The organism is Streptomyces anthophorae, assembly GCF_049310305.1.
In the GTDB taxonomy this organism is placed as follows: Bacteria; Actinomycetota; Actinomycetes; order Streptomycetales; family Streptomycetaceae; genus Streptomyces.
This window is the reverse complement of sequence record NZ_JBLWQQ010000001.1, coordinates 2,844,299-2,901,969: the sequence shown is the minus strand read 5'-3', so window position 1 is coordinate 2,901,969 and position 57,671 is coordinate 2,844,299. Positions and strand designations below refer to the sequence as shown.

Genomic DNA, 57,671 nt, shown 5'->3' with positions numbered 1-57,671 from the left:
ACCTGTGACCTCCTGGTCGTCGGCGGCGGCTACAGCGGACTGTGGACCGCACTCATCGCCAAGGAGCGCGACCCCGGACGCGATGTGGTCCTCGTGGAGGGCCGCGAGATCGGCTGGGCCGCCTCCGGGCGCAACGGCGGATTCTGTGCCGCCTCCCTCACGCACGGCACGGCCAACGGGCTCGCCCGCTGGCCGGACGAGATCAAGAAGCTGGAGGAGCTGGGCGCCGCCAACCTCGACGCCATCGAGGCGGCGGTCGCCCGCTACTCCATCGACTGCGACTTCGAGCGCACCGGCGAGCTCGACGTGGCGACGCAGCCCCACCAGGTCGCCGAACTGCGCGAGTTCCACGTCGAGTTGGCCGAGGCCGGGCTCGCGGACGGCGTCGAACTCCTCGACGCGGAGGAGACCCGCGCGCAGGTCGACTCGCCCACGTTCCTCGGGGCGATGTACGACCGGCACGGCGTCGCGATGCTGCACCCGGCGAAGTTGGCGTGGGGCCTCAAGCGTGCCTGCCTCGACCTGGGTGTGCGGATCTACGAGAACACCCCGGCCACGGAGCTGTCCTCGAACGGCGCCGGGGTCGCGGTCCGCACCCCGTACGGCCGGGTCTTCGCCCGGCACGCCGCGCTGGCCACGAACGTCTTCCCTTCGCTGGTCAAGCGGACCCGCGCGTACACGGTCCCGGTGTACGACTACGCGCTGATGACGGAGCCGCTGAGCGCGGAGCAACTGGCCGCGGTCGGCTGGAAGAACCGGCAGGGCCTCGGCGACTCCGCCAACCAGTTCCACTACTTCCGGCTCTCCGCGGACAACCGGATCCTGTGGGGCGGCTACGACGCGATCTACCCGTACGGCGGCCGGGTGCGGGCCGAGCACGACCACCGCCCGGAGACGTACGCGAAGCTGGCAGGGCACTTCTTCACGTGCTTCCCGCAGTTGGAGGGGCTGCGCTTCACGCACGCCTGGGGCGGCGCGATCGACACCTGCTCCCGCTTCTCGGCGTTCTTCGGCACGGCGCACGCCGGCCGGGTGGCGTACGCCGCCGGGTACACGGGCCTCGGTGTCGGCGCGACGCGCTTCGGCGCGGACGTGATGCTGGACCTGCTCTCGGGCGAGCGCACGGAGCGCACGGAGCTCGAGATGGTCCGCAAGAAGCCGCTCCCGTTCCCGCCGGAGCCGTTCGCGGCCACGGGCATCGCGCTCACCAAGTGGTCCCTGGCGCGCGCCGACGAGAACGGTGGCCGCCGCAACCTGTGGCTGAAGGCGATGGACACGGTGGGCCTGGGCTTCGACAGCTAGGGCCTCGGGGGAAGTCGCCGGTCAGGCGCTCTCGTCCGCCGTGAGCGTCCCCTGATGGAAGTACAGCCGCCACCCGGCCTCCGGGTGGCGGCGCCACACCGAACTCCGGTGCGCGCGGCGCCCGTCGTCGTCCGTGTGGAACGTCAGATGGACCACGCCGGGCGCGAGCAGCGTCCCCCGCATCCCCGTGACCCGCACCGGCGGCCCCGGCTCCGCGCCGGTCGCCTCCAGGATCGACTCCCGGCCCCAACGCCGCCCGGACGCGCCGAACTCCACGAACTCCGGGTCGAGCAGCGCCGTCACCTCCGCGTCGGACGCCCGTACGCCGGGGTCGAGCAGCCGAAGCTCCCCGTTGATCGCCGCCTGGATCTGCGCCTTCTCGTCCTCGTACATGCCCTGAGGGTACGAGTGCGCCTGCCTTTGATCACCCGGCGTACGCCCTGGTCGCGCTCGGCTCCGAAAATTCACTACCTTCAGGTAACCGAAGTCGCGTAATGCTCGGACCGCTTCGCCCTCTCGTTCGTGACGATCAACGTCGATCCGAACGAGGAGGGCCCCGTCATGACTGGCTCGGGGGACAAGGCCGCTGTCGAGTGGCTGGTGTCCGTGGCACCGGATCCGGACGCCTGCCGCTGGGAGTGGGAACGCAATCCGCACGGGGTGGCGCTGCTGCCCGCGGGCGAGCGGTGGGACGTGCTGATCCTGCCGGGGGAACTGGGTTATCCGACGCTCGACGTGCTGCGCCGGGTGATCGACAGGCCGGGGCCCGTGCTCGCGGACTTCGGAGCCGCCCGCATGGGCTTCTTCGTGCCCGCGGGCACGGCCGCCCGCTGGCTCGGCACCGGGGTGCGCGCGGTGGGGCGCGGCTCCTGGATCGTGGCGCCGTACCCGGGCAGGCTCGCGGGCGGCGTGCGGTGGCTGGTGCCGCCGGACGGCTCGGGCACGCTCACGGACCCCGCGCTCCTGGAACTCGCGATGCACGAGGCGGCGGCCCAACTGGCAAGGGAGCCGGGGGAGTAGTGGAGGGGCGACGGATGCCCGACCCTTGACAACTCAATTGGTCTGGACCAAGTTGGGCGCGCTCCACCGTGCCCGTTTCCCCGCCACGCCCGGAGGCAGCCATGTCCCGCTCCAGACCCCGCAGACCCCACGGACCTCGCAGGTTCCGGCCGCTCCTCACCAGCCTCACGGCCGCCGCGCTCGCCGCGACCGGCCTCACCGCCCTGTCCACCACCGCGAACGCCGCCGATGTCGACCTCGCCCGCAACGGCGGGTTCGAGTCCGGCATGGACGGCTGGACCTGCTCCTCCAGTACCGGAAGAAACGTCAATTCACCGGTTCACGGCGGAAGTTCGGCGCTCCAGGCGACGCCATCGGGCGCCGACAACGCCCAGTGCGCCCAGACCGTCACCGTCAAGCCCGACTCCACGTACACGCTGTCCGGATACGTCCGCGGCAGCTACGTCTACCTCGGTGCGAGCGGCACCGGCACCACGGACGTGTCGACCTGGACCCCGTCGGCGTCCGACTGGCAGCAGCTCAGGACGACCTTCCGCACCGGCCCCACCACCACCAAGGTCACGATCTACACCCACGGCTGGTACGGCAGCCCCGCCTACACCGCCGACGACCTCTCGCTGCTCGGCCCGGGCACGGAGACCCCGGCGCCGCCCGCCGCGCCCACGGGCCTCAAGACCTCCGCCGTCACCGCGACGAGCGTCGGCCTGTCCTGGTCGGCGGTCCCCGGCGCCACGGGCTACGCGGTGTACCGCAACGGCACGAGGACCCGGACGGTGACCGGCACTTCGGACACGGTCACCGGCCTCGCCCCCACCACCGCGTACAGCTTCCAGGTCACGGCCCTCAACGACGCGGGCGAATCCGCGAAGTCGGCCACGGTCACCGCGACGACGGCCGAAGGTCCCGGCGACTCCGGCTCGTCGGACCTCCCGGCGCACGCCCTCGTCGGCTACCTCCACGCGAGCTTCGCCAACGGCGCCGGCTACACCCGCCTCGCCGACGTCCCCGACAGCTGGGACGTCATCGACCTCGCCTTCGGCGAACCCACCTCGACGACCTCGGGAGACATCCGCTTCGACCGCTGCCCCGCCACCGAGTGCCCGGGCGTCGAAACGGACGCCGAATTCAAGGCCGCCATCAAGGCCAAGCAGGCGGCGGGCAAGAAGGTCCTGATCTCGATCGGCGGCCAGAACGGCCAGGTCCAGCTCACCACCACGGCCGCCCGCGACGCCTTCGTCTCCTCCGTCTCGAAGATCATCGACGAGTACGGCCTCGACGGCCTCGACATCGACTTCGAGGGCCACTCCCTCTCCCTCGACGCCGACGACACCGACTTCAAGAACCCGAAGACCCCGGTGATCGTGAACCTGATCTCGGCGGTGAAGAGCCTCAAGGCCAAGTACGGCGAGAAGTTCGTCCTGACCATGGCGCCGGAGACGTTCTTCGTCCAGCTCGGCTACCAGTACTACGGCACCGGCAAATGGGGCGGCCAGGACCCGCGCGCGGGGGCGTACCTCCCGGTCATCCACGCGCTGCGCGACGACCTGACGCTGCTCCACGTCCAGGACTACAACTCCGGCTCGATCATGGGCCTCGACAACCAGTACCACTCCATGGGCGGCGCCGACTTCCACATCGCCATGACCGACATGCTGCTCACCGGATTCCCGGTCGCGGGCGACGCGAACAACGTCTTCCCGCCGCTGCGCCCCGACCAGATCGCGATCGGCATGCCGGCCTCCACCCAGGCGGGCAACGGCTACGTGTCCCCGGCCGAGACCAACAAGGCCCTCGACTGCCTCACCAAGAAGACCGACTGCGGCTCGTACGCGACCCACGGCACCTGGCCCGCACTGCGCGGCCTGATGACGTGGTCGGTGAACTGGGACCGCTTCAACAATTGGGCGTTCCAGAAGAACTTCGACGCCTACTTCGGCTGACCGCGTACGCCGCCGCGGACAGCAGCAGCACCGCCAGGCACCAGCTCCCCACCACGTCCGCCGGCCAGTGATACCCCTGCCGTACGAGTCCCAGGCCCACGGCCGCGTTCAGCAGGACGCAGCCGTGGGCCAGTCGGCGTGAACGCAGCAGCAGGACGCACAGTCCGTACGCGACCGCGGCCGTCGCCGCGTGGCCCGACGGGTAGAAGCCGGTGGCCGGGGCCATGGGCGGCGGGCCGGGCCGGTCGATGAGGGCCTGGAGCGGGGCCACCAGGGTGGGGACCAGGGACATCGTGACGGCCGCGACGATCACGGGGAGCCAGGTCCGGGTGCGCCAGGTGACGTACGCGAGGGTCACGGCGAGGACCGGGAGGGCGACCGCCATGTTGCCGAGGTCGGCGAGGAATTCGGCGGGGCCCGAGGGGATCGCACTGGTGCGGATCGTGTCGCCGAGGCGCTCGTCGTACGCGAGGAGGGGGCCGTCGGAGGCGACCTGCCAGGTGAGCGCGGCGAAGAGAAGCGCTGCGAAGAGGAGGAGAAAGATGGTCGGCCGGTTCGGAACAGGGGGGGTAGTTCCGAACCGGCCGAACTGGCCGGCGTATCGCGCGCCCCGGGGGGTTTGGGGCGAGCGACCGTCCGACCGGTGAGGAGTTCCGGAGCCGGAAGCTCCGGGTGTGTGCGCGAGGGCACGACCAGGGCGAAGCTGGGGAGGCCTCGACCCGGTACCGTCCGCAGTCACCTGCGGGCGGGGTGTTTCTCTCATCTGCAGAAACCGTACGGCAGGGGCTGAGGGTGCGACACCCGGTTGGGCAACATCCCATGGGCCTCGCACACCTTCTTCACACGGCCCGACCGTCGTCGCAGGTCACGGAATTGTCGCGGTCCGCGTCGTCACGATCGGGCGGTGTGGCTCCTGTTGCCGGAGCGGCCTTCCGGGGGTCGCTCAGAGCGCGGCGAAGGCGTTCTCGATGATGTCGAGGCCCTCGTTCAGGAGGTCCTGGCCGATGACGAGCGGCGGCAGGAAACGCAGCACGTTGCCGTAGGTGCCGCAGGTGAGGACGAGCAGGCCCTCGGCGTGGCAGGCCTTGGCGAGGGCGGCGGTGGCCTCCGGGTGCGGCTCCTTGGTCGCCGGGTCCTTGACGAGCTCGACGGCGATCATGCCGCCGCGGCCGCGGATGTCGCCGATGACCGGGAACTTCTCCTGCATCGCCGACAGGCGCGACTTCATCGTCGTCTCGATCTCCTTCGCCTTGGCGTTGAGGTCGAGCTCCTTCATCGTCTCGATGGCGCCGAGCGCACCGGCGCAGGCCACCGGGTTGCCGCCGTAGGTGCCGCCGAGGCCGCCCGCGTGCGCGGCGTCCATGATCTCGGCCTTGCCGGTCACCGCGGCGAGCGGGAGGCCGCCCGCGATGCCCTTGGCGGTCGTGATCAGGTCCGGGACGATGCCCTCGTCCTCGCAGGCGAACCACTGTCCGGTACGGCAGAAGCCGGACTGGATCTCGTCCGCGACAAAGACGATGCCGTTGTCGGCGGCAAACTGGCGGATCGCGGGGAGGAAGCCCTTGGCCGGCTCGATGAAGCCGCCCTCGCCGAGCACCGGCTCGATGATGATCGCGGCGACGTTGTCCGCGCCGACCTGCTTGGAGATCTGGTCGATGGCCTGCTTCGCGGCCTCGGGTCCTGCGTTCTCCTCGCCGGTCGGCCAGCGGTAGCCGTACGCGAGCGGGGCGCGGTAGACCTCGGGGGCGAACGGGCCGAAGCCGTGCTTGTACGGCATGTTCTTCGCGGTCAGCGCCATCGTCAGGTTCGTCCGGCCGTGGTAGCCGTGGTCGAAGACGACGACCGCCTGGCGCTTGGTGTAGGCGCGGGCGATCTTGACGGCGTTCTCGACGGCCTCGGCGCCGGAGTTGAAGAGCGCGCTCTTCTTCTCGTGGTCGCCCGGCGTCAGCTCCGCGAGGGCCTCGGCGACGGCGACGTAGCTCTCGTACGGCGTGACCATGAAACAGGTGTGGGTGAAGTCCTGAAGCTGCGCGGAGGCGCGGCGGACCACGGCCTCGGCGGAGGCGCCCACCGAGGTCACGGCGATGCCGGAACCGAAGTCGATGAGGCGGTTCCCGTCGACGTCCTCGATGATGCCGCGGTCCACCTTGGCGGTGAACACCGGCAGCGTGGAGCCCACGCCCGCGGCGACGACCGCGGTGCGGCGGGCCTGAAGCTCCTGCGACTTCGGGCCGGGGATGGCGGTGACGACGCGGCGCTCCTGCGGGATGTCGCTCATGCGGGACTCCTGGTTCTTGATCCGGTCCCGGGCTCGGTGTCGATGTCGCCGGGGCTGCTTTCGGGGGGTTTCTCGCAGGTTAGGGGCGGTGGAGCGGGGCGGTCATGCTCCATCGGGGCGGGGTCGGGGGAGCGTGTTGTCCGTCTTGGACAGGTGTGGATCCGGTGCGGGCCGTGCACGTGACCGGCCCGGTCACGTGCACGGCCCGCACCGGTCCCCGCCCATGGGGCGCGTATGCGGTGAACTCCCCTGGTACGGGCATTAGATTGAGGCGCGATCGACGCGCACGGCACGGACGGACCGGGCAGCTCAGGGGGCTAGGGCCCTTCTGACGGATCGGGCTGGGCTCGGGAGGCCGTGCTGTTCGACCCCGCGACTCCAGCAAGATCCGTCAGAAGGGGCCTAGGCCATGGACAGCGAAAGCGGCACGCAGGGCACGCAGGACGCGGGTGGTGGTGAGCGGCAGGCGTCCGCGCCCGTGCCGCGGCCCGCGCGGCCGCCCCGCCCGGCCGTCCCGCCGATGCCCCGGCAGGCGCCCCCCGCGGTCCGCGGCCCGGTGGCCGAGTGGCTCGCCGCGCGCCGCCCCAAGGCCCAGCCGGGTGTGTGGCGGTACGAGTACGAGCCCCGGCCGCCCCGGCAGGACACGGCCGCGGTCGGCCGCAAGCTGCTGACGTGGATGGCCCTGTCGTTCCTGGTCGGCGTCCTGCTGTGGAGCCTGTGGCGGCGCGGCACGCTGCCCTACCAGTGGGCCCCGCTCAAGATCTTCACGCCGGACAGCTGGTGGTGGCCGGGCACGACCACGCCGAACGGCCCGAACTCCAAGGCGTGGGACGCGCTCGCCGTCTACGAAGGTCTTGCCTTCGCCCTGCTCGTCTACTTGGTGGGGCGCTTCGGGGCCTGGGGAGAAGGCATCCAGCACTTCGTCGTGCGGCGTCCCCAGCCCGCCCGCGCCATCGTGGCCTCGGTGGCCGCCGTGGGCGTGCTGGTGTTCGTCTGGCCGGACGCGCTGGGGCTCGACTGGCGGCCGCTGCCGATCGCCGACCCGGTGTTCTCCCTCGTCGTCCTCGTCACCGGCGGCCCCGGCATCTTCACGGTGCCGGTGCTCGCCTATCTCCTGTACGCCCTGATCACGGCCGCCGTCCTCTACCCGTTCGCCCGGATCGGCGGCTGGCTCGAGGTCTGGTCCGCGCGCCGCAAGAAGGAGACGCCGTCCCGGCCCGCCGCACCACCCGCGCGCGAGGCCTGGGCGCAGCTGCGCGAGGCCGGCCAGGACCAGGCCGCCGACGTGCTCGCCGCCGAGGTCGCGGGCGGCCGGATGAACGACGTCGACTGCGCCCGCGTCACCCACGCCTGGCGGCGCACCGCCGACCCGGCGGCCTTCGCCAAGACCGTCCTCAAGCAGGGCGCGGGCGCCTGGGCGCACCCTTCGGGCCAGCGCGACCTGCCGTCCCGCGCGGCGGCGCACGACCTGCTCGTCGGCCAGGTGCGGATCGGCTCCTACGCGAGCGACGAGCGCAATCCGTACGCCCTGCGCGGCGCGGGCGTCGCCCTCGACCCGAGCCTGCTCGGCACCTCGCTCCTCGCCGTCGGCCCGCCCGGCGCGGGCAAGACGGCGGGCGTCGTACGCCCCGTCGTCGAGTCCCTGGCGCTCCAGGCGCTCACCGGGCAGTGCGCCGTGCTCGCGGTCTGCGCGAAGGGCACCCCGCTCGGCCCCGACGACGCGTTCGACGTGGTGGTCGGTCCCGGCGACCGGACGTCGGTGCACGACCTCGACCTGTACGCGGACGCCACCGACGCGGACGAGGCGGCGGGCTTCCTCGCCGAGGGTCTGATCGGCGACCTGTCCGCCGACGAACAAGGTGTCACCCGGCGCGCCGCCACCGCGCTCGCCCAGCTCCTCGGTCCCTACCGCGAGGCGCACGGCACGTTCCCCGCCGTGCCGGTGCTGCGCGAACTCCTGGAGGGCGATCCTGAGGCCCTCGCCGATCTCAGGGGGCGGCTGACGGCGGACTCCGCGATGCGCCGCGAACTCGACGCCCGGCAGCGCCAGTCCGGCACGGCAGGCGACCCGGGCCCGATGCTCGCCGACCGCCTCGCCCTCCTGGACCGCCCGGTCTTCTCCGGCTTCTTCGACCCGGCGGCCGCCCGCCCGTTCTCCGTGCGTGCCCTCGCGCACCACCCGCTGCGGGTCCGCGTCGACCTGCCCGAGCAGGGCCACGAAGAGGCGTCCCGGCTGCTCGCCCGGCTGCTGCTCGCCCAGTTCACCTCCGTCGTACGGGACCGGGCGGCGCGCTCCCACTTCGCCTGCATGGTCCTCGACGACGCGGCGCGCACCGTGACCGCGGAGACGGTCCGCGGCATCCAGCGACTGCGCTCCGCGCACGCCGGGGTGGTGCTCGGCCTGCGCACCATCGGCGAGGTCGCCGAGCCCTTGCAGGGCCCGCTGTACGCGGCCGTCGGCTGCCGCATGGCGTTCTCCGGGGTCACGACGTGGGACGGCCGGCGCTTCGCGGAGGCCTGGGGCACGGAGTGGGTGGAGACCGAGGAGGTCGCGCAGCACGCCGTGTACGCGCAGGCGCCGGTGACCCGCGCGCTCTACAAGATGCGCCAGATGGTGACCGGGAAGGCCGTCACCACGGACGCCGTCACCGTCCGCAAGGTGGAGCGCGAACGCTGGTCGGCCTCCGACCTGGCGCACGCGGTGCCGCCGGGGCACGCGGTGCTCTCGCTCACCACCGTGCGGGGCGAACATGCTCCGCCGCTGCTCGTGGACCTGCGGAGCTGAGAGCCGCGTGAACGCGGCTGAAGGTTGACTGAGCTTTCAGGGGGCCAGGCCCCGGTAGTACGTACGGTGAGGCAGAATCGGCACTGGTCGTTCATACGGACCGGCCAAAAGCTTCACAGGATCCACGAGAAGCGGAACCCTGTGAGACCCGGGAGAGTCGATCTCCGCGTACGCCCAGCCGACCCCTGTACACCCAGCTGACCCGAAGGCCTGGCCCATGCCGCCCACCCTCGCCTCGCTCGTCCACCACTCGGCGCTCAAGCTCGGCGTGCGCGCGGGCGAGCAGCACCTGGACACGCCTGTCCGCTGGGCGCACGTGAGCGAGCTCGCCGACCCCGTCCCGTACATGGAGGGCGGCGAGCTCCTCCTGATCACCGCGCTCAAGCTGGACGCCGAGGACCCCGACGCCATGCGCCGCTACGTGAAGCGGCTCTCCGAGGCGGGCGTCGTCGGCCTGGGCTTCGCCGTCGGCGTCAACTACGACGACGTCCCCGAGGCCCTCGTGAAGGCGGCGAAGGACGAGGGCCTGCCGCTGCTCGCGGTGCCGCCGCGCACGCCCTTCATCGCGATCAGCAAGGCGGTCTCCGCCGCGATCGCCGCCGAGCAGTACAAGGCCGTCACCTCCGGTTTCGCCGCACAGCGCGAACTCACCAAGCAGGCGCTGGGCAGCGGGCCCGAGGGGGTGCTCGCCGTGCTCGCCGCCCAGGTCGACGGGTGGGCCGCGCTGTACGACGCGTCCGGCGCCGTCGTCGCCACCGCCCCGGACTGGGCGGGCCGCCGCGCCGCCCGTCTGACCGGCGACGTCGAGCGGCTGCGGGACCGGCCCGCGCCCGCCAGCGCGGTCGTGGAGAGCGGCTCCGAAGACCGGGTCGAACTGCACTCCATCGGTACGGGACGGCGCCCGCGCGCGGCCCTCGCGGTGGGCACGGCCGCGACCCTCGGCACCGCCGAGCGCTACGCCCTGCACTCGGCGATCGCCCTGCTGACCCTCACCACCGAACGCTCCCGGGCGCTGTACGCGGCCGAGCAGCGGATCGGCGCGGCCGTCCTGCGGATGCTGCTCGCGGGGGAGCCCGACCACGCGCGGGCCGTCGCGGGCGACCTGTACGGGGCGCTGCTCGACGCGCCGTTCCGGATGGTGATCGCGGACGCGGTGACCTCGTCGTCGAGCGGGGCCGAGATCCCGCCGACCGGGACGGCGGCGCTGCTCGCGGAGGCGGTGACCGGGGCCGGGGGATGGTCGGGTGCGGGGCCGCTCCTGGTCCTCGCCGACGTGGTGGAGTCCGCCGCGGCGCGCTCCGGAGAGGCGCTGCTCGTCGTCCCCGACGGCCAGCGCCTCGTGCTGCTCGCCGTCGACGGCGGGGCGGCGGCCGAGGCCTGCCTCCAGTACGCGGAGGCGCTGGAGTCCACGCGCGGCGAGAGCTCCTCCGCGTCCGAGGACGAACTGGTCATCGGCTTCTCGGCGCCGGCCGGGCCGATCGCGGCGGTGTCCGCGTACAAGCAGGCCGAACAGGCGCTCTCCGTCGCCCGCAGGCGCGGCCGGATCCTCGTGGAGCACGAGGACGTCGCGGCGGGCTCGGTGCTGCCGCTGCTGGGCGACGACGCGGTCCGGGCGTTCGCGGACGGCCTCCTTCGGGCGCTCCGCGACCACGACGCGACGGGCCGGGGCGACCTCGTGGCCTCGCTCCGGGCGTGGCTCTCCCGCCACGGCCAGTGGGACGCGGCGGCGGCGGACCTGGGCGTCCACCGTCATACGTTGCGGTACCGGATGCGCCGGGTCGAGGAAATCCTCGGCCGCTCCCTCGACGACCCGGACGTCCGCATGGAGCTGTGGCTGGCCCTGAAGGCGACGGGGGCGTAGCAGCCGTTACGGCCGCGGGGCTCTGCCCCGGACCCCGCTGCTCAATCGCCGCAGGGGCTAAAAATGTGCACCGACCGCCTTCAGGCACGCCCGCAGGGGGACACGGGCCGATCAATCCGGTTCGGCACTGCCGGCGGGACCGGGCAAATCAAGCCCCTCCGGCGATTGAGGAGCGGGGTCCGGGGCGGAGCCCCGGGAGTGCAACGCCGGTCCATCGCTCCAATTCGGCAAACATGCATCCACGACTACGCCACACCGGCCAAACCGCAGGCCCGCACCGCCGACCTACCTTGGTCACACCCACCGCTAAACCCACGGAGAGGCCGGTACACGCCCCATGACCACCCACGCCTTCTGGCTCGCCGGCCGCCAGGCCACCGGTGACACGACGTTCGACGTCCACAACTCCTACGACGGCCGCCTCGTCGGCACCGTCGCCGAGCCGACCGAGGCCCAGGTGGAGGAGGCCGTCGCCGCCGCCCACGCCGTCGTCGACGAGTTCGCCGCGACCCCCGCCCACGTACGGGCCAAGGCCCTGAACCACGTGGCCGACCGCCTGATCGAGCGCACCGAGGAGATCGCCCAGCTGATCTCCGCCGAGAACGGCAAGCCGATCAAGTGGGCCCGCGGCGAGGTCGGCCGCGCCGTCTCCGTGTTCCGCTTCTCCGCCGAGGAGGCCCGCCGCTGGAACAGCGGTGAGGCCCAGCGCCTCGACACCGACGCGGGCGGCACCGGCCGCATGGCGATCACCCGCCGCATCCCGAAGGGCGTCGTCCTCGGCATCGCCCCGTTCAACTTCCCGCTGAACCTGAGCGCCCACAAGGTCGCCCCGGCCATCGCGGTGGGCGCGCCCATCATCCTCAAGCCGGCGCCCGCCACCCCGATCTCCTCGCTGATCCTCGGCGAGCTGCTCGCGGAGACCGAGCTCCCGGCCGGCTCCTGGTCCGTCCTCACGGTCCCGAACGACCGCATGCCCGCCCTGGTCCAGGACGAGCGCCTCCCGGTCATCTCCTTCACCGGCTCGGGCCCGGTCGGCTACGCGATCATGGACAGCGTCCCGCGCAAGCACTGCACCCTGGAGCTCGGCGGCAACGGCGCGGCGGTCGTCCTCGCCGACTACGCCTCCGAGGCGGACCTGGACTGGGCGGCGCAGCGCATCGCCACCTTCTCCAACTACCAGGGCGGCCAGTCCTGCATCTCGGTGCAGCGCGTCATCGCCGACGCCGCCGTCTACGACCGGCTCCTGCCGAAGATCGTCGCGGCCGTCGAGGCGCAGGTCACCGGCGACCCGGCCGACGACGCCACCGACGTCGGCCCGCTGGTCAGCGAGGACGCCGCGAAGCGCGTCGAGTCGTGGGTCGACGAGGCCGTGCAGGCGGGCGCGTCCCTCCTCGCCGGCGGCAAGCGCGACGGCGCCACCTACGCGCCGACCGTCCTCGCCGATGTCCCGGCCGACGTCACGATCTCCTGCGAGGAGGTCTTCGGCCCGGTCCTCACGGTCAAGAAGGTGGACGGCGAGGCCGAGGCCTTCGCCGCCGTCAACGACTCCAAGTACGGCCTCCAGGCGGGCGTGTTCACGCACGACCTCCAGACCGCGTTCCGCGCCCACCGCGCCCTCGAGGTCGGCGGCGTGGTCATCGGCGACGCCCCGTCCTACCGCGCCGACCAGATGCCGTACGGCGGCGCCAAGCAGTCCGGCGTCGGCCGCGAGGGCGTCAAGTTCGCCATGGACGACTACTCGTACGAGCGCGTCCTCGTCCTGACGGGCCTCGCCCTGTAGGACACCCGCGAAGACCCCGGCGCGCGCCTGATCCGCGCGCCGGTCACGACGGCCGGAGCCCACTGTGCGGGGGCTCCGGCCGTCGCCGTTCGGGTGCGCGGGGACTGGTCGACATGCCCGTTATCGGGTACATACGATCCAGTAGCACCGGTCGGTAACGAGCCGGGCGGTGGACCCGACGCGCGGCGAGGTGAACCTCATGTCCGCAACATCCCCCGCACCACAGCACCGGGCGAAGGTCTCCGAGAAGGAGGCCCGCCAGGTCGCCGAGGCGGCCCGCGAACAGGACTGGCGCAAGCCCAGCTTCGCCAAGGAACTGTTCCTCGGCCGGTTCCGGCTCGACCTCATCCACCCGCATCCGATGCCCGCAGACGAGGACGCGCAGCGCGGCGAGGAATTCCTCGCCAAGCTCCGCGACTTCTGTGAGACGAAGATCGACTCGGCGCGCATCGAGCGCGAGTCGCGGATCCCCGACGAGACGATCAACGGGCTCAAGGAGCTCGGCGCGCTCGGCATGAAGATCGATACGAAGTACGGCGGCCTCGGGCTCACGCAGGTCTACTACAACAAGTCGCTCGCGCTGGTCGGTTCGGCCTCGCCCGCCATCGGCGCGCTGCTCTCCGCGCACCAGTCCATCGGCGTACCGCAGCCGCTCAAGCAGTTCGGCACGAAGGAGCAGAAGGACGCGTTCCTGCCGCGCTGCGCCCGCACCGACATCTCCGCGTTCCTGCTCACCGAGCCCGACGTCGGCTCCGACCCGGCCCGGCTCGCCACGACGGCGGTCCCCGAGGGCGACGAGTACGTCCTCGACGGCGTGAAGCTGTGGACGACGAACGGCGTCGTGGCCGACCTGCTCGTCGTCATGGCCAGGGTCCCCAAGTCGGAGGGCCACAAGGGCGGCATCACCGCGTTCGTCGTCGAGGCGGCCTCCGAGGGCATCACCGTAGAGAACCGCAACGCCTTCATGGGGCTGCGCGGCATCGAGAACGGCGTCACGCGCTTCCACCAGGTCCGGGTCCCCGCGGCGAACCGCATCGGCCCCGAGGGTGCGGGCCTGAAGATCGCGCTCACCACCCTCAACACCGGCCGCCTCTCGCTGCCCGCGATGTGCGTCGGCGCGGGCAAGTGGTGTCTGAAGATCGCCCGCGAGTGGTCGGCGGAGCGCGAGCAGTGGGGCAGGCCGGTCGCGTTCCACGAGGCCGTCGGCTCGAAGATCTCCTTCATCGCGGCGACCTCCTTCGCCCTGGAGGCCGTCCTCGACCTCTCCTCGCAGATGGCGGACGAGGACCGCAACGACATCCGCATCGAGGCCGCCCTCGCCAAGCTCTACGGCTCCGAGATGGCCTGCCTGATGGCCGACGAGCTGGTCCAGATCCGCGGCGGCCGCGGCTTCGAGACCGCCGAGTCCCTCGCGGCCCGCGGCGAACGCGCCGTCCCCGCCGAACAGGTCCTGCGCGATCTGCGCATCAACCGGATCTTCGAGGGCTCGACCGAGATCATGCACCTGCTGATCGCGCGCGAGGCCGTGGACGCCCACCTGTCGGTCGCGGGCGACCTCATCGACCCCGACAAGTCGCTTTCGGACAAGGCGAAGGCGGGCGCGAAGGCGGGCGGCTTCTACGCCAAGTGGCTCCCGAAGCTGGTGGCAGGGCCCGGCCAACTCCCGCGCACGTACGCGGAGTTCCACCCCTCGGGCCACCCCGACCTCTCCACCCACCTCCGCTTCGTCGAACGCTCGGCCCGCAAGCTCGCCCGCTCCACCTTCTACGCCATGTCCCGCTGGCAGGGCCGCATGGAGACGAAGCAGGGCTTCCTCGGCCGCATCGTCGACATCGGCGCCGAACTCTTCGCCATGAGCGCCGCCTGCGTACGCGCCGAACTCCTGCGCACCACGGAGGCGTACGGCCGCGAGGCCTACCAGCTCGCGGACGCCTTCTGCCGCCAGTCCCGCATCCGCGTCGACGAACTCTTCGACCGCCTGTGGACCAACACCGACGAACTCGACCGCAAGGTCGTCAAGGGCGTCATCGGCGGCACGTACACCTGGCTGGAACAGGGCGTCGTCGACCCCAGCGGCGACGGCCCCTGGATCGCGGAGGCCACACCCGGACCGAGCAAACGCGAGAACGTGCACCGGCCGATCCGCTGATCCCGGCCACCCAGGGCCTGTCGTTCGGAACAGGCCCTTGTGCCCATCCCGTGTCGGACGCACAGGGAGTTCACGCAAGAATGGGGGGATGAGCGACAGCCCATCCCCCCTCGCGGACCCGCATCTCGTCTTCGACCCGGCCCCGGCCGACGCCCCCAGGGACGTCGCCGTCCTGGGCTCCACGGGCTCCATCGGCACGCAGGCCGTCGACCTCGTCCTGCGCAATCCCGACCGGTTCCGCGTCACCGCGCTCAGCGCCGCCGGCGGCCGCGTCGAGCTGCTCGCCGAGCAGGCGCACCGGCTGCGCGTGCGCACCGTCGCCGTGGCCCGTGAGGACACCGTGCCCGCGCTGCGCGAGGCGCTGGTCGCGCAGTACGGGGCGGGGGAGCAGCTCCCCGAGATCCTCGCCGGGCCCGACGCCGCCACCGAGATCGCGGGCCGCGGCGACTGCCACACCGTGCTCAACGGCATCACCGGCTCCATCGGCCTCGCCCCGACGCTCGCCGCCCTCGAAGCGGGCCGCACCCTCGCGCTGGCCAACAAGGAGTCGCTCATCGTCGGCGGCCCGATCGTCAAGCGCCTCGCGAAGCCCGGCCAGATCATCCCTGTCGACTCCGAGCACGCCGCACTCTTCCAGGCCCTCGCCGGCGGCACCCGCGCCGACGTTCGCAAGCTCGTCGTCACCGCGTCCGGCGGCCCCTTCCGCGGCCGTACGAAGGCCGACCTCGCGAACGTCACCGTCGAGGACGCCCTCGCGCACCCCACCTGGGCGATGGGACCGGTCATCACCGTCAACTCCTCGACCCTGGTCAACAAGGGGCTCGAGGTCATCGAGGCGCACCTGCTGTACGACATCCCCTTCGACCGCATCGAGGTCGTCGTGCACCCGCAGTCCTACGTGCACTCCATGGTCGAGTTCACCGACGGCTCGACGCTCGCCCAGGCCACCCCGCCCGACATGCGCGGCCCGATCGGCATCGGCATCGGCTGGCCCGAGCGGATCCCCGACGCCGCCCCCGCTTTCGACTGGACGAAGGCCTCCACCTGGGAGTTCTTCCCGCTCGACACCGAGGCCTTCCCCGCGGTGGGGCTCGCCCGGCACGTGGGGGAGCTCGCGGGCACGGCCCCGGCGGTGTTCAATGCCGCCAACGAGGAGTGCGTGGACGCGTTCTTGAAGGGCGCCCTGCCGTTCAACGGGATCATGGAAACTGTGACGAAGGTCGTGGAAGAGCACGGCACACCCGAATCGGGAACTTCACTCACCGTCGCGGACGTCCTCGAAGCGGAGACCTGGGCGCGCGCCCGGGCCCGTGAACTGACCGCAACGGACAAGGCAGCCGCGGAGGCTCGTGCATGACGACCTTGATGATGATCCTCGGCGTAGTCATCTTCGCGGTGGGCCTGCTCTTCTCCATCGCCTGGCACGAGCTGGGCCACCTGTCGACGGCGAAGCTCTTCGGCATCCGCGTGCCCCAGTACATGGTCGGCTTCGGCCCGACCATTTTCTCGCGGAAGAAGGGCGAGACCGAGTACGGCGTCAAGGCGATCCCGCTCGGCGGCTACATCCGCATGATCGGCATGTTCCCGCCCGGCGCCGACGGCCGGATCGAGTCCCGCTCGACCTCCCCGTTCCGCTCCATGGTCGAGGACGCGCGCGCCGCGGCCTTCGAGGAGCTGAAGGAGGGCGACGAGACCCGCCTCTTCTACACGCGCAAGCCGTGGAAGCGCGTCATCGTCATGTTCGCAGGACCCTTCATGAACCTGATCCTCGCGATCGGCCTGTTCCTGACGGTCCTGATGGGCTTCGGCGTCACCCAGCAGACGAACGTCGTCTCGTCCGTCTCGTCCTGCGTCATCCAGGCCAGCGCCAACCGCGACACCTGCAAGGCCTCCGACCCCGAGTCCCCGGCGAAGGCGGCGGGACTTCAGCCGAAGGACAAGATCGTGTCCTTCAACGGGGTGGCGACGGACGAGTGGAACGCGCTGTCCGACGAGATCCGCAAGAGCGCCGGTGACACGGTGCCGATCGTCGTCGAGCGCGACGGACAGCAGCAGACGCTGACCGCGAAGATCGCCACGAACCAGGTGCCGAAGAAGGACGCAAGCGGCCAGATCACCGAGGGCTACGTCAACGCCGGGTTCCTCGGCTTCACCGCCGCCACCGGCGTCGTACGCCAGGACTTCGGCGACTCCGTCACCTGGATGTCCGACCGGGTCGGCGACGCGGTGGACTCCATCATCGCGCTGCCCGCGAAGATCCCCGCCCTGTGGGACGCGGCGTTCGGCGACGGCCCGCGCGAGCAGGACTCGCCGATGGGCGTGGTCGGCGCGGCCCGGGTCGGCGGCGAGATCTTCACCATGGACATTCCGGCGACGCAGCAGCTCGCGATGGCGCTGATGCTGGTCGCGGGCTTCAACCTGTCGCTCTTCCTGTTCAACATGCTGCCGCTGCTGCCGCTCGACGGCGGGCACATCGCGGGCGCCCTGTGGGAGGCGCTGCGCAGGAACCTGGCGAAGGTGTTCCGCCGCCCGGACCCGGGCCCGTTCGACGTGGCGAAGCTCATGCCGGTGGCGTACGTGGTGGCCGGTGTCTTCGTCTGTTTCACGATCCTCGTGCTGATCGCGGACGTGGTGAACCCGGTGAAAATCTCCTGATCAGACGCCGGACGGGTGCCGGACATGCACCGTTCGGACGCTGTTCGGGACTGCCCGGCACCCTGAGTGCCGGGCAGTCCCTCTTTATGAGGGTTTGCGGGGGCGCGATGTGCTGGTGCACGCGCCGGTGACGTAATCTCGGAAGCCTCTGGACTCGATCCACATCCTTGGGGTTGCACAGCAGATGACTGCGATTTCTCTCGGCATTCCGTCGGTACCGACCAAGCTCGCCGAGCGGCGCAAGAGCCGCCAGATCCAGGTCGGCACCGTGGCGGTCGGCGGAGACGCGCCCGTTTCGGTGCAGTCCATGACCACGACGCGCACCTCCGACATCGGCGCGACGCTTCAGCAGATCGCCGAGCTGACGGCGTCCGGCTGCCAGATCGTCCGCGTGGCCTGCCCCACGCAGGACGACGCCGACGCGCTGCCCGTCATCGCCCGGAAGTCGCAGATCCCCGTGATCGCGGACATCCACTTCCAGCCGAAGTACGTCTTCGCGGCCATCGAGGCCGGCTGCGCCGCGGTGCGCGTGAACCCGGGCAACATCAAGCAGTTCGACGACAAGGTCAAGGAGATCGCCCAGGCGGCGAAGGACCACGGCACGCCGATCCGGATCGGCGTGAACGCGGGCTCCCTCGACAAGCGCCTGCTCCAGAAGTACGGCAAGGCGACCCCCGAGGCGCTCGCCGAGTCGGCGCTGTGGGAGGCGGGCCTCTTCGAGGAGCACGGCTTCCGCGACATCAAGATCTCCGTGAAGCACAACGACCCGGTGGTCATGGTCAACGCGTACCGGCAGCTCGCCGCGCAGTGCGACTACCCGCTGCACCTCGGTGTGACCGAGGCGGGCCCGGCGTTCCAGGGCACGATCAAGTCGTCCGTCGCCTTCGGCGCGCTGCTCGCCGAGGGCATCGGCGACACGATCCGCGTCTCGCTTTCGGCCCCGCCGGTCGAGGAGATCAAGGTCGGCAACGCGATCCTGGAGTCCCTCAACCTCAAGCCGCGCCGCCTGGAGATCGTCTCCTGCCCCTCCTGCGGCCGCGCCCAGGTCGACGTCTACAAGCTCGCCGAGGAGGTCACCGCCGGCCTCGAAGGCATGGAGGTCCCGCTGCGCGTGGCCGTCATGGGCTGCGTCGTGAACGGGCCGGGCGAGGCACGTGAGGCCGACCTCGGCGTCGCCTCCGGCAACGGCAAGGGCCAGATCTTCGTCAAGGGCGAGGTCATCAAGACGGTGCCCGAGTCGAAGATCGTCGAGACGCTGATCGACGAGGCGATGAAGATCGCCGAGCAGATGGAGAAGGACGGCATCGCCTCCGGCGAACCGTCGGTGTCCATCGCGGGCTGACCCCGTCGCCGCCAGGCCCGCGCATCCCTCCGGGTGGGCGGGCCTTTCGCGTCGGCTGCTTCCGGTCTCGCCGCTGGTCCCGTTTGCGCAGTTCCCCGCGCCCCTTTTAGGGGCGCGGGGAACTGCGCAAACCCACGACGCGACCGGAGCCCGCCGGCGCAACGGCATAACGCACACGCCCCACGCGGGGGCCGCCCGCGAAAGGGGGCCGAAACGTCGACCCGCCACACCCGCGGAGCGCCAGGTACAGTGCGGAGATCAGTAGCCCATCTGGTGAGGCCCCTCCGCACGTGTTGACTCAGACCACCACTCGGGTGCTCGAACCGAGTGACCTCGACGCAGCGCTCGCCGTCCTCGACCGCGAGCCCGTCGCGAACGCCTTCGTCACGGCCCGGGTCCGGGTCGCGGGCCTCGACCCGTGGCGGCTCGGCGGCGAAATGTGGGGCTGGTACGAGGACGGGATGCTGGAGTCCCTGTGCTACGCGGGCGCCAACCTCGTCCCCATCTGCGCGACCGACCGCGCCATCCGCGGCTTCGCCGACCGCGCCCGGCGGGCGGGCCGCCGCTGCTCCTCCATCGTCGGCCCCGCGGAGCCCACCGCCCGCCTCTGGCAGCTGCTCGAACCGGGCTGGGGCCCCGCCCGCGAGGTCCGCACCCAGCAGCCGCTGATGGTGACCGACCGGATGCCCACGGACGTCACCCCCGACCCGTACGTCCGCCGCGTCCGCAAGGACGAGATGGAAACGATCATGCCGGCGTGCGTGGCGATGTTCACCGAGGAGGTCGGCGTCTCCCCGCTGGCCGGTGACGGCGGCCTGCTGTACCAGGCACGGGTGGCCGAACTGGTCGGCTCCGGCCGCTCGTTCGCCCGCCTCGACGAGCACGGCAAGGTCGCCTTCAAGGCGGAGATCGGCGCCGCGACCGATCAGGTCTGCCAGATCCAGGGCGTGTGGGTGGCCCCCGAGTACCGGGGCCGCGGCCTCGCCGCCCCCGGCATGGCGGCGGTCCTGCGCTACGCCCTCGCCGACGTCGCCCCCGTGGTCAGCCTCTACGTCAACGACTTCAACACCCCGGCCAGGGCCGCGTACCGGCGCGTCGGGTTCGAAGAGGTCGGGGCGTTCATGAGCGTGCTGTTCTAGCCACCCTGTGTTGCCCGTCTCATCTCTTTCATGCGCATTGACATTAGTAAGTCTTATGGACCATAAAGGTACTGCTTTGCTTTGGTTCAAGCTTCACTGACTGTAGGTGCCTCTCGATGTCTGCTCCCGGTTCCGGCATGGCCGCCTGGCAGGAATGGCGTGCCGACCGGCACCGCTCCCTCACCGCTCCCACGGGCAACCTCGCCCTCGTCGAGACCCGCTGGCTCCCGGCCGGCGAGATACCCGACCTGGACGCCGCCCGCGCGGGGCAGCCGGACACCGTCACCGTGACGGCCCTCGAACGCACCGACATGGTCACCGGCGCCCCCGAGCACGGCCTGCGGTTCTGGGACGCGAACTCGCCGGCGATCCAGGCGTTCGAGAGCGTCGACGCCTTCGCGTACGACCCGGCCTGGGTCCTCGACGCCACGTACACGCCCGTCGAGGGCGCCCGCACCGTCGCCTTCGAGCACCTGCGGGACAACGGCGGAACCCGCGAGAAGGTCGTCCCCGGCGACATCGCGCTGACCGTGGACGGCACCGACTACACGCTCTCCGCGTTCGACGACGACGGCACCCTCCTCCTCGTCTTCGGTGACCCCACGAACGGCGACAGCACCTACGGCGCCGGCCGCTTCCTCTTCGTCGAGCACACCGGCGAGGGCCGCGTCCGCCTCGACTTCAACCGGGCCTTCGTACCCCCGTGCGGCTTCTCCGATCAGTACAACTGTCCGATGCCGCCGCGGCAGAACCGTCTCCACCTGCCCGTCGAGGCAGGCGAGAAGCTCCCGGTCCTCCGCGACGGCGCCGCCGGCACCGCTCACTGATCGATCCCTCCCCGCACCCCTTCACGTAAGGCCCCCTCATGCGCGTCTCCAAGAGATCCCTGTCCGTCGGCACGCTCACCGTCGCCCTCGCCGTCACGCTCGCCGCCTGCGGCGGAGGCTCGAACTCGGCCTCCGGCGGCGGCGCGTACGACAAGAACGCCTCGGTCAACATCGGCTCCCTCTACGAGCCGCAGAACCTCGACAACACCGCGGGCGGCGGCCAGGGCGTCACCGAGGCCCTGAACGGCAACGTCTACGAGGGCCTGTTCAAGCTCACCGACAAGGGCAAGGTCGAAAAGCTCCTCGCCGAGGACTACAAGGTCTCCGGCGACGGCCTCACCTACACCTTCACCCTCCGCGACGGCGTGAAGTTCCACAGTGGCGAGAAGCTGACCAGCGAGGACGTCAAGTACAGCCTGGAGAAGGTGATCGCGAAGGACTCGCAGTCCGCGCGGAAGACGAACCTCGAGGTCATCAAGGACGTCACCACTCCCGACGCGAAGACCGTCAAGGTCACGCTGTCGAAGAAGTCGATCTCCTTCGTCTACAACCTCTCCTACGTCTGGATCATCAACGCGGACGCCAGGAACCTGAAGATCAGCGAGGACGGCACCGGCCCGTACCAGCTGAAGAAGTGGACCCGCGGATCCGCGCTCAGCCTCGACCGGTTCGGCGGCTACTGGGGCGACACGGCCAAGAACAAGCAGGTCGTCTTCCACTACTACAAGGACGCGACCGCCCTCAACAACGCGCTCCGGACCAACGCCGTCGACGTCGTCACCAGCGAGCAGTCGCCCGACGCCCTCGACCAGTTCAAGTCGGACCAGAACTACAAGGTCAACGACGGCAACTCGACCACCAAGCTGCTCCTCGCCTTCAACGACAAGGCGAAGCCGTTCACGGACGTCAAGGTGCGCCGGGCCGTTTCGGCCGCCATCGACGACAAGAAGCTCCTGGAGTCCGTCTGGGGCGGCTACGGCAAGGAGATCGGGTCGATGGTGCCGCCCACCGACCCCTGGTACGAGGACCTGACCGACGTCAACGCGCACGACGTCGCCAAGGCCAAGAAGCTCCTCAAGGAGTCGGGCCACGCGAAGGGGTTCGGCTTCACGCTCGACACCCCGAACTACGACCCGCACCCCACCGCCGCGACCTTCATCAAGTCGCAGCTCGCCAAGGTCGGCATCACCGTCAAGATCAACACGATCACGCCCGACGAGTGGTACACGAAGGTCTACAAGAACCACGACTTCACGGCCACGCTCCAGGAGCACGTCAACGACCGCGACCTGGTCTGGTACGGCGACCCCGACTTCTACTGGGGCTACGACGACAAGCAGGTCCAGGACTGGGTCGCCAAGGCCGAGCAGGCGTCCTCGACGTCCGAGCAGACCGAACTCCTGAAGAAGGTCAACCGCAAGACCGCCGAGGACGCGGCCAGCGACTGGCTCTACCTGTATCCCCAGCTCGTCGTCGCGAACACCAAGCTGTCGGGCTACCCGGTCAACGGCCTGAACTCGCAGTTCTTCGCGTACGACATCAAGAAGAGCAACTGAGCCAGGGGACATGACCCGCTATCTCCTGCGGAGGCTGGTGTTCCTGCTGGTCTCCCTCGTCCTCGCGTCCATCGTGCTGTTCGTGCTCCTTCGGATGCTGCCCGGCGACCCGGCGAACGCGCTCACCTCGGTGGGCGCCTCGCCGGAGCAGATCGCCGCGGCCCGGCACTCCATCGGCTCCGACAAGCCGCTGCCCGAGCAGTTCACGCACTGGATCGGCCAACTGGCCTCCGGTGACCTCGGCACGTCCTTCGTGTCGTCGCTGCCCGTCGGCCCCGAGGTGTCGCAGCGCCTGAACGTGACGGTGCCGCTGACGCTGTCCGCGTTCGTCCTCGCCGTGCTCATCGCGATCCCGGCCGGTTTCGTGGCCGCGTACAAGCGACGCACCTGGTACGGGGCGCTGCTCAACGGCGTCTCCCAGCTCGGCATCGCCGTCCCGGTGTTCTGGCTCGGCATGATCCTCATCGCCGTGTTCGCGCTGAACGCGGGCTGGCTGCCGTCCGGCGGCTTCCCGCAGGACGGCTGGGACACCCCGGGGCCCGCCGTGCAGTCACTGGTGCTGCCGGTGGTGACGGTGGCGCTCGTGATGTCGGCGTCCCTCATCCGCTACGTGCGGTCCGCGACGCTCGACGTCCTCGACAGCGAGTACCTGCGCACGGCGCGGGCGCTCGGCTCCTCGTTCGGCCGGGCAATGTGGCGGCACGGGCTGCGCAACGCGTCCGTGCCGGTCATCTCGATCCTTGGCATCGAACTGGCGTCGACTCTGCTCGGCGCGGTCGTCGTCGAGTCCGTGTTCGCGCTGCCGGGGCTCGGCTCCATGCTCGCCACGGGGATCGGGCAGCACGACTACCCGGTGATCCAGGGCGTGCTGTTCGTGTCGACGTTCGGGGTGCTGATCATCGGGTTCGTTGCGGACCTCGTGCAGCGGATCGTGGACCCGCGGCTCCGCGGCCGGCTCTCGGGGGGTGGGGCGCGATGAAGCGCCGGTCATCCATCACGCTCTGGACGGGCGCCGTGTTCGCGGGACTCGTCGCGCTGCTCGCGCTCGTCTCCCTGTTCTGGCTGCCGTACGACAGCGACGACACGTCCGGCGGCCGGCTCGCCGGTCCCGGCGGCGGGCACCTGCTCGGCACCGACAAGCTCGGACGCGACCTGTTCACGCAGCTCATGACGGGCTCGCGGATCGCCCTCCAGGCGGGGCTCGGCTCGGTCGCCGTGGCGGCGCTGCTGGGCGTGACGCTGGGGTTGCTGGCGGCGTTCGCGCAGGGCTGGTTCGACGACACGCTCTCCGCGCTGCTCGACATCCTCATCGCGTTCCCGACGCTGCTGCTCGCGATGCTGATCGTCGCCGCGAGGTCGGCGACGCTCGGCTCGGCGATCCTCGCGATCGGCCTCGCGCAGAGCGCGGTCGTGGCCCGGCTGACCCGGATCCTCGTCAAGCGGGTCCTCGCGCAGGACTACATCACGGCATCCCGCACGTCCGGCACGACCTGGCCGCGGATCGTCGCGGGCCACGTCCTGCCCAACATCTGGCCGACGCTCGCGGTGAACCTGGCGCTCCAGTTCGGCCTCGCCGTCCTCGCGGAGGCGGGCCTCTCCTACCTCGGCCTCGGCGCGCCGCCGCCCAACGCCTCGTGGGGCCGGATGCTCCAGGAGGCGCAGGCGACGTTCACGACGGCGCCCGCTGGAGCGCTCGCGCCGGGCGTGCTGCTCGTGCTGCTGGTGATCGGCGTCAACCTGGTCGCGGACGGGCTGCGGGACGTCCTCGACCCGACGGCACGGAAGGAACGGGTGGCGGCATGAGTGAACCGTTGCTCTCCGTAGAGGGACTCACGATCCGTACGGGGGACGGGCGCGAGCTGGTGTCAGGACTCGGCTTCGAGGTCGCCCGCGGCGAACGCCTCGGCCTCATCGGCGAGTCGGGATCCGGCAAGTCCCTGACGACGCTGGCGGCCCTCGGGCTGCTGCCCGCGGGCATGACGGCGACCGGCAGCGTACGGCTGGACGGTACGCAGATCGTCGGCGCGAGCGAGAAGACCCTCGTGGGCGTACGCGGCCGGAGCGCGGCCGTCGTCTTCCAAGAGCCGCTCACGGCGCTCGACCCGCTGATGCGGGTGGGGAAACAGATCGCGGAACCGCTGCGCAGGCGCCGGCGGCTGAAGGGGGTGGAGCTCAGGTCGGCCGTGACGGACCTCCTGGAACAGGTACGCCTCCCGGACCCGGCCCGCATCGCCCGCGCCTTCCCGCACGAGATCTCCGGCGGCCAGCGCCAGCGCGTGGCCCTCGCCATGGCGCTCGCCTGCGACCCGGCGCTGCTCGTCGCCGACGAGCCGACGACGGCGCTGGACGTGACCGTGCAGGCCGAGATGCTGGAACTGATCGAAGGACTGGTGCGCGAGCGCGGCATGGCGGTCCTTTTCGTCAGCCACGACCTGGCGGTCGTGTCGAAGGTGACGGACCGCGTCCTGGTGATGAAGGACGGGCGCGCGGTCGAGTCCGGCGCGGTGGCGGACGTCGTCCGGGCCCCGCGCGAGGCGTACACGAAGGCGCTCGTGGACAGCGCGCGGCAACTGGAGTCCGCGCTCGACCTGGGAGGTGTGCGATGAGCGCCCCTGTGCTGGAACTCGACGAGGTGTCGTACGCGTACCGGGGCGCCGCGGCGCCCGTCGTCACGGACGTGTCGGTGGCGGTCGAGACGGGCCGGAGCCTCGCGCTCGTCGGCGAATCCGGGGCCGGCAAGACGACCCTGCTGCGCATGCTCCTCGGGCTCGCCCGGCCCACGTCGGGGACGGTCCGCTTCGACGGGGACGAGCTGCGGCCGCGCGACCGCGCGCAAATGAAGGCGTTCCGGCGCAGTGTGCAGTGCGTCTTCCAGGACCCGTACGCCTCGCTGGACCCGCGGCAGCGGGTGCGGCGGATCGTGGCCGAGCCGCTGCGCTCGCTCGGCGTCGCGACGGGGGAGGAGGCGGACCGGAAGGTCGCGCACGCCCTCGAACGGGTGGGGCTTCCGGCCGACGCGGGGGAGCGGTACCCGCACGAGTTCTCCGGCGGACAGCGCCAGCGCATCGCCATCGCGCGGGCCACGGTCTGCGATCCCCGGGTCCTCCTCGCCGACGAGCCCGTCTCCGCACTCGACGTCACGACGCGGGTCAAGGTCGTCGACCTGCTGGCCGAGCTGAAGGAGACGGCGGGCCTGACGATCGTGATGGTCTCCCACGACCTGTCGGTGGTGGCGTCGTTGTGCGAACGCACGGCCGTGCTGGAACGGGGACGGGTGGTCGAGGCGGGCCCCACGCCGGAGGTCCTGGGCGCACCCGACCACGCGTACACGCGGCGTCTCCTCACCAGCGTCCTGCGCCTCCCGGCGGGACCGTAACCGGCCCCGTCCCTCGCCCATCTCCCACCCACCTCCGGGGGCTCGGCCCCACGTGCCCGGGGCTGGGCCACCCGCTTCCTCCTGGCCCTCGTCCACCTACGCCTCGGGGTTCCACCCCGGCCCCCGCCGCTCTATCGCCGCAGGGGCTTGAAGTACGTGCCCTGACGGGGTCGGTCAGAGGTGGGGAGGCGCTGGTGGGGGTGGAGCGTTCGGCGTCTGGGCTGCGGGCGCTGTCCCCACCCCGCCTGGCCAAGCATTCGGGAGCGATGGCGGTGCGGACCCGCCTGCACCTGTCAGCGCTGGACGAACAGGTCCTTTTGGAGCTCGGCGGGTTCCTCTCGCAGGTGGCCGCTCGTGACTTGACAGAGCGCACGTTCCTGGGGGTCGAGCACAGCAACGGCCAGTGGGCCCTCGCGCGCCAGTGCCAGGCGGCGCATCTGGAACAACTGGATGCGGCTATCGCTGTCCTACGGTCCCGGCTGGCGGTGCCCGTGGCGGCGTGCGATGTCGCCACCCGGGCCGAAGGCTGTCCCACCGCACAGGTGCGGGCGGCCAAGCAGCACCGGCTGGCTCATCTCGAGGCCCTCGCCGCCCGGGTGCAGAACGACCGCCGGGCCGGGCGGGTGCATGTGGTCCGTGGAGGCCGGGATTTGCTGCACACCAGGCTGCACTGGAACAGGCCGGACTCGATGTTCAGGAGTGGCGGCAGCGCTGGTGCGAGGCGCGGTGGGGGATCGAGGCGGACGGCGAGACCGGCAGACGCCACGGCAACGAGACGATCAGTGTAGCTCCCGGCGGCACGATCACCATCAAGCTGCCGTCGGAGCTGGCCGCCCGCTTCGCCGGGCATTGTGATCGGCACGGCCGCTACATCCTGCAGGCTAGCTGCGCTTTCGCCTACCGGGATCGGGAGTGGCGGGCGCAGGTGGCAGCGCGCCGTGCGACGACACGCGGTCATCGGGTCGGTACGGAAGACCATCGCCCCACCGCCGCACCAGGACACCCCGTACCCGGCTCCGCACCTACGGCCCATGCCCGCTCCAAGGAACGTGCACAGGATGCACGCGGCCGAAGAGAGAAGGCACCGGCCCAGTCTGCTGAAGACCGTTCGCGGCAGGCGGCTGACGAGCACTCCTGGACGCAGGACTCGCTATGGCTCAGTGGCTAGGAACGGTACTCTCCGGGGCATGCCGCACCGGAACCGCACGGACGACCGTGCCGTCACCATCGGGCCCCTGGACCTGCGCAGCCGGGTCGACGAGGCGCTCGCCGTGCAGGCATACGCGTTCGGGCTCAGCGACGACGAGATCGCCGTGCGCCGGCAGATCGTGCTGCGGCACATCACGTACCCGGGGGCCCGCTCCCTCGGCGCCACGACCGGCAACGGGCGGCTCGTCGGCTTCGTCTACGGGATGCCGAATGACCGCACCCACTGGTGGTCCACCGTCGTCGAGCCGTATCTGCGCACCCGCGGCGAGGACCACTGGCTCGACGACTCCTTCGTGATCACCGAGCTGCACGTGCACCCCGGCTACCAGAACCGCGGCATCGGCCGCACGCTCATCACGTCGATCACCGACGGCGCCACCCAGCCGCGCTCGATCCTCTCCGCGATCGACGTCGACAGCCCGGCCCGCGGCCTCTACCACTCGCTCGGCTACGAGGACCTGGCCCGCCAAGTGCTGTTCCCGAGCGCCCCGAGGCCGTACGCGGTGATGGGCGCGCCCCTCCCGCTGCGCCGTCACCCCTGACCGATTTCCGGCCGTGCCAGGGGCCCGGCTAACCTCCTGACATCAGCCTTTCGTCGCAGGAGTCAAGAATCATGGCCAAGGTCCAGGTCCAGCGCATGTCCCGATTGATGGTCAAGACTCTGCGCGACGACCCGGCGGACGCCGAAGTCCTCAGCCACAAGCTGCTGGTCCGCGCCGGTTTCGTGCGCCGCACCGCCGCCGGTGTCTGGTCCTGGCTGCCGCTCGGCCGACGGGTCTACGCGAACGTCGAGCGCGTCATCCGCGAGGAGATGGACGCCATCGGCGGCCAAGAGGTCCTGCTGCCCGCGCTCCTGCCCAAGGAGCCGTACGAGGCGACCGGGCGCTGGGAGGAGTACGGCGCCGAGCTGTTCCGTCTCCAGGACCGCAAGGGCGGCGACTACCTGCTCGGCCCGACCCACGAGGAGATCTTCACCCAGCTGGTCAAGGACCAGTGCACGTCCTACAAGGACCTGCCGGTGATCCTCTACCAGATCCAGACCAAGTACCGCGACGAGGCCCGTCCCCGCGCCGGTATCCTGCGTGGCCGCGAGTTCCAGATGAAGGACTCGTACTCCTTCGACCTCTCCGACGAGGGCCTCGCCGAGTCGTACGGCCTGCACCGGGCCGCGTACCAGCGCATCTTCGAGCGCCTCGGCCTCGACTACCGGATCTGCGCCGCGACCGCGGGCGCCATGGGCGGCTCGAAGTCGGAGGAGTTCCTGGCCCCGGCCGCGGCCGGCGAGGACACCTTCGCGGACTGCCCGGCCTGCGACTACGCCGCGAACACCGAGGCGGTCGGCTTCGCCGTCAAGGCGGTGGACGCGGAGGGCGTGCCCGCGCTCGTCGAGGTCCCCACGCCCGACACCCCGACCATCGAGACGCTCGCCGCGTACATGGAGGTCCCGGCCTCCGCGACGCTCAAGAACCTCCTCGTGAAGGTCGACGGCGAGATCGTCGCCGTCGGCGTCCCCGGTGACCGCGAGGTCGACATGGGCAAGGTCGAGGCGCACTTCGCCCCGGCCGCCGTGGAGCTGGTGACGGCCGAGGACTTCGAGGGCCGCGCCGACCTGGTCCGTGGCTACGTCGGCCCGCAGGGCCTGGAGAAGGTGAAGTACATCGCCGACCCGCGCGTCGCCCCCGGCACCGCGTGGATCACCGGCGCCAACAAGGACGGCGTGCACGCGAGGAACGTCGTCGCGGGCCGTGACTTCGAGGTCTCCGAGTACGTCGACGTGGTCGTCGTCCAGGAGGGCGACCCGTGCCCCAAGTGCGGCACCGGCCTCAAGCTGGACCGCGCCATCGAGATCGGCCACATCTTCCAGCTCGGCCGCAAGTACGCCGACGCGTTCCAGCTCGACGTCCTCGGCCAGAACGGCAAGCCGGTCCGCGTCACCATGGGCTCGTACGGCATCGGTGTCTCGCGTGCGGTGGCGGCGCTCGCCGAGCAGCACGCCGACGACAAGGGCCTGATCTGGCCGGACGAGATCGCCCCGGCCGACGTCCACGTCGTCGCGGCGGGCAAGGCGCTCCAGACCGAGCTGGCCCTGGAGGTCTCGGACAAGCTGGCGGCGGCGGGCGTACGGGTGCTGGTGGACGACCGTCCGGGCATCTCGCCCGGCGTGAAGTTCACCGACTCCGAGCTGATCGGCGTCCCGAAGATCCTGGTCGCCGGCCGCCGCAGCGCCGACGGCGTCGTGGAACTGAAGGACCGCCGCACGGGCGAGCGCGAGGAACTCACGGTCGACGAGGCGGTCGCCCGCCTCACCGCGTAGCGGACCCCTGCCGGGGGCCGGTCCCGCCCCCCGGGGTGGCGCCTGTCGTGTTGGTTGCGGGGGCGCGGGCCGGTGGCGGTACCGGTGATGCCGGGTGCGCGGCGCCGTTCTTTTGGGCCGTACCGCTGCCCGCTGCTCTCCCACCGCCCGCCCCCTCCGGGGGCTTCGGCCTCCCGGGGTCCGTTCCCGGAGGGCGCGCCCGTCGTGTTGGTGCGCGGGGCGTGGCTGTGGTGCGGCGTTGTGGGTGGCGCCTGTGGTTCCGGGTGCGCGGTGCCGTTCTTTTGGGCCGTACCGCTGCCCGCTGCTCTCCCTCCCGCCGCCCCCTCCAGGGGCTTCGGCCTCCCGTGCCCTGGTGACCGCGCAGCACGGAGGCGCTGGGGGCCTTGCCGTGGTTGCCGCCTGCCGTGCAGGGGGCGCGGCACCGTGCGCCGCCTTGCCCACCGTGCCGCCCCAGGCGCCGTAGGTGGGCGCCGTGCCGGCGGCAGGTTGCGATACCCCGTGGGGCCGACGCCCCCGGAGGGGGCGGGTGGGTGGGAGATAGGCGGCGGGGGAAAGGCCATTGCCCACGGGAGGGCAGGACGCATCAAGCCGACGTGGCGGCCGGTACCGGTATTTCAAGCCCCTGCGGCGATTGAGCAGTGGGGCCCGGGGCAGAGCCCCGTGACCGCAACTTCGGTGCCGGTGCCCCGTGACCGCAACCCCGGTGCGGGAGTCGACCGAGCCTGCGCAACGGCTGTGCAGCGGGGTCCGCGGCAGAGCCCGTGACCGCAACCCGGAGCCCCGGGTGCGCAACGGTTGAGCAAGCCCCCGCAGCCGTAACCCCGGTGCCCGCGTGCGCAACGCCGGTTCCGCGATTCAGCTCAGCCGAACCGCCCACCACCCCGTACACCCCACCGGGCCCGGACCGGAGGTCACAGCCAGCCCGCGAACTCCAGCAGGTTCTCGCCGTCCTGGTGACGCCCCACGCGCAGTGCCCGCGCGCCCGATTCCACCGCGCGGAACAGGGTCCAGCCGCGCAGCCGTTCCTGGTCGACCTCCAGGGACTCCGCGAGGCGCTTCACGCGGCGGCGGGTGATGGCGGGGCCGGAGGGGGAGCCGATGAGGTCCTCCACCCGGTCACGGACCAGCCGCGCCAGGTCGAAGGCGGTCTCGCCGACGACCGGGTCGGGGCCCACCGCCAGCCACGGCATCCGCTCCCCGGACAGCACCTTGGACTGCCGGAACGTACCGTGCAGCAAACGGTGTTCGGGAGCCGAGGACACCAGCTCGTCGCGCGTCCCGAGAGCCGCGTCGATCAGCGGCGCGACATCCGGGAACGACTTCACGGTCGCCCGCATCCCGACCGCCTGCCGGCCCGTGCGCTCGGGAACGGTCTCGCAGTTGCGCCCCTCGGGCGGGTCCACCCACAGCCGCCGCAGCGTGCCCGCCGCCTCCAGGAGGGCCTTCGCCTCCGGCAGCGACCGGACGGAGATCTCCGGGTGCAGGCGTTCGAGGAGCAGCGCCCCGTCGTTCACGCCCGGGTCGAGCAGACGCACCGCGCCGAAGCCGTCCCAGTGCGTCAGGGCCGCGCGCTCCGCCTCCGGGCGGAACCGCTCCGGCGCCAGCTTCAGGATCGCCGGCGAGCCGTCCGCCCTGCGGACGTGGGCGACCAGGCTGCTGCGGCCTCCGGGCACATGCACCCGCTCCACCGTCACATCGCGCCGCGTCGCCGCCTCGTCGAGCAGTGTGCCGACCCGGTCGAGCCACGCCGAAGCCCCGTCGTCGCGCACCTCGCCGAGCGCGTTCACAAGCCGCTTCGGCGGTTCGAATGCCATGCGCGGGGATGCCATGCGCGGGGATTCCCTTCCCAAGTCTGCCTATGTGCTGGGGTCCTGCGACGGGGACGAGGACGCCGACGGCGCCGCGGCCCGTTCGGAGAGCCCAGGGAAGGCTACGCTGCCGCCGCCCCAGCGCACGGCACGGACCGCCGCCTCACGGAGTGCGTCGGCCGCGTCCCGGCGCCGCTCGCCGCTCGCCGCCCGTACGAGATCCGAGTAGACGCCCGCGACCCTGCTCTCGATGTCCGCGGCGAGCCGCGCCGCCGCGGAGGAGTCGGGCACCGGGAACGGCAGTGCGTACGCCCCCGCCGACTCCTCGGGGTTGCCGCCCAGGTCGCGCACCGTGCGCCGCAGTTCGTCGCGGCGGGCGCGGTGCGCGTCGTACGCGTCCCTGGCCCGGTCCCTGCGGTCCTCGCCGATCCGGCCGCCGACCACCCCGTAGCCGTACACCGCGGCGTGCTCGGCGCGCAGCGCCGCCTGTACCGCCCCGAGCAGCTGGTTCTCGCTCATTTCCGTCCGTCCTCCGACAGCAGGTACGCGTGTGCCGCCCCGGCCGCCGCCACCGAGGCGAGCAGCCGCGCCAGCTCGCCGGGAGCGTCCACGAGCGCGGACATCCGCCGGTCCGAGAGCCGCTGCTCGGCCACCGAGAGCGCCTTGAGGATGTCCTTCTCGGAGGCCGGCGCCGCGTCCGGCTTCCGGCCCGGGGGCGCCGCCGCGCCCGAAGGCCCGCGCGTCCCGCCGAAGGCCTTCACGTGCCGCTCGACCTCGGCCCGCAGCGGGTTCAGCCGCTCCGCGAGCGCCGGACGGGCCGATACCGACCGGTCGTACTGGGCGAGGAGGTCCGCGCTCTCGCGCGCCGCCTGTGTCCGCAGCCGCTTCTCCTGCGCGGCGGCGGGCGCTCCGCTGCCGCCCTCGGCGCCGTCGCCGGAGTCCGAGCAGCCGGTCAGCAGCGCGGCCCCGGCCAGGGAGGCGAGCAGGGTCCTACGACGTGGCCCGGTGCGGGCGAGAGGGGGCAGCGGCACGGCAGGCGTCCTCAAGGGGCGAAGAGGCGGGAGGGGACGAGAGCGGAGACAAGGAGGGAGCGAGGCTTTCGGGGCGACTCTCTGATCGGAACTGATCAGGTTCGATCGAGGGGGAGTGGCCGTGATCACCGTACCGCCGCCCTCGCACGGGTGGACGGCAACACCCCCCTGGAGCGGATACCCTTTGACCTGACGCGCAAGGAAAGTCAGTAACCACAACAGCACACGCGGCCGAGGAGTCACCCGGATGAGCACCACCCAGAACGAGAGGCTGCGGGAACTACTGGAACCGCTCGTCACCTCACAGGGGCTCGAACTCGAAGAGATCGAAGTGGCCTCGGTCGGACGCAAGCGTGTGCTGCGCGTCGTCGTCGACTCCGACGAGGGCGCCGATCTGGACGCGATCGCCGATGTGAGCCGCGCGCTCTCGGCGAAGCTGGACGAGAACGACGCCATGGGCGAGGGCGAGTACGAACTCGAGGTCGGGACGCCCGGCGCCGAGCGCACCCTCGCCGAGCACCGCCACTACGTCCGCGCGACGGACCGCCTCGTGAAGTTCACGCTGAACGACGAATCCGAGCTGGTCGCACGCATCCTCAAGGTCGACGAAGACGGCCTCGACCTGGAAGTACCGGGAGTGAAGGGGCGCAAGCCCACCTCCCGAAGGCTCGACTTCACGGACATCGCCAAGGCGCGGGTCCAGGTCGAGTTCAACCGCAAGAACAAGAGCGACAACGACAACGAAGAGGAGGCGTAGCCGTGGACATCGACATGAGTGCCCTGCGGGGGCTGGTCCGGGAGAAGGAGATCTCCTTCGATCTGCTGGTCGAGGCGATCGAGTCGGCCCTCCTCATCGCCTACCACCGCACCGACGGCAGCTTCCGCCACGCGCGCGTGAAGCTCGACCGCGACAGCGGCCACGTCACGGTCTGGGCGAAGGAGGACCCCTCGGACCTCGAGGAGGGCCAGGAGCCCAAGGAGTTCGACGACACCCCCTCCGACTTCGGCCGGATCGCCGCGACGACCGCGAAGCAGGTCATCCTTCAGCGGCTGCGCGACGCCGAGGACGACGCGACGCTCGGCGAGTACGCGGGCCGCGAGGGCGACATCGTGATGGGCCAGGTCCAGCAGGGCCGCGACCCGAAGAACGTGCTGGTCGACATCGGCAAGCTGGAGGCCATCCTGCCGGTGCAGGAGCAGGTCCCCGGCGAGGAGTACCCGCACGGCCTGCGCCTGCGCTCGTACGTCGTGCGCGTCGCCAAGGGCGTCCGCGGCCCCTCCGTGACCCTGTCCCGTACGCACCCGAACCTCGTGAAGAAGCTCTTCGCGCTGGAGGTGCCGGAGATCGCCGACGGCAGCGTCGAGATCTGCGCCATCGCGCGCGAGGCGGGCCACCGCACGAAGATCGCCGTGCGCTCCACCCGGAGCGGGCTCAACGCCAAGGGCGCCTGCATCGGCCCGATGGGCGGGCGTGTGCGCAATGTCATGGGCGAGCTCAACGGCGAGAAGATCGACATCGTCGACTGGTCCGAGGACCCGGCCGAGATGGTGGCCAACGCGCTGTCCCCGGCCCGCGTCTCCAAGGTCGAGATCGTGGACCTCGCGGCCCGCTCGGCCCGCGTGACGGTGCCCGACTACCAGCTCTCCCTCGCCATCGGCAAGGAGGGGCAGAACGCCCGGCTCGCCGCCCGGCTCACCGGCTGGCGCATCGACATCCGCCCGGACACCGATCAGGGCGGCTCCCCCGAGGGATCTCCCGACGGGGAATAAATCCGGGCGCTGAGCGCTTGGATCACGACAGTATGTGACGAGCCAACCGTTCGATCTTTACCCCAAAGGGGTGAGGTCGGTACGGGGAGGTAGACTTAACCGTGTCTGGTCGGACGCATGCCCGCGCATGCCCTGAGCGAACCTGCGTGGGATGCCGGGAGCGAGCGGCCAAGAGCGAACTGCTGCGGATCGTGGTGATCGAGGGCCAATGCGTCCCCGATGATCGCGGTACGCTGCCCGGCCGGGGTGCTTACGTGCATCCCGCCCTGTCCTGTCTTGACCTGGCGGTCCGCCGCCGGGCGTTCCAGAGGGCTTATCGGGCCCCTGGACCGTTCGACACGGCGGCCCTGCGCCACCGCGTCGAGCAGGCAACACCGTAAGAAGCGCCGCGCGGAACCCCCGTGCGGCCCTGGTACCCCGCGAGTTGGAAGTAGGTCGAGATTGCGATGAGCACTCGATGAGCACGCGATGAGTACGCCCATGAAGTAGCGACGGTCCGGCGTAACCCGGACCTAAAAGGAGCGAAGTGGCTAAGGTCCGGGTATACGAACTCGCCAAGGAGTTCGGCGTAGAGAGCAAGGTCGTCATGGCCAAGCTCCAAGAACTCGGTGAATTCGTACGTTCGGCGTCCTCGACCATCGAGGCGCCGGTTGTACGCAAGTTGACTGACGCCCTGAATCAGGGCACCAACGGCGCGGCCAAGAAGCCCGCCGCGAAGAAGGACGCGCCCGCGAAGCCCGCGGCGCCGCGTCCCACCCCCTCTCCCGCGCAGGCCGCAAAGCCTGCCACCCCGCGTCCGGGCCCGGCTGCGCCGAAGCCCGCCGCGGAGAAGCCCGCTGCGGAGAAGCCCGCTGCCCCGGCCGCTCCGGCGTCCCCGGGTCCGCGGCCGACGCCGGGCCCGAAGCCGGCCCCGAAGCCCGCTTCGCCGGCGCCCAGCACCCCGGAGTTCCAGGCTCCCGCCGCTTCGCAGGCCCCCGCGGCCCCGAAGCCCGGCGGCCAGGCCGCTCCGCGTCCCGGCGCCCCGAAGCCCGGTGGCCGTCCGGCCCCCGGTCAGGACCGTGGCCAGGGCCAGGGTGGCCAGCGCGGTGAGCGTGGCGACCGTCAGGGCGCCCCGCGTCCCGGTGGCCAGGGCCAGCGTCCCGGTGGCGCCCGTCCGTCGGGCCCGCGTCCGGGCAACAACCCCTTCACCTCTGGTGGTTCCACCGGCATGGCGCGCCCGCAGGCGCCCCGTCCGGGTGGCGCCCCGCGTCCCGGTGGCCAGGGTGCCCCGGGCGGTCCGCGCCCGCAGGGTGGCGGCCAGGGTGGTCCCCGTCCGCAGGGTCAGGGCGGCAACCGTCCGAGCCCGGGCAACATGCCCCGTCCGCAGGCCGGCGGCGCCGGTGGTGCGGCCGGTCCGCGTCCCGGTGGTGGCGGCGGCAACCGTCCGAACCCCGGCATGATGCCGCAGCGTCCCGCCGCGGGCCCGCGTCCGGGTCCGGGTGGCGGCGGCGGCCGCGGTGGCCCCGGCGGCGGCGGTCGTCCGGGCGGCGGCGGTGGCGGTCGTCCCGGCTTCGCCGGTCGTCCCGGTGGTCCCGGTGGCGGTGGCGGCGGCTTCGCCGGTCGTCCCGGTGGTCCGGGCGGCGGCGGTGGCGGTCGTCCCGGCGGCTTCGGTGGTCGTCCCGGCTTCGGTGGCCGTCCCGGCGGTCCCGGTGCCCGTGGTGGCACGCAGGGCGCCTTCGGCCGTCCCGGCGGTCCGGCGCGTCGTGGTCGCAAGTCGAAGCGGCAGAGGCGCCAGGAGTACGAGGCCATGCAGGCCCCGTCGGTCGGCGGTGTGATGCTGCCTCGCGGCAACGGCGCCACGGTGCGTCTGTCGCGCGGTGCCTCGCTCACCGACTTCGCGGAGAAGATCAACGCCAACCCGGCGTCGCTCGTCGCGGTCATGCTGAACCTCGGCGAGATGGTCACGGCCACGCAGTCGGTCTCCGACGAGACGCTGCAGCTTCTCGGTGACGAGATGAACTACGCGGTCGAGATCGTCTCCCCCGAGGAGGAGGACCGCGAGCTGCTCGAGTCCTTCGACATCGAGTTCGGCGAGGACGAGGGCGGCGAAGAGGCCCTCATGGCGCGTCCGCCGGTCGTGACCGTCATGGGTCACGTCGACCACGGTAAGACGCGACTGCTCGACGCCATCCGCAAGACGAACGTCATCGCGGGCGAGGCCGGCGGCATCACCCAGCACATCGGTGCCTACCAGGTCGCGACCGAGGTCAATGGCGAGGACCGCGCCATCACCTTCATCGACACCCCGGGTCACGAGGCGTTCACCGCCATGCGTGCCCGTGGTGCGAAGTCGACCGACATCGCGATCCTCGTGGTCGCGGCCAACGACGGCGTCATGCCCCAGACGATCGAGGCGCTCAACCACGCCAAGGCCGCCGAGGTTCCGATCGTCGTCGCGGTCAACAAGATCGACGTCGAGGGTGCCGACCCGACCAAGGTGCGCGGTCAGCTGACCGAGTACGGCCTCGTGGCCGAGGAGTACGGCGGCGAGACGATGTTCGTCGACATCTCCGCCAAGCAGGGCGAGAACATCGACTCCCTGCTCGAGGCCGTGGTCCTGACCGCGGACGCCTCGCTCGACCTGCGGGCCAACCCGGAGCAGGACGCGCAGGGTATTGCGATCGAGGCCCACCTCGACAAGGGCCGCGGTGCCGTCGCGACCGTCCTCGTCCAGCGAGGCACGCTCCGTGTCGGTGACACGCTGGTCGCGGGCGACGCCTACGGCCGTGTCCGTGCCCTGCTCGACGACAAGGGCGAGCACGTGCAGGAGGCGGGTCCCTCGACTCCGGTCCTCGTGCTCGGTCTCACCAACGTCCCGGGCGCTGGCGACAACTTCCTGGTGGTCGACGAGGACCGTACGGCCCGTCAGATCGCCGAGAAGCGTGCCGCCCGCGAGCGGAACGCGGCCTTCGCCAAGCGCGTGCGCCGTGTCTCCCTCGAGGACCTGGACAAGGTGCTCAAGGCCGGCGAGGTCCAGCAGCTCAACCTCATCATCAAGGGTGACGCTTCTGGTTCCGTCGAGGCTCTCGAGTCCTCGCTGCTCCAGCTGGACGTCGGCGAAGAGGTCGACATCCGGGTCCTGCACCGCGGTGTCGGTGCGGTCACGGAGTCGGACATCGACCTGGCCATGGGCTCGGACGCCATCGTCATCGGCTTCAACGTCCGTGCGGCCGGTCGTGCCGCGCAGATGGCCGAGCGCGAGGGTGTCGACGTCCGGTACTACTCGGTGATCTACCAGGCCATCGAGGAGATCGAGGCGGCCCTCAAGGGCATGCTCAAGCCGGAGTACGAAGAGGTCGAGCTCGGCACGGCGGAGATCCGCGAGGTCTTCAAGTCGTCCAAGCTGGGCAACATCGCGGGTGTTCTCATCCGCTCCGGCGAGGTCAAGCGCAACACGAAGGCGCGCCTCCTCCGCGACAACAAGGTCATCGCGGAGAGCCTCAACATCGTGGGCCTGCGTCGCTTCAAGGACGACGTCACCGAGATCCGCGAAGGGTTCGAGGGCGGTATCAACCTCGGCAACTTCAACGACATCAAGGTCGACGACGTCATCGCGACGTACGAGATGCGCGAGAAGCCGCGCGTCTGAACCACGCAGTAACCGACTGGGGCCGGTCGGCGGGACTTATTTCCGTCGATCGGCCCCGGCCGTTGCGTGTACCGTTCCCGTATCGGTGGCCGGAAGCGGTCGCCCATACGACCCCGGACCGGCGGGACATCCGGACACACATGTATGTGGGGACTCTGTCCTTCGACCTGCTCCTCGGCGACGTCCACTCGCTGAAGGAGAAGCGCTCCCTCGTCCGTCCGATCGTGGCCGAGCTGCACCGCAAGTACGCGGTGAGCGTCGCGGAGACGGGCAACCAGAACCTCCACCGCAGGGCCGAGATCGGGCTCGCGGTGGTTTCCGGGGACACCGGACACCTGACCGACGTACTGGACCGCTGCGAGCGGCTCGTCGCCGGGCGGCCCGAGGTGGAACTGCTCTCGGTACGGCGCAGGCTCCATGGCGGCGACGACTGACGCAGACTGAAGCAACAAGCAAGTAAGCACTTAAAAGGAGACGGACCAGTGGCCGACAACGCGCGCGCCAAGAGGCTGGCGGACCTCATTCGAGAGGTGGTGGCCCAGAAGCTGCAGCGTGGGATCAAGGACCCGCGGCTCGGCTCCCACATCACCATCACCGACACCCGTGTGACGGGTGACCTCCGGGAAGCGACCGTCTTCTACACGGTGTACGGGAGCGACGAGGAGCGGGCCGAGGCGGCCGCCGGTCTGGAGAGCGCCAAGGGCATCCTGCGCTCGGCGGTCGGTCAGGCGGCCGGCGTGAAGTTCACGCCGACGCTGGCCTTCGTCGCGGACGCCCTGCCGGAGAACGCCCGCACCATCGAGGACCTCCTCGACCGGGCGCGGCAGTCCGACGAGCAGGTGCGGGAGGCGTCCGCGGGCGCCGACTTCGCCGGCGGCGCGGACCCGTACCGGAAGCCGGAGGATGCCGACACGGACGCCGCGGACGCCTCTGAGAAGGACGGCGAAGCCTGAGCATGTCCGACCGCACCCCTCCGCCCGACGGCCTTGTCATCGTCGACAAGCCGTCGGGCTTCACTTCGCACGACGTCGTGGCCAAGATGCGCGGGATCGCCAAGACCCGCAAGGTCGGCCACGCGGGCACTCTCGACCCGATGGCGACGGGTGTGCTCGTGCTCGGCGTCGAGCGCGCGACCAAGCTCCTCGGCCACCTCGCGCTGACCGAGAAGGAGTACCTGGGCACGATCAGGCTCGGGCAGAACACGCTCACGGACGACGCGGAGGGCGAGCTGACCTCGTCCACCGACGCGTCCCGGGTCGGGCGCGAGGCCATCGACGCGGAGATCGCCAAGCTGAGCGGCGACATCATGCAGGTGCCGTCGAAGGTCAGCGCCATCAAGATCAACGGGGTCCGCAGCTACAAGCGGGCCCGCGAGGGCGAGGAGTTCGAGATTCCGGCGCGCCCGGTCAAGGTCTCGTCCTTCGCCGTGTACGACGTCCGGGACGCGGTCGCCGAGGACGGCACGCCGGTCCTCGACCTCGTCGTCTCCGTCGTCTGCTCCTCCGGTACGTACATCAGGGCGCTCGCCCGTGACCTGGGCGCCTCCCTCGGCGTCGGCGGGCATCTGACGGCGCTGCGACGCACGCGCGTCGGCCCGTACAAGCTCGACAGCGCACGGACCCTGGACCAGCTCCAGGAGTCGCTGACCGTGATGCCGGTGGCCGAGGCGGCCGCCGCCGCGTTCCCCCGCTGGGACGTCGACGGGCGGCGCGGGAAGCTGCTGCTCAACGGTGTGCGCCTGGAGGTGCCCGAGGAGTACGCGGGCGCGGGTCCCGTCGCCGTGTTCGGACCCGGCGGGCAGTTCCTCGCTCTGGTCGAGGAGCAGAAGGGGAAGGCGAAGAGCCTGGCCGTGTTCGGCTGAGCTCGCGCCGAGAGCGATTTCGGTGGAGCGGCGGGTTCCGGTCTCTGGGTGGCCGCCGCTCCACGTCCCCCTCTCCAGGGTGTATCCAGCACGCCCGTTCACTTCACCCCTTCGGGCGGGCGCTCGGAGTGAACAGGGGGAGCGCGAGGGGGCGCGTTCGCCTCCGACGCTGTCCTGCTGATCATTGCGCGCCTACCGTCGAGGCACGGGGCGTGGCGGAGGACGGCGGGAGGGTCGCGTCATGATGGACCCGCCGCTGGTACGGATCACCGATCTGGCCGGGCGGCCGCGCGGAGCGGGCTTCGCGGCGGACGACCGGGGGACGGTCGTCACAGGCCACGAGGTGGTGAGCGGGCTCGGGCGCCTGTTGGTGCACGGGCCGGGCGGCGTGACCTGTGTGGTGGAACCCGAGTCGGTCGTCGAACTGCCCGAGGCGAACCTGGCGCTGCTGCGCACGCGCGGGCTCGGCGCGATGCCCCTCCCGGTGGCGGCCTCGGGGCCCCCGGCGGCCGGGGCGTACGTCCGGATTCCCGCGGGCGGCTGGCGCGAGGCGCGCGTCCTGGGGCGCTCGCCGGTCGCGTACGTGGCCGATGGCCGCAGGCATCTGTTGGACGGCGCCCTTGAGCTGGCCGTCGGCACGGACGGGGCGGACGCGCTGCGCGTCGGCGGCGGGGCCGCGGGCGGCCCGGTGCTCGACGCGCGTACGGGATCGGTGGTCGCGGTGCTCGGTACCGCGCTGCGGGCCGGGCACCGGGCGGCCGGGTTCGCGGTGCCGCTGCGGGCGGCGGTCGCGGGCACGGGCGGGCGGGGGCCGCTGGCCGAGCTGCTCGCGCGCAATGCCGCGGCCGTGCCCGCGTACGGGGACGAACTGAACCTTGGTGGGGTGCTCCAGCTCGCCGGGGTCTCGGTGGGCAGCGACGGGCCGGGGTCGGACGGGGCAGAGCCGGTCGAACGGCCGGACGTGGTGCGGGAGTTGACCTCCTTCACGGCGGGCGCGGACGGCGGGACGCGGGTGCTGGCGCTCGTCGGGGCGCCGGGCAGCGGGCGGACCACGGAACTCGCCGCGTTCGCCGCGCGGCGGGCCGAGGGGGACGGCGCCGCTCCCACGCTGTGGCTGCGGGGCGCCGACCTCGGCGAGGACGACGCGTCGGTGGCGCAGGCGGTGGGCCGTGCGCTCGCGCGGGCGGGGCGGATCGTGGCGGCGTCGCGGGAGGAGGCGGTCGCGGGGGGCCTCGGGGACGTCTCGGCCGAGCGGGTCGCCGAGGTCGCCCGGCAGGCGGGGCGCCCGCTGGTCCTGCTGCTCGACGGGCCGGAGGAGATGCCGCCCGTGCTCGCGCACCGCCTTGGCGCCTGGTCGCGGGGGACCGAGCGGTGGCTCGCGGCGTGCGGGGTGCGGCTTGTGGTGGCATGCCGCGGTGAGTACTGGGAGCAGGCGGGCGCGCTGTTCGGCGGGGACGTGCTGTACGGAGGGGCGGCGGGGGCGCTGCCGCCCGGCGTGCGGATCGGGGACCTCGAAGGGGAGGCGGCGCGGCGGGCGCGGGAGCGGCTCGGCGTGCCCGAGGGGTCGCTCGCGGAGCGGGAGGCCGGTCATCCGCTGTCGTTGCGGCTGCTGAGCGAGGTGCGGGCGGCGCTGCCCGGGGACGTGGCCGGGTGCCCCGACCGGGACGGGATCTTCGGGGCGTATCTGGACCTGATGTGCCTGCGCGTGGCCGTGCGGCTGGCCGCGGGCGCGGGGGTGCGGGGGAGCGGGGTGCGCAGGCTGGCGGCGCGGGTGGCCGGGCAGGTGCACGAGGCCGCGCGGCGCAGTCTCGGGCCGGGGCAGGGGGAGCTGGACCGGGAGGCGTTCGAGGAGCTGTTCCCGTGGGGGGCGCGGGGCGGGGTGTCCGGATGGGCGTCGGCGGTCCTCACGGAGGGGGTGCTGGTGCCCGCGGGGAGCGGGTACCGGTTCGCCCACGAGGAGGTCGCGGACTGGATCCAGGGGATGCATCTGGACGTGGACGGGGCGTTGGACGCGCTGGTGTTCCGGCGGCGGGGGGACGGTTTCCCGGTTCCGCGGCACCGGGCGGGCCCGGTGGTGCGCTCCCTCCTCTTCCTGGAACGGGTGGGCTCCGCCGAACTGGAGGCCCGGTTACGGGAGTTGCTCCCTTGGGCCTTGCCGGGGCCGACGCCCGACGATGGCGCGGCCGAGCGCAATGGGCGGGGAACCGGGGTTGGTGGCGGGGTGCCCAAGGCGGGGGCGGCCATCCGATGTGCCCAAGGCGGCAGGTGGGCAAATCAAGCCCCGCCGGCGCTTGAGGCGCGGGGGCCGGGGCGGAGCCCCGAGGCGTGGGGGGACGGGGACCTCGAAGCGGCCTGGTGGGGTGCGGCACTGGTGCGCGGGGTGCTGGAAGGGACGTCCGACGCGGGGGCGTATCGCGGGGTGCTCGAGGCGCTCGCGGAGCGAGGTCGCTTCGACGGTGACTTCTGGATGCGGATCGCCGTGGACGACGACACCCGGTTCGAGCTCCTGCGGCGCGCCGTGGTGCACGACGCGGGCGAGGCCGGCGGCCGGTGCCTGGACGCCGTCGCAAAGGCCCTCGCCGCCGAACCGCGGCGCGTGCAGCACAGGCTGACGCGCTGGTTCGACGACGAGCGGGCGCTGCCCGCCCTGCCCGACGCCACCGTCGCCGACGTCGCTCAGGCGCTGCTCCACACCCACCGGCACCGCGACCTCGACGGGCTGGTCGAGGCCCTCGTCGCGTGCGCCCACCCGCGCGCCGACGAGCTGCTCGCGACGCTCGCCGACGAGGAGCCGTCCGTCCTGTGCCGCGCCGTCGCCCGCTGGGCCCACGACGAGCGGCCCGACCGGCACGTCGCCGCCGCCGCGTACGGCGTGCGGGTCGCGCCGAGGGTCGAGGACCCGGCCGACCGTGAGCTGCTGCGGTACGCCGCCCTCGCGCTCCTGGAGCGGCCTGGCGAGCGGGAGCTGCACGGCGCCGCGCTCGCCCTCCTCGTACGGGATCCGGACTCGCGGCCGGTGCATCTGGCGCGGGCGCTGGAGCGGTTCGCGGCGGGCGACCCGCGGTTGCCCGCCGACGCGCTCGCCCCGGCCGTGGCCACCCACCCGGAACCCGTGTTCGCGGCGTTCCAGGCGCGCCTGCGGGAGCCGGGCCCCGGCCTCGGCGACATCCTGCGGACCCTCGCCGGGCTGACCGAACCCGCGCACGCCCGGCGCGCCGCCGCGCTCGTGCGAGAGCTCGCCGAGGACTGGCCGGACGCCGCCGCAGGGCAGGTGGCGGCGTTCGTCGACCGGTGTCTCGAACACGGGGACGGTGCGCGGGCCGTGATGTACCCGCTGGTCGTGGGCCTGGTCTCGGAGCGGCCCCCGGTCGTGCGCGGAGCCCTGGCACGGGTGCTCGCCGCGCCCGGCACGGCGGCGTCGCGCGCGCTGCGGGCCGAGCTGCTCGACGTACTGCTGGAGGAGGAGCGGGACCCCGTCGTGCTCGACGCGCTGCTGTGCGCCGCCGCGCGGGACGCGGCGCGGCGCGGGCAGGCGAGGACGCGCGACCTGGTGCACCGCACGGGCATGCTGCTTGTGCGTACGCCGGAGGGCGCGTCCCGCTTCGACCGGCTGCTCGTGGAGCTGGCGCGGTCCGTGCCGGGGTTCGCGGGCCAGGTGGCGCGGTGGCTCGCGGGGGCGCCCCGCGAGTGGGCGACGCTCGTCGGCCCGAGCTCCCGGCGCATGATCGAGGACCTGGCCGGGGTGCGGGTGCCCGCGTAGCGTCGCGGGCCCGCCCGATGCGAAGCGCGGGCGGGCGGCATGGCACTCTTAGACCTGCGTATTCGGTAGAGAGACGCAAGGTTCCAAACGGTCGGACACAGGTTTGCGAGGGGCAATCACCGTGCAGCGCTGGCGTGGCTTGGAGGACATCCCCCAGGACTGGGGGCGCAGCGTCGTCACCATCGGCTCCTACGACGGGGTGCATCGCGGGCACCAGTTGATCATCGGGCGGGCCGTGGAGCGGGCGCGTGAGCTCGGCATCCCGGCCGTCGTGGTCACCTTCGACCCGCACCCCAGCGAGGTCGTGCGCCCGGGCTCGCACCCGCCGCTGCTCGCCCCGCACCACCGGCGTGCCGAACTGATGGCCGAGCTCGGCGTGGACGCCGTGCTGATCCTCCCGTTCACCACCGAGTTCTCGAAGCTGTCGCCCGCCGACTTCGTGGCGAAGGTGCTCGTCGACAAGCTGCACGCGCGCGTGGTCGTCGAGGGCCCCAACTTCCGCTTCGGGCACAAGGCCGCGGGCAATGTCGACTTCCTGGCCGAGCAGGGACAGACGTACGACTTTGAAGTCGAGGTCGTGGACCTGTACGTCAGCGGCTCCGCCGGGGGCGGTCAGCCGTTCTCCTCCACGCTGACGCGGCGGCTCGTCGCCGAGGGCGATGTGCTGGGCGCCGCCGAGATCCTCGGCCGGCCGCACCGCGTCGAGGGCGTCGTCGTGCGCGGCGCGCAGCGCGGCCGCGAGCTCGGCTTCCCGACCGCCAACGTCGAGACGCTCCCGCACACCGCGATCCCGGCCGACGGCGTCTACGCCGGGTGGCTGTACGTGAACGAAGAGGCGATGCCCGCGGCGATCTCCGTCGGCACGAACCCGCAGTTCGACGGCACCGAGCGCACCGTCGAGGCCTACGCCATCGACCGCGTGGGGCTCGATCTGTACGGGCTGCACGTGGCGGTGGAGTTCGTGGCGTTCGTGCGCGGCATGGCGAAGTTCGACTCGCTCGACGAGCTGGTCGCCGCGATCGCGGACGACGTGAAGCGCTCGCGCGAGCTCATCGAGGCGTCCGAGGCCTGAGAGCCCGCGGTCCGCGCCGCGGTGACGCAGGTCACTTCGGGGTGTGTCACATCGGGGCGGGGCGCTCCGTCGTAGTGGTGTCACCACTTATGACGGAGTGCGAAGGAGCCCCTCATGGAACCGCGACTCGACCTCTTCACCAACCCGGTCATCGGCAAGATGCTCAAGCACGTCATCGCGGCGGGCAAGGCCGCCGAGGGCTCGGGTGTGCCGGCGCCGACGCTCAACCTGGTCATGATCAGGGCCAGCCAGATCAACGGCTGCTCGGGCTGCCTGGACATGCACGTCAAGGACGCCGCCGAGGCCGGTGAGACGGCGGTCCGGCTCGCCCTTGTCGCCGCCTGGCGCGAGGCCAAGGTCTTCACCGAGGCCGAGAAGGCCGCCCTGGAGCTGACCGAGGCGGGCACCCGCATCGCGGACAGCGCCGGGGTCTCCGACGAGGTGTGGGAGAAGGCGGCCAAGCACTACGACGAGGCGCAGCTCGGCGCGCTGGTCGGGTGCATCGCGATGATCAACACCTTCAACCGGATCAACGTGATGACCCAGCAGCCGGCGGGCGACTACGTGCCCGGCATGTACGGCTGAGCCGTCTCGGGGAAACAGCGGTGAAGGCCCGGCTCCGGGGGGATCCGGGCCTTCGTCGTTCCCGCGCCGTACTAGTCGGCCGCGGCCTTCGCCGCCGCCCAGTGGCACGCCACCTGCGACGTGGCCGCCCCCGTCAGGACCGGCAGGTCCACCGTCCGGCACGCGTCGGCGACCCCCGCCTCCCCGGCCCGGCCGTCCGCCAGGACCTGGCAGCGCGCGTGGAAGCGGCAGCCGCCCGGGATGCGGGACGGGTCCGGGGGCTCGCCCGTGAGGACCACCGGATCGCCGGGCGCCTCCGGGAGGACCGACAACAGGGCCTGGGTGTACGGGTGTTGGGGCGAGGTCAGAACGTCCTCCACCCGGCCCGTCTCCACGATCCGGCCCAGGTACATCACCGCCACCCGGTCCGCGATGTTCCATGCGAGCCCGAGGTCGTGGGTGACCACGAGCGCGGAGAGGCCGAGTTCGTCGCGCAGGCGCAGCAGCAGGGCCAGGATCTCGCCTCGTACGGACGCGTCGAGCGACGCCACCGGCTCGTCGGCGACGATGAGTTCCGGGTCCAGGACCAGCGCGCCCGCGATCACCACGCGCTGGCGCTGGCCGCCCGACAGCTCGTGCGGGTAGCGCAGGAAGAAGCGCTCGGGCGGGCGGAGTCCCGCGCGGGACAGGGCGTTCGTGACCGCCTCGCGCTCGTCGCCCGCGTAGCCGTGGATGCGCAGCCCCTCGGCCACCGCGTCGTACACCGTGTGCCGCGGGTTCAGGGAGCCGCTCGGGTCCTGGAGGACCAACTGCACGCGCTTGCGGTACGACTTGAGCGCCTTCGAGGCGTAGTCGAGCGGCTTGCCCGCGAACGTGACCCTGCCCGTCGTCGGCTTCTCCAGGCCGAGCAGGGTGCGCGCCAGGCTCGTCTTGCCGCAGCCGGACTCGCCGACGAGCGCCACGATCTCGCCCGGCGCGATGTCCAGGTCGACGCCGTCCACGGCCCGCGCCTCGGCGGCGCCGCGCCGCCCGGGGAACGTGACGTGCAGCTTGTCGGCGCTGAGGAGGGCCTGCACGGAGCCGTCCGGCTTCTGAAGCGTTTCCGTCATGCCGTGGTGCTCCTTGCTTCGACTTCCGCGCCCAGGGCGTCACTTGAACCCACATGCACACACGCCGCCCGCCGCTCCGGGCCCGCCACCCGCAGCACCTGGTCCTCGCCCGCACACACGTCGAGCGCCACCGGGCAGCGCGGATGGAACGTACAGCCGGACGGCAGTGCCGAGGGGTCCGGCGGGTCGCCGGGCAGCCCGCGCGGCGCGAACCGGGAGGCCGGGTCGCCGATCGTCGGGAACGCCGCCGACAGCGCCTTCGCGTAGGGGTGCACCGCGTCCTCGTACACCTGGAGGGCCGGGCCCTCCTCGACGACGCGGCCCGCGTACATCACCGCGAGCCGGTCGCAGGTGTCGGAGAGGACCGCGAGGTCGTGGCTGATCATGACGAGACCGAGGTTCTCCTCGGTCACCAACTGCTCGATCAGGCGCAGGATCTGGGCCTGGATCATCACGTCGAGGGCCGTGGTCGGCTCGTCGGCGATGATCAGGTCCGGCTCGCAGGCGAGCGCCATCGCGATCATCACGCGCTGGCGCTGGCCGCCGGAGAGCTCGTGCGGGTAGGCGTTCGCGCGGGCGGCCGGGAGGCCCACGTGTTCGAGCAGCTCGCCGGCCTTCTTCTTCGCGCCCTCCTGCGTCGCCTTCTTGTGCAGGAGGATCGGTTCGGCGATCTGGTCGCCGATGCGGTGCACCGCGTTGAGCGAGTGCATCGCGCCCTGGAAGACGATCGAGGCGCCCGCCCAGCGGACGGCCCGCACCCGGCCCCACTTCATGGCGAGGACGTCCTCGCCGTTCAGCAGGATCTCGCCGGTTACCTTCGCGTCCTTGGGGAGCAGGCGCAGCAGCGCGAGCGCGAGCGTGGACTTTCCGCAGCCGGACTCGCCCGCGATGCCGAGCTTCTGGCCCGCCTCCACGGACAGGTTCACACCGCGGACGGCCCGCGCCCCGCCTGCGTAGGTCACTTCGAGGTTCCGTACCTCAAGAAGCGTCATGAGCGCACCCCCAGCTTCGGGTTGAGGACGGATTCGACCGCGCGGCCGCACAGCGTGAAGGAGAGCGCGACGACGGCGATGGCGATGCCGGGCGGGGCCAGGTACCACCAGTTGCCGGCGCTGACCGCGCCCGCCTCGCGCGCGTCCTGGAGCATGCCTCCCCAGGAGGTGACCGTCGGATCGGACAGGCCGAGGAACGCGAGGGTCGCCTCGGTCAGGATCGCCGAGGAGATGATCATCGTGGTCTGGGCGAGGACCAGCGGCATCACGTTCGGCAGCACGTGCCGCGTCATGACGTGGCTGTGGCTGCCGCCGAGCGCGCGCGCCCGCTCGATGTACGGGCGCGCCTCGACCGACAGGGTCTGGGCGCGCACCAGGCGCGCGGTCGTCGGCCAGGTCGTCACGCCGATCGCGATGATCACGGTCCACATCGAGCGGTCCATGACGGTCGCGAGGGCGATGGCGAGGACCAGCGTCGGCATCACGAGGAACCAGTCCGTGACGCGCATCAGGACCGTCGAGTACCAGCCGCGGAAGTGGCCCGCGACGATGCCGATGACGGTGCCGATGGCCACGCACAGGAACGCCGCGAGCAGGCCCACGGTGAGCGAGACGCGCGCCCCGTACACCAGGAGGGCGAGCACGCTGCGGCCGAACTGGTCGGTGCCCAGCGGGAATTCGGCGCTCGGCCCCTCCATGGGGCCGCCGGGCGCGTCGGTCACGCTCTGCGCGTCCGAGCCGACGAGGACCGGCGCGAGGATCGCGATCAGGGCGATCAGGATCAGCAGGCCGAGGCCCCACAGACCGCTGCGGTGCGCGCGGTAGGACCGCCAGAAGCGGGCCAGGGACTGGCGCTTGCGGGCGCGCGCGAGGGAGCGCGCGCTGGGCGCCTTCGGTGTTTTCGGTTCCTTCGAAGGCGCGGTTTCGGTCGTCGTCATCGGCCCACCCTCGGGTCGAGCAGCGGATAGAGGATGTCGGCGAGGGTGTTCGCGAGGATCACCGCGGTGGCGAAGACGAAGAACAGGCCCTGGACGAGCGGGAGATCGGGCACGGAGAGCGCCTGGTAGAAGAGCCCGCCGAGGCCGGGCCAGGAGAAGACAGTCTCGACGAGGATCTGCCCGGCGACCACGTGCCCCAGGTTCACGAACATCAGCGTGAACGTCGGCAGCATCGCGTTCGGCACCGCGTGCTTGCGGCGCACCAGGTCGTCGCGGAGCCCCTTGGCGCGGGCGGTCGTCAGATAGTCGCTGCCCATCTCGTCGAGCAGCGAGGAGCGCATGACGAGGAGCGTCTGCGCGTAGCCGACCGCGACCAGGGTGATCACCGGCAGGATCAGATGGTGCGCGACGTCGAGGATGTACGCGAACCCGGTCTCGCCGCCCGATTCGAGCCCGCCCGTCGGGAACATGCCGGGGATCGGCCCGATGCCGACGGCGAACACGATGATGAGGAGCAGGCCCAGCCAGAACGCCGGGACCGAGTACAGGGTCAGCGCGAACGCGGTGTTGAAGCGGTCGCTCCGTGACCCGTTGCGCCACGCCGTGCGCGTGCCGAGCCAGATGCCGAGCGCCGAGTACAGGACGTACGCCGTGCCCGTGAGCAGCAGCGTCGCCGGGAGCGCGGCGAGGATCTTGTCCATGACCGGGGCGTGGAACTGGAACGAGATCCCGAAGTCACCGGAGAGCGCGTCGCCGATGTACGACGTGAACTGCTTCCACATCGGCTGGTCGAGGCCGTACTGGTGGCGCAGGTTCTGAAGTTGCTCCGAGGAGACCTTGCGGCCGCCGGTCATCTGCTTGACCGGGTCGGAGGGGATGAGCCGGAACAGGAAGAAGCTGGTCACGAGGACGGCGAAGAGCGAGACGATCGCGCCGCCGATCTTCGTGAGCGCGTACTGGACGTACGCCTTGGTGTTGCGGGCCCGGGGGCCGCGGGCGGCCGGCGGCGCCCCGGCCGAAGCCGGGTCGCCGTCCGTGCCGTCCGCGGGCTGCACGAGCGCCGGAGTGCTGTCAGCTGTCATGGTTCACATGTCTTCTTACTCGCGTAGCTGTGCGTCGCCTACTCGCGCTCGTCCGCCGTCGTCCGGCGCCGCCGCGCGAAGAGCACTCCGCCGCCGATGACGACGAGCGCCGCGACCACGATGCCGATCACGATCCCGGTGGAACTGGACGAACCGCTGTCCTCGCTGTCGGACGCCGACGCGGGCTCGGCCGACCACCAGCTCCAATACCCGTCCTGGCCATAGATGTTGCCGGCGGCGGTGGGCATCGTCTGGATGGACTTGATCTGGTCGGTGCGGTACGCCTCGACCGCGTTCGGGTACGCCATGACGTTCATGTAGCCGGAGTCGTAGAGCCAGGACTCCATCTTCTTCACGGTGTCCGCGCGCTTGGCCGGGTCGTACTCGGCGAGCTGCTGGTTGTAGAGCTTGTCGTAGGTCTTGTCGCAGATGCCGTTGTCGGTCTGCGCGACCTCCTTCGGCTTGCTGGGCAGGGCGGCGCAGGTGTGGATGCCGAGGACGAAGTCCGGGTCGGGGTTGACCGACCAGCCGTCGAAGGCGAGGTCGTACTCGCCCGCGTACCAGGGCACGGAGACGTCGTCGACGCAGTTGAGCTTGAGGCCGATGCCGACCTTGCCCCACCACTCCTTGAGGTACTTGCCGACCGCCTTGTCGTTGGGGTCGGTGGCGTGGCACAGCATCCGCAGGTTGATCGGCTTGCCGTCCTTGCCGACGCGCTTGCCGTCCTTCATCTTGTAGCCCGCGTCGTCGAGCATCTTGCCCGCGGCCTTCGGGTCGTAGCTCAGCTGCTGATCGCCCGAGGGCTGCCAGTAGTAGTCCTGGAAGCGCGGCGGGATGTAGCCCTGGCCGCGCACGGCGTGGCCCTGGAAGACCTTGTCGACGATGGTCTTGGTGTCGACGGACTTGAAGAGTGCCTGGCGGAAGTCCTGGTCGAGCAGCGCCGGGTTGCCGTCGCCGAACTTCTTGCCGCTCTTGGTCTTCCAGCCGGGGTTCACGGCGATCGCGTAGAAGCGGCGGCCCGGACCCTCGTTGACCTTGATGTCCTTCTCGCCCTTGAGCGAGGCCGCCTGAGCGGGCGTCAGGGCGGGGGAGCCCGCGACGAAGGAGACCTCGCCCTTGCGCAGGGCGGCGACCGCGGCGTCCTGGTCCTTGTACGTCTTGAAGACGATGTTGTCGAACTGCGGCGTCTTCGTCTTGCGCCAGAAGTCCGGGTTGCGCTTCAGCTTCACGTACTGGTCGGTCTTGTAGCCGGTGACGACGTACGGACCGTTCCCGACGATCGGGAAGTCCTTGTCGTTGTTGAACTTCGAGTAGTCCTTGACGTCCTTCCAGACGTGCTCGGGCACGATCGGGATGTCGAGGGCCGTCATGGTCGCCTGCGGCTTCTTCAGCTCGACGACGAGCTTGGTGTCGCTGGGCGCCGTGACCTTCTTGAAGTTGCCGACGAACGAGCCGTTGGCGGTCGCCGCGCCGTCGTCCGTCATCATCTTGTTGAAGGTGAAGGCGGCGTCGTGGGCGGTGGCCTTCTGGCCGTCGGACCACTTCGAGTCGGAGCGGATGGTGTACGTCCACGTCAGCTTGTCGGCCGAGGGCTTCCACTCGGTGGCGAACCCCGGGATGACATGGTTGTCCTTCGGGTCGTAATTGGTCAGGTACTCGTACATCAGCCGGTGGATGCTCGTACTGACCAGGCGCGTCGCCAGGAACGGGCTCAGCGAGTCGACGCTCTGCGCGACGGCCACGGTGAGGGTCTTGTTCGTGCCGCTGTCGGCCTTGGCCGCGGCGTTGCCGCTCGCCTTCGCCTCGGCCTGTTGCGGCGCCGGGTTGAGCGGCGTGGCGAGGCCTGCGGTCAGGGTGAACGCCGCGGCGCCGGCCGCGAGGAGTATCCGCACTCCGCGCCGCGGGGGGCGGGCCGTTCTGTGGTCCATGTCTTGCTGAGCTGGTGTGTCCATCGGCGGTGACCTCGCGCATCGCTCGCACAGCTGGGCTGAATCCGAGAATTCAGGTCGATTGAAGTGTTGGTTTATCAGCGGCAGTTGAGGGACGTCAACGGTGGGTGAACCCCATGTGGCCTGCGGAAATAACGAGTTGACCTGCATTTCACGCACATTGGTCGAGACCTCTGATGCTTTGCAGGCCAGGGGATGGCACCCGGATGGGTGCAGGACACGCCAGGGGCCCGCATCCGTGTTCGACGGGTGCGGGCCCCTCGTGGGTGGGTGGGGGAGCTAATGGTGTTGTTGGTGCGCGGGTGGTGGCGGGGGCTGCCACCCGGGGTGCATCGCCTGCGGCGGCTGCGCCTGCGGCATGTGCTGGGGCTGCGGCATGTGCTGGTGCTGGTGCTGGTGCTGGTGCTGGTGCTGGGGCTGCTGCTGGTGATGGGTGCGGGCGAAGCCCTCGGCGACCATCGCGGAGAGGTCGAAGTACGCCTCCCGCACCTTGGGGCGCATCATGTCGAGGTCGACCTCGGCGCCCGCCGCCAGGTGCTCGTCGAAGGGGATGACGATCACTCCGCGGCAGCGCGTCTCGAAGTGGCTGACGATGTCGTCCACCTTGATCATCTTGCCGGTGTCGCGGACGCCGGAGATGACGGTGAGGGAGCGGGCGACGAGCTCGGAGTACCCGTGCGCGGACAGCCAGTCGAGGGTGGTGCTGGCGCTGGACGCGCCGTCGACGGAGGGGGTCGAGATGATGATCAACTGGTCGGCCAGGTCGAGGACTCCGCGCATCGCGGAGTACAGCAGGCCCGTGCCGGAGTCGGTCAGGATGACGGGGTACTGCCTGCCGAGCACGTCGATCGCGCGCCGGTAGTCCTCGTCGTCGAACGTCGAGGAGACCTCGGGCTCCACGTCGTTGGCGATGATCTCCAGGCCGGAGGGGGTCTGCGAGGTGTACTGCCGGATGTCCGCGTACGAGTGCAGGTGCGGGATGTTCTGGACCAGGTCGCGGATGGTGGCGCCGGTTTCGCGGCGCACGCGGCGGCCGAGCGTGCCGGCGTCCGGGTTGGCGTCGATGGCCAGGATCTTGTCCTGGCGCTCCGAGGCGAGGGTCGAGCCGAGGGCCGTCGTGGTGGTCGTCTTGCCGACGCCGCCCTTGAGGCTGATCACGGCGATCCGGTAGCAGGACGAGACCGGGGTGCGGATGAGCTCCAGCTTCCGCTGCCGCTCCGTCTCCTCCTTCTTGCCCCCGAACTTGAACCGCCCGCCACCCGCGCCGGGGGCCTTGCTGCGCTGCTTCTGCCGCTTGCTGTTGACCAGCCGGTCGGCCGACAGCTCGACGGCCGCGGTGTAGCCGAGGGGAGCGTTGGCGTCGTGGGCGTACGGCTGCTGCTGCCAGGTGGGGGCGGCGGGGTGGCCCTGTTGCGGGGCGGGAGCCGACGGGGCCGGGGCGGCGGCCTGCGGGGGGAGCGGCTGGGCGGGTGGCTGGGGCTGAGGGGAGCCGTACGCGGTCGGTGTGGCGGGTGGCTGCTGACCGGTGGGTGGTGGGGTCGGTGCGGGTTGGGGCGGCTGGTGCTGGGGCGGCGGTGCCGGTGGGGCGGGTTGGGCCGAGGGCTGAGGGAAGCCGTAGCCGGCCGGGGGCGTGGGGGCGGCGGGCGGCTGGCCGTGGACCGGCGGTGTGGGTTGGGTCGGTTGGGCCGGGGGCTGGGGGAAGCCGTAGCCGGGCTGGGGCATCGGTTGGGAGCCGTAACCGGGCTGCGGTGCGGGCGCGTTGGGGGCGGGCTGCGGGTGGCCGTGGCCGGGCTCGCCCTGGGGCGGGCCGTATTCACCCTGTGGTGCCGATGGGGCGGGCGGCTGGGGGAAGCCGTACGCGCCCTGGGGCTGTGGCGGGACCGCGGCGGGCGGGGTGTTCGGGGCGGCAAGGGGCGGTTGGCCGGGTGCGGGGTCGTTCCACTGCGGGGCCGCGGGTGGCGCGGCCGGCTGGAACGACGGCGGCAACGGGGGGACCCCGCCGGCCGGTGGGGGCGGGGGAGCCCAGCCTGCCGGGGCGTCGGGGGCCGGAGCCGGCCGGGGCGGCGCGGGTTCGGGGAGGGGGACCCTGGAATCCGCGGAGGCTGCCGGGGATCGGGTGGCTGAGGGAGTTGGCTCCGCGGTGGCCTCGCCGGGGGACGCCGCGGCGGCCTCCTCGGTGCCCGGCGCCGCGAGCGGGAAGTCGGTGTCCGCCGGGGCGGCATCGGCCGGCTTCGCGCGGGTGCTGTCCGTGTCGATGTCGACGTGCACCCGGTGGGCGTCGACCCACGCGCGGGCCCGTTCCTCGGGCGTCCGGTCCTCAGGGGGCGCGGGGGCGGGCGGTTCCCCGAGCGCGGCGAGTTCCTCGAAGCTCCGCTTCAGCGAGGGCGCGGAGATACGCAGGGTGGCCCCGCTCTCCAGATCCCCACTGTCCAGCGCACCCGCGGCAGCGACAGCCCCGCCCGACGAGACGGGAGCGCCGGGCGCCGCCGACGCGGCCGACCGAGCCGGTGCGCCTTGGGCCGGCGGCACGTGGGGAGTCGCCGGACTGCCTGGGGCCTCCGGTGCATCCGGCGCCGCGAACGTGGCCGGCTCAGCTGGAGCGGCCGGGGCGGCCGGGGCAATTGGAGCTGCCGGAGCCGCCGGAGCTGGTGGGGCAACCGGGGCCGTCGGGGCGGCCGGGGCTGCCGGAGTCACTGATTCGACCAGCATCGCTGGAGTGGCTGGTGCCGCCGGGGCGACGGGGGCTGACGGGGCGACCGGAGCCTCTGGATCCGCTGGAGACGTCGAGGTCGCCGGGCCTTCCGGAGTGACCGACTCGACCGGCGTCGCTGTCGTGATCGGCGCCGCCGGGGCAACTGGCGCCGGTGGAGCAGTCGGTGTCGCCGGAGCCGCCGGGGCACCCGGAGCGGCCCCGACGACCGGAGCTTCCGGGGTGACGGGAGCAGCTGGAGCTGCCGGGCCCGTCGAAGACACCGGAGCCACCGACTCGACCGGCATCGCTGCCGTGACCGGCGCCGCCGGGGCAACCGGCGTTGCCGGAGCGCCCGTTGCGCCCGACCCCGCCGGAGAACCCGGAGCCGCCGGTGCGACCGGGGCAACTGGCGCCGCAGGAGCCGCCGGAGCCGCCGGGGCAATTGGCGCTGCCGGAGCTGCCAGAACCGCCGGAGCCGCCGGTGCGACCGGGGCAATTGGCGCCGCAGGAGCGGCCGGAGCCGCCGGGGTAACCGGCGCCGCCGGGACAACCGGAGCGGTCGGGGCAACTGGCGCCGCCGGAGCGACCGAGGCGACCGACCCCGCCGGCGCCGTCGCGGCGGCTGGCGGCCCCGGTGTCCCCTCCGCCCCCGTGGCCCGATTCTCGCCGCCGCTCCACGAGCTCGCCTGCTGGTACCAGGGCGGAGGGGCGTAGTCGATGGTGAACTCGCCCGTGGGGGCGGGCGGGAAGTCGGTCGGTCGTTCGGCATCGGATTCCGCGGCGGACGGGTCGCCGGCGGGTGGCCCGCCGCCCCCGCGGACATCGTCCCGATCGCTGCTCACAATGCCTCCTGGTGTGGTCGAGCCCCCGCCCCCCTTGACGCGTGCGCGGGAACACAGGACACGTCCCGTCCCAGCCTAATCACCAAAACCGCCCGCACGGCAGGCCTGTCCACACCCCGTCGACTAGACTCGCCGCGCCGTGACCGGGGAGGTCGTGGCTCGGACGGCGGCGGGGAGGGCATGGCGTGCGGAATCGGATGAGGGGCGGCGCCCCGCCCGGGCGCGTACCGCGCCCCAACTGACCCGCTCCGCACCCGACCACGGCGAGAACTCACCCCATGCCTACCGCGCTCACCCACGACGACCCCGTACACCTCGGCCCGTTCCGCCTCGTCTCGCGGCTCGGCAGCGGCGGGATGGGGACCGTGTACGTCGCGCGGACCGCCGGCGGGCGCACCGTCGCGGTGAAGACGATGCACGCCGCGCTCGCCGCCGACCAGGCGGGACGGACCCGTTTCCGCCTTGAGATCGACGCCGCGCGCGTCATCGGCGGGCAGTTCGGGGCGAAGGTCGTCGACGCGGACCCGCTGGCAGAGACACCGTGGCTGGCCACCGAGTACGTACTCGGGCCGCCCCTCGACGAGGCCGTCGAGGCCGGCGGACCGATGCCCGAGACGACCGTGCGCGCGCTGGGCGCCGCCCTGTGCGGGGCACTCGGCCAACTGCACCGCAGCGACGTCGTGCACCGCGACCTCAAGCCGTCCAACATCCTCGTGACGGCCTACGGCCCGAAGGTCATCGACTTCGGCATCGCCCGGGCCATCGGCGACGACCGCCTGACCCGCGTCGGGTCCGCCGTCGGCACCCCCGCGTTCATGTCCCCGGAACAGGCCACCGGCCAGGAACACGGCCCGGCCGGAGACGTGTTCGCGCTCGCGGGCGTGCTGGTGTTCGCGGCCCGCGGCAGCGGCCCGTTCGGCAACGGACAGGCCGCCGACCTGCTGTACCGCGTGCGCTACGGCGAGCCGGACCTCACAGGCGTGCCCGCAGCGCTCGTCCCCGTACTGGCGCGCTGTCTCGACAAGGACCCGGCGCGGCGGCCCACCACGCAGGAACTGTCGGCCCAACTCCACACCGGGGCGGGCGAGTTCGCCGACCACCTGTCCGAGGCGCTGCTCGGCGACATCGGCCGCCGGGCCGCCGACGTATGGCAGCCGGCCCCGCAACGGCTGGCCGCACCCCTGACGCACACGCTCCCGCAGACCACCGCCGTGAACTCCACCACCAGCGCGCCCGTGACGCGGCGCCGCTTCCTCGCCGCCGGAGGCGTCCTCGGTGTCGGCGCGGTCGCGGCCGGAGGCGCCCTGTGGTGGACCGGCCGCTCCTCGGAGAAGGAGAAGAAGGCGGCGGATCCCAAGGCCACCGACACCCGCGGCCGCCGCAATCTCGACCCGCTCTGGAAGGACGAGGGCTACTTCGAGACCAGCGTCGTCGACGGCGGAAAGTCGATGATCCCGGCCATCGTCGGCGGAACCGCCGTCGCGATGCGCGGGTACGCCCGCGGCCTCGCCGTGTCCGACGGCGCGAAGCAGTGGGACGACCACATCGGCAGCGGCTGGCAGTGGACCGCTGCGGACGGCAAGCTCTACCACCTGTCCTACAGCGTGTACCAGGACGACCGGGCAGGCGCGCCCGTCACCGTCGAGACGATCGCCCCGCGCACCGGCAAGAAGCTCAAGACCCTCGCCCGCCTCGCCGACACCACCGACCAGCTGGAGGGGAACCAACTCCTCTGCGTCGCCGACGACATCGCCTATGTGGTCGTCGGCAAGGGAAGCGGCGAAAAGCTCGGTTACGCGAAGGCGCAGAAGTGGACACTGCGCGCCGTGAACTGCGCGACCGGCAAGACCCTGTGGACCAAGCCGCTGCCCCGGCGGGACGAGCTCGACCAGTCCATGTACATCATCGCCGCGAAGGTGGCCGGCGGGCGCCTGGTCACGTACCAGCAGATGAAGGAGGACGAGCCCCACATCGTCGTACGGGACCTGAAGACCGGCGGCATCCTGTGGGACGTCCCGTACCTCGTCGACGACGTCGCCCCTTTGTGGGCCGGGATCGCGGCCGACGACACCCACCTCTACATCGGCGGCACCCGGCTGCGCGCCGTGCGCCTCAAGGACGGCAAGGCGCAGTGGCAGACGCCCGAAGGCCGCGCGTTCGGCCCGCCGACCCTGGAGGGCGGTGTCGTGTACGCGGTGGGCGAGGGCCTCGGACTCGCCGCGTACCGGGCGGGCAGTGGCGGGCGGCTGTGGGTGGAGAAGGACGGCAGCGCCGACGAGCAGTCCAGGGCGTGGCGCCCGCTCGTCGGCAAACAGTGCGCGTACTACCGCAACGGCGCGCAGTTGCACGCCGTCGACCTCAAGAGCCACGAGGTCGCGTGGACGTACAAGACGGACGGCGACCGCTTCTACGCGAACCCGGAACGCACGCGCATCCTCTCCCTGAGCGACAACGCCAAGCTCGCCGCGTACCCCATGAAGTGACCGACGCCAGTCCCCCCCCCCCCCACGTACACACAGACGTACACGCAGACGTACACGTAGAAGTACACACACGCACCGTTCCGCGACCGCCACCCCGGCAGAAGGCCCCACATGAAACCCCTCGGCATCGGCGACCCCCTCCGCCTCGGTCCCTACCGCGTCCTCGGCGTGCTCGGCGAGGGCGGCATGGGCAAGGTGTACGTCGGCCAGGACGGCGCAGGGACGCTCGCCGCGGTCAAGGTCCTCAAGCCCGAACTCGCCCACGACACCAACCTCGCCCAGCGGTTCGTGCGCGAGGCGCAGGCCGCCCAGGCCGTACGCAGCAAGGGCGTCGCGAACGTCCTCGGCGCGTGGACCGAGGGCGGCCGACCGTGGATGGCCACCGAGTTCCTCGCGGGCCTCACTCTCGACCAGGCCGTCGAGGCGCACGGACCGCTGCCCGAACCCACCCTGCGCGCCCTCGCGGCATCCCTCGCGCACACCCTCGCCGACATCCACGCGGCCGGTTTCATCCACCGCGACCTCAAACCGCCGAACATCGTGCTGACGTCGACGGG

General features: G+C 71.8%; 43 protein-coding genes and 1 pseudogene (2 of these 44 running past the window's edge). 31 read left to right on the top strand and 13 right to left on the bottom strand.

Annotation, left to right across the window (positions count from 1 at the left end):
• Nucleotides 1–1,302: the 3' portion of an NAD(P)/FAD-dependent oxidoreductase gene (locus ACNYS0_RS12825; RefSeq protein ID WP_422473368.1), read on the top strand. Its footprint begins 117 nt before the window's first position; 1,302 of the gene's 1,419 nt are visible here — the last part of the coding sequence; its start codon lies off the left edge, out of view; it ends in the stop codon at nucleotides 1,300–1,302.
• 21 nt (nucleotides 1,303–1,323) lie between these two features.
• On the opposite strand, the gene ACNYS0_RS12820 is transcribed toward ACNYS0_RS12825, so the two are convergent.
• The gene (locus ACNYS0_RS12820; RefSeq protein ID WP_422473366.1) at nucleotides 1,324–1,695 is read right to left on the bottom strand and encodes a nuclear transport factor 2 family protein; all 372 of its coding nucleotides are present in this window, start codon (nucleotides 1,693–1,695) and stop codon (nucleotides 1,324–1,326) included.
• Nucleotides 1,696–1,863: 168 nt separating this feature from the next.
• Here ACNYS0_RS12820 and ACNYS0_RS12815 point away from each other — a divergent pair, with 168 nt between their 5' ends.
• Both ACNYS0_RS12815 and ACNYS0_RS12810 read left to right on the top strand, forming a co-directional pair.
• A complete protein-coding gene (locus ACNYS0_RS12815) occupies nucleotides 1,864–2,322 on the top strand; it encodes a bifunctional DNA primase/polymerase (RefSeq protein WP_422410295.1) in 459 nt (152 codons plus the stop codon).
• A gap of 101 nt (nucleotides 2,323–2,423) precedes the next feature.
• Entirely contained in the window at nucleotides 2,424–4,262 is a 1,839-nt protein-coding gene (locus tag ACNYS0_RS12810) for a chitinase (RefSeq protein WP_422473364.1), read from the top strand.
• Here the strand turns inward: ACNYS0_RS12810 and ACNYS0_RS12805 are convergent.
• Together ACNYS0_RS12805 and gabT are read right to left on the bottom strand one after the other, a co-directional pair.
• Nucleotides 4,216–4,647 carry a phosphatase PAP2 family protein gene (locus ACNYS0_RS12805; RefSeq protein ID WP_422473362.1) on the bottom strand — a complete coding sequence of 144 codons (432 nt, stop codon included), beginning with the start codon at nucleotides 4,645–4,647 and terminating at the stop codon, nucleotides 4,216–4,218. The two genes, ACNYS0_RS12810 and ACNYS0_RS12805, sit on opposite strands and share 47 nt — an antisense overlap.
• Before the next feature lie 558 nt (nucleotides 4,648–5,205).
• Nucleotides 5,206–6,540: a 4-aminobutyrate--2-oxoglutarate transaminase gene (gene gabT / locus ACNYS0_RS12800; protein ID WP_422473360.1), complete on the bottom strand. Its 1,335-nt coding sequence runs from the start codon at nucleotides 6,538–6,540 to the stop codon at nucleotides 5,206–5,208.
• 409 nt (nucleotides 6,541–6,949) lie between these two features.
• Here gabT and ACNYS0_RS12795 point away from each other — a divergent pair, with 409 nt between their 5' ends.
• The 16 genes from ACNYS0_RS12795 (at nucleotide 6,950) to ACNYS0_RS12720 (ending at nucleotide 29,533) form a co-directional block, all read left to right on the top strand.
• Nucleotides 6,950–9,325: an ATP/GTP-binding protein gene (locus ACNYS0_RS12795; RefSeq protein WP_422473358.1), complete on the top strand. Its 2,376-nt coding sequence runs from the start codon at nucleotides 6,950–6,952 to the stop codon at nucleotides 9,323–9,325.
• Between the two features lie 217 nt (nucleotides 9,326–9,542).
• The gene (locus tag ACNYS0_RS12790; RefSeq protein ID WP_422473356.1) at nucleotides 9,543–11,186 is read left to right on the top strand and encodes a PucR family transcriptional regulator; all 1,644 of its coding nucleotides are present in this window, start codon (nucleotides 9,543–9,545) and stop codon (nucleotides 11,184–11,186) included.
• A 337-nt stretch (nucleotides 11,187–11,523) separates the two neighbouring features.
• Nucleotides 11,524–12,966: an aldehyde dehydrogenase family protein gene (locus tag ACNYS0_RS12785; RefSeq protein ID WP_422473354.1), complete on the top strand. Its 1,443-nt coding sequence runs from the start codon at nucleotides 11,524–11,526 to the stop codon at nucleotides 12,964–12,966.
• Between the two features lie 199 nt (nucleotides 12,967–13,165).
• Nucleotides 13,166–15,115, top strand: coding sequence for an acyl-CoA dehydrogenase family protein (locus tag ACNYS0_RS12780; RefSeq protein ID WP_422473352.1), 1,950 nt, complete (start codon nucleotides 13,166–13,168; stop codon nucleotides 15,113–15,115).
• A gap of 88 nt (nucleotides 15,116–15,203) precedes the next feature.
• The gene (gene dxr / locus ACNYS0_RS12775; protein WP_422473350.1) at nucleotides 15,204–16,472 is read left to right on the top strand and encodes a 1-deoxy-D-xylulose-5-phosphate reductoisomerase; all 1,269 of its coding nucleotides are present in this window, start codon (nucleotides 15,204–15,206) and stop codon (nucleotides 16,470–16,472) included.
• Nucleotides 16,469–17,770 (top strand): M50 family metallopeptidase, encoded by a 1,302-nt coding sequence (locus ACNYS0_RS12770; protein ID WP_422473348.1) that lies wholly within the window; start codon nucleotides 16,469–16,471, stop codon nucleotides 17,768–17,770. Before dxr ends, ACNYS0_RS12770 begins: the two co-directional genes overlap by 4 nt.
• Before the next feature lie 184 nt (nucleotides 17,771–17,954).
• Nucleotides 17,955–19,112 carry a flavodoxin-dependent (E)-4-hydroxy-3-methylbut-2-enyl-diphosphate synthase gene (gene ispG / locus ACNYS0_RS12765; RefSeq protein ID WP_385761028.1) on the top strand — a complete coding sequence of 386 codons (1,158 nt, stop codon included), beginning with the start codon at nucleotides 17,955–17,957 and terminating at the stop codon, nucleotides 19,110–19,112.
• 290 nt (nucleotides 19,113–19,402) lie between these two features.
• Nucleotides 19,403–20,251, top strand: a complete 849-nt coding sequence (locus ACNYS0_RS12760; RefSeq protein WP_422473345.1) for a GNAT family N-acetyltransferase — start codon at nucleotides 19,403–19,405, stop codon at nucleotides 20,249–20,251.
• A 116-nt stretch (nucleotides 20,252–20,367) separates the two neighbouring features.
• Nucleotides 20,368–21,078 (top strand): DUF1684 domain-containing protein, encoded by a 711-nt coding sequence (locus ACNYS0_RS12755; RefSeq protein WP_422473344.1) that lies wholly within the window; start codon nucleotides 20,368–20,370, stop codon nucleotides 21,076–21,078.
• Between the two features lie 38 nt (nucleotides 21,079–21,116).
• Nucleotides 21,117–22,634 carry an ABC transporter substrate-binding protein gene (locus tag ACNYS0_RS12750; protein WP_422473342.1) on the top strand — a complete coding sequence of 506 codons (1,518 nt, stop codon included), beginning with the start codon at nucleotides 21,117–21,119 and terminating at the stop codon, nucleotides 22,632–22,634.
• A 10-nt stretch (nucleotides 22,635–22,644) separates the two neighbouring features.
• Entirely contained in the window at nucleotides 22,645–23,613 is a 969-nt protein-coding gene (locus tag ACNYS0_RS12745) for an ABC transporter permease (protein ID WP_422473341.1), read from the top strand.
• Entirely contained in the window at nucleotides 23,610–24,437 is an 828-nt protein-coding gene (locus ACNYS0_RS12740; RefSeq protein ID WP_422473339.1) for an ABC transporter permease, read from the top strand. Before ACNYS0_RS12745 ends, ACNYS0_RS12740 begins: the two co-directional genes overlap by 4 nt.
• A complete protein-coding gene (locus ACNYS0_RS12735) occupies nucleotides 24,434–25,240 on the top strand; it encodes an ATP-binding cassette domain-containing protein (protein WP_422473337.1) in 807 nt (268 codons plus the stop codon). Before ACNYS0_RS12740 ends, ACNYS0_RS12735 begins: the two co-directional genes overlap by 4 nt.
• Complete coding sequence (locus ACNYS0_RS12730) at nucleotides 25,237–26,010, top strand: ABC transporter ATP-binding protein (protein ID WP_422473335.1); 774 nt, start codon at nucleotides 25,237–25,239, stop codon at nucleotides 26,008–26,010. The genes ACNYS0_RS12735 and ACNYS0_RS12730 overlap by 4 nt, the downstream gene beginning before the upstream one ends.
• A 1,187-nt stretch (nucleotides 26,011–27,197) precedes the next feature.
• Nucleotides 27,198–27,761: a GNAT family N-acetyltransferase gene (locus tag ACNYS0_RS12725; RefSeq protein ID WP_422473333.1), complete on the top strand. Its 564-nt coding sequence runs from the start codon at nucleotides 27,198–27,200 to the stop codon at nucleotides 27,759–27,761.
• Between the two features lie 71 nt (nucleotides 27,762–27,832).
• A complete protein-coding gene (locus tag ACNYS0_RS12720) occupies nucleotides 27,833–29,533 on the top strand; it encodes a proline--tRNA ligase (RefSeq protein WP_422473331.1) in 1,701 nt (566 codons plus the stop codon).
• Nucleotides 29,534–30,444: 911 nt separating this feature from the next.
• Here the strand turns inward: ACNYS0_RS12720 and ACNYS0_RS12715 are convergent.
• The 3 genes from ACNYS0_RS12715 to ACNYS0_RS12705 are packed head-to-tail and all read right to left on the bottom strand — an operon-like array spanning nucleotide 30,445 to nucleotide 32,372.
• Nucleotides 30,445–31,347 carry an aminoglycoside phosphotransferase family protein gene (locus ACNYS0_RS12715; RefSeq protein ID WP_422473330.1) on the bottom strand — a complete coding sequence of 301 codons (903 nt, stop codon included), beginning with the start codon at nucleotides 31,345–31,347 and terminating at the stop codon, nucleotides 30,445–30,447.
• 42 nt (nucleotides 31,348–31,389) lie between these two features.
• Nucleotides 31,390–31,860: a ferritin-like domain-containing protein gene (locus ACNYS0_RS12710; RefSeq protein ID WP_422410327.1), complete on the bottom strand. Its 471-nt coding sequence runs from the start codon at nucleotides 31,858–31,860 to the stop codon at nucleotides 31,390–31,392.
• Nucleotides 31,857–32,372, bottom strand: coding sequence for a hypothetical protein (locus ACNYS0_RS12705; protein ID WP_422473328.1), 516 nt, complete (start codon nucleotides 32,370–32,372; stop codon nucleotides 31,857–31,859). Before ACNYS0_RS12705 ends, ACNYS0_RS12710 begins: the two co-directional genes overlap by 4 nt.
• A gap of 247 nt (nucleotides 32,373–32,619) precedes the next feature.
• Between ACNYS0_RS12705 and rimP the strand changes: the two genes are divergently transcribed.
• The 10 genes from rimP to ACNYS0_RS12655 all read left to right on the top strand — a co-directional run bounded on the left by rimP (nucleotide 32,620) and on the right by ACNYS0_RS12655 (nucleotide 45,048).
• Complete coding sequence (gene rimP, locus ACNYS0_RS12700; protein ID WP_422473326.1) at nucleotides 32,620–33,129, top strand: ribosome maturation factor RimP; 510 nt, start codon at nucleotides 32,620–32,622, stop codon at nucleotides 33,127–33,129.
• Nucleotides 33,130–33,131: 2 nt separating this feature from the next.
• On the top strand, nucleotides 33,132–34,142 hold the full coding sequence (gene nusA / locus ACNYS0_RS12695; protein WP_422410331.1) for a transcription termination factor NusA: 1,011 nt from the start codon (nucleotides 33,132–33,134) through the stop codon (nucleotides 34,140–34,142).
• 101 nt (nucleotides 34,143–34,243) lie between these two features.
• Nucleotides 34,244–34,522 (top strand): YlxR family protein, encoded by a 279-nt coding sequence (locus ACNYS0_RS12690; RefSeq protein WP_422410333.1) that lies wholly within the window; start codon nucleotides 34,244–34,246, stop codon nucleotides 34,520–34,522.
• A gap of 146 nt (nucleotides 34,523–34,668) precedes the next feature.
• Nucleotides 34,669–37,770: a translation initiation factor IF-2 gene (gene infB, locus ACNYS0_RS12685; protein WP_422473324.1), complete on the top strand. Its 3,102-nt coding sequence runs from the start codon at nucleotides 34,669–34,671 to the stop codon at nucleotides 37,768–37,770.
• A gap of 140 nt (nucleotides 37,771–37,910) precedes the next feature.
• The gene (locus ACNYS0_RS12680; protein WP_422410337.1) at nucleotides 37,911–38,204 is read left to right on the top strand and encodes a DUF503 domain-containing protein; all 294 of its coding nucleotides are present in this window, start codon (nucleotides 37,911–37,913) and stop codon (nucleotides 38,202–38,204) included.
• Nucleotides 38,205–38,252: 48 nt separating this feature from the next.
• A complete protein-coding gene (gene rbfA / locus ACNYS0_RS12675; protein WP_422410339.1) occupies nucleotides 38,253–38,723 on the top strand; it encodes a 30S ribosome-binding factor RbfA in 471 nt (156 codons plus the stop codon).
• A 2-nt stretch (nucleotides 38,724–38,725) separates the two neighbouring features.
• Entirely contained in the window at nucleotides 38,726–39,631 is a 906-nt protein-coding gene (gene truB / locus ACNYS0_RS12670) for a tRNA pseudouridine(55) synthase TruB (protein WP_422473322.1), read from the top strand.
• Between the two features lie 241 nt (nucleotides 39,632–39,872).
• On the top strand, nucleotides 39,873–43,391 hold the full coding sequence (locus ACNYS0_RS12665) for a trypsin-like peptidase domain-containing protein (protein WP_422473320.1): 3,519 nt from the start codon (nucleotides 39,873–39,875) through the stop codon (nucleotides 43,389–43,391).
• A 121-nt stretch (nucleotides 43,392–43,512) separates the two neighbouring features.
• Entirely contained in the window at nucleotides 43,513–44,463 is a 951-nt protein-coding gene (locus ACNYS0_RS12660; RefSeq protein WP_422473318.1) for a bifunctional riboflavin kinase/FAD synthetase, read from the top strand.
• A 114-nt stretch (nucleotides 44,464–44,577) separates the two neighbouring features.
• Nucleotides 44,578–45,048 carry a carboxymuconolactone decarboxylase family protein gene (locus tag ACNYS0_RS12655; RefSeq protein ID WP_422473317.1) on the top strand — a complete coding sequence of 157 codons (471 nt, stop codon included), beginning with the start codon at nucleotides 44,578–44,580 and terminating at the stop codon, nucleotides 45,046–45,048.
• Nucleotides 45,049–45,119: 71 nt separating this feature from the next.
• Here the strand turns inward: ACNYS0_RS12655 and ACNYS0_RS12650 are convergent, their stop codons facing one another.
• From ACNYS0_RS12650 to ACNYS0_RS12620, 7 genes and pseudogenes are all read right to left on the bottom strand, one after another.
• Nucleotides 45,120–46,136: an ABC transporter ATP-binding protein gene (locus tag ACNYS0_RS12650; protein ID WP_422473315.1), complete on the bottom strand. Its 1,017-nt coding sequence runs from the start codon at nucleotides 46,134–46,136 to the stop codon at nucleotides 45,120–45,122.
• On the bottom strand, nucleotides 46,133–47,128 hold the full coding sequence (locus tag ACNYS0_RS12645; protein WP_422473313.1) for an ABC transporter ATP-binding protein: 996 nt from the start codon (nucleotides 47,126–47,128) through the stop codon (nucleotides 46,133–46,135). Before ACNYS0_RS12645 ends, ACNYS0_RS12650 begins: the two co-directional genes overlap by 4 nt.
• Nucleotides 47,125–48,066 carry an ABC transporter permease gene (locus tag ACNYS0_RS12640; protein WP_422473311.1) on the bottom strand — a complete coding sequence of 314 codons (942 nt, stop codon included), beginning with the start codon at nucleotides 48,064–48,066 and terminating at the stop codon, nucleotides 47,125–47,127. The genes ACNYS0_RS12645 and ACNYS0_RS12640 overlap by 4 nt, the downstream gene beginning before the upstream one ends.
• The gene (locus ACNYS0_RS12635; RefSeq protein ID WP_422473309.1) at nucleotides 48,063–49,148 is read right to left on the bottom strand and encodes an ABC transporter permease; all 1,086 of its coding nucleotides are present in this window, start codon (nucleotides 49,146–49,148) and stop codon (nucleotides 48,063–48,065) included. The genes ACNYS0_RS12640 and ACNYS0_RS12635 overlap by 4 nt, the downstream gene beginning before the upstream one ends.
• A 38-nt stretch (nucleotides 49,149–49,186) precedes the next feature.
• On the bottom strand, nucleotides 49,187–51,100 hold the full coding sequence (locus ACNYS0_RS12630) for an ABC transporter substrate-binding protein (RefSeq protein ID WP_422473307.1): 1,914 nt from the start codon (nucleotides 51,098–51,100) through the stop codon (nucleotides 49,187–49,189).
• Nucleotides 51,101–51,376: 276 nt separating this feature from the next.
• Nucleotides 51,377–53,626 (bottom strand): MinD/ParA family ATP-binding protein, encoded by a 2,250-nt coding sequence (locus tag ACNYS0_RS12625; RefSeq protein WP_422482610.1) that lies wholly within the window; start codon nucleotides 53,624–53,626, stop codon nucleotides 51,377–51,379.
• Between the two features lie 855 nt (nucleotides 53,627–54,481).
• Nucleotides 54,482–54,631: pseudogene (locus ACNYS0_RS12620) on the bottom strand (SCO5717 family growth-regulating ATPase); the annotation flags it as partial.
• 278 nt (nucleotides 54,632–54,909) lie between these two features.
• Between ACNYS0_RS12620 and ACNYS0_RS12615 the strand changes: the two are divergent.
• Nucleotides 54,910–57,114 (top strand): protein kinase domain-containing protein, encoded by a 2,205-nt coding sequence (locus tag ACNYS0_RS12615; protein WP_422473305.1) that lies wholly within the window; start codon nucleotides 54,910–54,912, stop codon nucleotides 57,112–57,114.
• A 111-nt stretch (nucleotides 57,115–57,225) separates the two neighbouring features.
• A protein-coding gene (locus ACNYS0_RS12610) for a protein kinase domain-containing protein (protein WP_422473303.1) crosses the window boundary here: on the top strand, nucleotides 57,226–57,671 show its 5' portion. It continues 1,651 nt past the right edge of the window; the window shows 446 of its 2,097 coding nt (coding positions 1–446); its start codon is at nucleotides 57,226–57,228; its stop codon lies off the right edge, out of view.

What these genes read in the sequence shown, in the direction of transcription:
- ACNYS0_RS12680 (WP_422410337.1), top strand. Translation starts at nt 37,911, where the DNA reads ATGTATGTGGGGACTCTGTCCTTCGACCTGCTCCTCGGCGACGTCCAC.
- ACNYS0_RS12805 (WP_422473362.1), bottom strand. Translation starts at nt 4,647, where the DNA reads ATGGCGGTCGCCCTCCCGGTCCTCGCCGTGACCCTCGCGTACGTCACC.
- ACNYS0_RS12820 (WP_422473366.1), bottom strand. Translation starts at nt 1,695, where the DNA reads ATGTACGAGGACGAGAAGGCGCAGATCCAGGCGGCGATCAACGGGGAG.
- ispG (WP_385761028.1), top strand. Translation starts at nt 17,955, where the DNA reads ATGACTGCGATTTCTCTCGGCATTCCGTCGGTACCGACCAAGCTCGCC.
- ACNYS0_RS12815 (WP_422410295.1), top strand. Translation starts at nt 1,864, where the DNA reads ATGACTGGCTCGGGGGACAAGGCCGCTGTCGAGTGGCTGGTGTCCGTG.
- gabT (WP_422473360.1), bottom strand. Translation starts at nt 6,540, where the DNA reads ATGAGCGACATCCCGCAGGAGCGCCGCGTCGTCACCGCCATCCCCGGC.
- ACNYS0_RS12630 (WP_422473307.1), bottom strand. Translation starts at nt 51,100, where the DNA reads ATGGACACACCAGCTCAGCAAGACATGGACCACAGAACGGCCCGCCCC.
- ACNYS0_RS12650 (WP_422473315.1), bottom strand. Translation starts at nt 46,136, where the DNA reads ATGACGGAAACGCTTCAGAAGCCGGACGGCTCCGTGCAGGCCCTCCTC.
- ACNYS0_RS12720 (WP_422473331.1), top strand. Translation starts at nt 27,833, where the DNA reads ATGGCCAAGGTCCAGGTCCAGCGCATGTCCCGATTGATGGTCAAGACT.
- ACNYS0_RS12710 (WP_422410327.1), bottom strand. Translation starts at nt 31,860, where the DNA reads ATGAGCGAGAACCAGCTGCTCGGGGCGGTACAGGCGGCGCTGCGCGCC.
- ACNYS0_RS12755 (WP_422473344.1), top strand. Translation starts at nt 20,368, where the DNA reads ATGTCTGCTCCCGGTTCCGGCATGGCCGCCTGGCAGGAATGGCGTGCC.
- ACNYS0_RS12750 (WP_422473342.1), top strand. Translation starts at nt 21,117, where the DNA reads ATGCGCGTCTCCAAGAGATCCCTGTCCGTCGGCACGCTCACCGTCGCC.
- ACNYS0_RS12615 (WP_422473305.1), top strand. Translation starts at nt 54,910, where the DNA reads ATGCCTACCGCGCTCACCCACGACGACCCCGTACACCTCGGCCCGTTC.
- ACNYS0_RS12795 (WP_422473358.1), top strand. Translation starts at nt 6,950, where the DNA reads ATGGACAGCGAAAGCGGCACGCAGGGCACGCAGGACGCGGGTGGTGGT.
- ACNYS0_RS12645 (WP_422473313.1), bottom strand. Translation starts at nt 47,128, where the DNA reads ATGACGCTTCTTGAGGTACGGAACCTCGAAGTGACCTACGCAGGCGGG.
- ACNYS0_RS12810 (WP_422473364.1), top strand. Translation starts at nt 2,424, where the DNA reads ATGTCCCGCTCCAGACCCCGCAGACCCCACGGACCTCGCAGGTTCCGG.
- dxr (WP_422473350.1), top strand. Translation starts at nt 15,204, where the DNA reads ATGAGCGACAGCCCATCCCCCCTCGCGGACCCGCATCTCGTCTTCGAC.
- ACNYS0_RS12730 (WP_422473335.1), top strand. Translation starts at nt 25,237, where the DNA reads ATGAGCGCCCCTGTGCTGGAACTCGACGAGGTGTCGTACGCGTACCGG.
- ACNYS0_RS12640 (WP_422473311.1), bottom strand. Translation starts at nt 48,066, where the DNA reads ATGACGACGACCGAAACCGCGCCTTCGAAGGAACCGAAAACACCGAAG.
- ACNYS0_RS12665 (WP_422473320.1), top strand. Translation starts at nt 39,873, where the DNA reads ATGATGGACCCGCCGCTGGTACGGATCACCGATCTGGCCGGGCGGCCG.
- ACNYS0_RS12740 (WP_422473339.1), top strand. Translation starts at nt 23,610, where the DNA reads ATGAAGCGCCGGTCATCCATCACGCTCTGGACGGGCGCCGTGTTCGCG.
- truB (WP_422473322.1), top strand. Translation starts at nt 38,726, where the DNA reads ATGTCCGACCGCACCCCTCCGCCCGACGGCCTTGTCATCGTCGACAAG.
- ACNYS0_RS12790 (WP_422473356.1), top strand. Translation starts at nt 9,543, where the DNA reads ATGCCGCCCACCCTCGCCTCGCTCGTCCACCACTCGGCGCTCAAGCTC.
- ACNYS0_RS12715 (WP_422473330.1), bottom strand. Translation starts at nt 31,347, where the DNA reads ATGGCATTCGAACCGCCGAAGCGGCTTGTGAACGCGCTCGGCGAGGTG.
- ACNYS0_RS12725 (WP_422473333.1), top strand. Translation starts at nt 27,198, where the DNA reads ATGCCGCACCGGAACCGCACGGACGACCGTGCCGTCACCATCGGGCCC.
- ACNYS0_RS12745 (WP_422473341.1), top strand. Translation starts at nt 22,645, where the DNA reads ATGACCCGCTATCTCCTGCGGAGGCTGGTGTTCCTGCTGGTCTCCCTC.
- ACNYS0_RS12780 (WP_422473352.1), top strand. Translation starts at nt 13,166, where the DNA reads ATGTCCGCAACATCCCCCGCACCACAGCACCGGGCGAAGGTCTCCGAG.
- ACNYS0_RS12770 (WP_422473348.1), top strand. Translation starts at nt 16,469, where the DNA reads ATGACGACCTTGATGATGATCCTCGGCGTAGTCATCTTCGCGGTGGGC.
- ACNYS0_RS12635 (WP_422473309.1), bottom strand. Translation starts at nt 49,148, where the DNA reads ATGACAGCTGACAGCACTCCGGCGCTCGTGCAGCCCGCGGACGGCACG.
- ACNYS0_RS12735 (WP_422473337.1), top strand. Translation starts at nt 24,434, where the DNA reads ATGAGTGAACCGTTGCTCTCCGTAGAGGGACTCACGATCCGTACGGGG.
- ACNYS0_RS12785 (WP_422473354.1), top strand. Translation starts at nt 11,524, where the DNA reads ATGACCACCCACGCCTTCTGGCTCGCCGGCCGCCAGGCCACCGGTGAC.
- ACNYS0_RS12655 (WP_422473317.1), top strand. Translation starts at nt 44,578, where the DNA reads ATGGAACCGCGACTCGACCTCTTCACCAACCCGGTCATCGGCAAGATG.
- rimP (WP_422473326.1), top strand. Translation starts at nt 32,620, where the DNA reads ATGAGCACCACCCAGAACGAGAGGCTGCGGGAACTACTGGAACCGCTC.